The organism is Prevotella sp. ne3005 (assembly GCF_900110085.1).
In the GTDB taxonomy this organism is placed as follows: domain Bacteria; phylum Bacteroidota; class Bacteroidia; order Bacteroidales; family Bacteroidaceae; genus Prevotella.
The window spans coordinates 1-54163 of record NZ_FOCK01000014.1 but is presented as its reverse complement, the minus strand read 5'-3'; the positions used below and the strand labels follow the sequence as shown (position 1 = coordinate 54163).

General features: G+C 50.3%; 54 protein-coding genes. 36 read left to right on the top strand and 18 right to left on the bottom strand.

Annotated features, from left to right (window positions below; genetic code table 11):
* The 8 genes from BMY16_RS15640 to BMY16_RS14955 form a co-directional block, all read left to right on the top strand.
* Positions 1–407, top strand: a 407-nt coding sequence (locus BMY16_RS15640) for a hypothetical protein (protein WP_170836140.1), incomplete at its 5' end; no start/stop codon positions are given.
* 2 nt (positions 408–409) lie between these two features.
* Positions 410–919: a hypothetical protein gene (locus BMY16_RS14985; protein ID WP_091844118.1), complete on the top strand. Its 510-nt coding sequence runs from the start codon at positions 410–412 to the stop codon at positions 917–919.
* A gap of 292 nt (positions 920–1211) precedes the next feature.
* Positions 1212–1568: a phage antirepressor KilAC domain-containing protein gene (locus BMY16_RS14980; RefSeq protein ID WP_091844116.1), complete on the top strand. Its 357-nt coding sequence runs from the start codon at positions 1212–1214 to the stop codon at positions 1566–1568.
* A gap of 6 nt (positions 1569–1574) precedes the next feature.
* A complete protein-coding gene (locus tag BMY16_RS14975) occupies positions 1575–1901 on the top strand; it encodes a hypothetical protein (protein WP_091844114.1) in 327 nt (108 codons plus the stop codon).
* Between the two features lie 103 nt (positions 1902–2004).
* Positions 2005–2328 carry a hypothetical protein gene (locus tag BMY16_RS14970; protein WP_091844112.1) on the top strand — a complete coding sequence of 108 codons (324 nt, stop codon included), beginning with the start codon at positions 2005–2007 and terminating at the stop codon, positions 2326–2328.
* 21 nt (positions 2329–2349) lie between these two features.
* Positions 2350–2643 (top strand): hypothetical protein, encoded by a 294-nt coding sequence (locus BMY16_RS14965; RefSeq protein WP_139207257.1) that lies wholly within the window; start codon positions 2350–2352, stop codon positions 2641–2643.
* Positions 2644–2646: 3 nt separating this feature from the next.
* Positions 2647–5310, top strand: a complete 2664-nt coding sequence (locus BMY16_RS14960; RefSeq protein ID WP_244513079.1) for a BT4734/BF3469 family protein — start codon at positions 2647–2649, stop codon at positions 5308–5310.
* A 45-nt stretch (positions 5311–5355) separates the two neighbouring features.
* A complete protein-coding gene (locus BMY16_RS14955) occupies positions 5356–5904 on the top strand; it encodes a D-Ala-D-Ala carboxypeptidase family metallohydrolase (protein WP_091844108.1) in 549 nt (182 codons plus the stop codon).
* On the opposite strand, the gene BMY16_RS14950 is transcribed toward BMY16_RS14955, so the two are convergent.
* Positions 5894–7471 carry a GDSL-type esterase/lipase family protein gene (locus BMY16_RS14950; protein WP_244513081.1) on the bottom strand — a complete coding sequence of 526 codons (1578 nt, stop codon included), beginning with the start codon at positions 7469–7471 and terminating at the stop codon, positions 5894–5896. The genes BMY16_RS14955 and BMY16_RS14950 overlap by 11 nt on opposite strands.
* Positions 7472–7610: 139 nt before the next feature.
* Between BMY16_RS14950 and dnaG the strand changes: the two genes are divergently transcribed.
* Both dnaG and cls read left to right on the top strand, forming a co-directional pair.
* Complete coding sequence (gene dnaG / locus BMY16_RS14945; RefSeq protein ID WP_091844105.1) at positions 7611–9557, top strand: DNA primase; 1947 nt, start codon at positions 7611–7613, stop codon at positions 9555–9557.
* Entirely contained in the window at positions 9554–10966 is a 1413-nt protein-coding gene (cls, locus tag BMY16_RS14940) for a cardiolipin synthase (protein WP_091844103.1), read from the top strand. The genes dnaG and cls overlap by 4 nt, the downstream gene beginning before the upstream one ends.
* Here cls and BMY16_RS14935 read toward each other — a convergent pair.
* Together BMY16_RS14935 and BMY16_RS14930 are read right to left on the bottom strand one after the other, a co-directional pair.
* The gene (locus BMY16_RS14935) at positions 10938–11510 is read right to left on the bottom strand and encodes an RsmD family RNA methyltransferase (RefSeq protein WP_091844099.1); all 573 of its coding nucleotides are present in this window, start codon (positions 11508–11510) and stop codon (positions 10938–10940) included. The two genes, cls and BMY16_RS14935, sit on opposite strands and share 29 nt — an antisense overlap.
* Entirely contained in the window at positions 11507–12307 is an 801-nt protein-coding gene (locus BMY16_RS14930) for a DUF3822 family protein (RefSeq protein WP_244513078.1), read from the bottom strand. Before BMY16_RS14930 ends, BMY16_RS14935 begins: the two co-directional genes overlap by 4 nt.
* 156 nt (positions 12308–12463) lie before the next feature.
* On the opposite strand from BMY16_RS14930, the gene BMY16_RS14925 reads away from it, so the two are divergent.
* Positions 12464–13891, top strand: coding sequence for an ATP-dependent DNA helicase (locus BMY16_RS14925; RefSeq protein WP_091844097.1), 1428 nt, complete (start codon positions 12464–12466; stop codon positions 13889–13891).
* Positions 13892–13956: 65 nt separating this feature from the next.
* Here BMY16_RS14925 and BMY16_RS14920 read toward each other — a convergent pair whose 3' ends face one another.
* Positions 13957–14364 carry a DUF4332 domain-containing protein gene (locus BMY16_RS14920; RefSeq protein ID WP_091844095.1) on the bottom strand — a complete coding sequence of 136 codons (408 nt, stop codon included), beginning with the start codon at positions 14362–14364 and terminating at the stop codon, positions 13957–13959.
* 121 nt (positions 14365–14485) lie between these two features.
* Between BMY16_RS14920 and rmuC the strand changes: the two genes are divergently transcribed.
* Together rmuC and BMY16_RS14910 are read left to right on the top strand one after the other, a co-directional pair.
* Positions 14486–15808: a DNA recombination protein RmuC gene (gene rmuC, locus BMY16_RS14915; RefSeq protein ID WP_091844093.1), complete on the top strand. Its 1323-nt coding sequence runs from the start codon at positions 14486–14488 to the stop codon at positions 15806–15808.
* A gap of 94 nt (positions 15809–15902) precedes the next feature.
* On the top strand, positions 15903–16463 hold the full coding sequence (locus tag BMY16_RS14910; RefSeq protein WP_091844091.1) for a 4'-phosphopantetheinyl transferase family protein: 561 nt from the start codon (positions 15903–15905) through the stop codon (positions 16461–16463).
* On the opposite strand, the gene BMY16_RS14905 is transcribed toward BMY16_RS14910, so the two are convergent.
* Complete coding sequence (locus tag BMY16_RS14905) at positions 16464–18047, bottom strand: helicase HerA-like domain-containing protein (RefSeq protein WP_091844089.1); 1584 nt, start codon at positions 18045–18047, stop codon at positions 16464–16466. It abuts the gene before it with no gap.
* Positions 18048–18321: 274 nt separating this feature from the next.
* On the opposite strand from BMY16_RS14905, the gene BMY16_RS14900 reads away from it, so the two are divergent.
* The 6 genes from BMY16_RS14900 to BMY16_RS14875 are packed head-to-tail and all read left to right on the top strand — an operon-like array spanning position 18322 to position 24490.
* Positions 18322–19470, top strand: a complete 1149-nt coding sequence (locus BMY16_RS14900; protein WP_091844087.1) for an alpha-amylase family glycosyl hydrolase — start codon at positions 18322–18324, stop codon at positions 19468–19470.
* An 8-nt stretch (positions 19471–19478) separates the two neighbouring features.
* A complete protein-coding gene (locus tag BMY16_RS14895) occupies positions 19479–19790 on the top strand; it encodes an STAS domain-containing protein (RefSeq protein ID WP_091844085.1) in 312 nt (103 codons plus the stop codon).
* A gap of 28 nt (positions 19791–19818) precedes the next feature.
* A complete protein-coding gene (gene glgX, locus BMY16_RS14890; protein ID WP_091844083.1) occupies positions 19819–21978 on the top strand; it encodes a glycogen debranching protein GlgX in 2160 nt (719 codons plus the stop codon).
* A 24-nt stretch (positions 21979–22002) separates the two neighbouring features.
* Positions 22003–22407: an ATP-binding protein gene (locus BMY16_RS14885; RefSeq protein ID WP_091844081.1), complete on the top strand. Its 405-nt coding sequence runs from the start codon at positions 22003–22005 to the stop codon at positions 22405–22407.
* Positions 22400–24307 carry a SpoIIE family protein phosphatase gene (locus BMY16_RS14880; RefSeq protein ID WP_091844079.1) on the top strand — a complete coding sequence of 636 codons (1908 nt, stop codon included), beginning with the start codon at positions 22400–22402 and terminating at the stop codon, positions 24305–24307. Before BMY16_RS14885 ends, BMY16_RS14880 begins: the two co-directional genes overlap by 8 nt.
* A 3-nt stretch (positions 24308–24310) precedes the next feature.
* Complete coding sequence (locus BMY16_RS14875; RefSeq protein ID WP_091844077.1) at positions 24311–24490, top strand: hypothetical protein; 180 nt, start codon at positions 24311–24313, stop codon at positions 24488–24490.
* 9 nt (positions 24491–24499) lie between these two features.
* Here the strand turns inward: BMY16_RS14875 and BMY16_RS14870 are convergent, their stop codons facing one another.
* The 5 genes from BMY16_RS14870 to BMY16_RS14850 form a co-directional block, all read right to left on the bottom strand.
* The gene (locus tag BMY16_RS14870; RefSeq protein ID WP_091844076.1) at positions 24500–25498 is read right to left on the bottom strand and encodes an ORF6N domain-containing protein; all 999 of its coding nucleotides are present in this window, start codon (positions 25496–25498) and stop codon (positions 24500–24502) included.
* Between the two features lie 390 nt (positions 25499–25888).
* On the bottom strand, positions 25889–26851 hold the full coding sequence (locus BMY16_RS14865) for a peptidoglycan DD-metalloendopeptidase family protein (RefSeq protein WP_091844074.1): 963 nt from the start codon (positions 26849–26851) through the stop codon (positions 25889–25891).
* A gap of 118 nt (positions 26852–26969) precedes the next feature.
* The gene (gene recG, locus BMY16_RS14860) at positions 26970–29063 is read right to left on the bottom strand and encodes an ATP-dependent DNA helicase RecG (RefSeq protein WP_091844072.1); all 2094 of its coding nucleotides are present in this window, start codon (positions 29061–29063) and stop codon (positions 26970–26972) included.
* Between the two features lie 3 nt (positions 29064–29066).
* Positions 29067–29729, bottom strand: coding sequence for a 2-C-methyl-D-erythritol 4-phosphate cytidylyltransferase (locus BMY16_RS14855; protein ID WP_091844070.1), 663 nt, complete (start codon positions 29727–29729; stop codon positions 29067–29069).
* Between the two features lie 27 nt (positions 29730–29756).
* Positions 29757–30329, bottom strand: coding sequence for a DJ-1 family glyoxalase III (locus BMY16_RS14850; protein ID WP_091844068.1), 573 nt, complete (start codon positions 30327–30329; stop codon positions 29757–29759).
* A 118-nt stretch (positions 30330–30447) separates the two neighbouring features.
* On the opposite strand from BMY16_RS14850, the gene BMY16_RS14845 reads away from it, so the two are divergent.
* Positions 30448–31332 (top strand): NAD kinase, encoded by an 885-nt coding sequence (locus BMY16_RS14845; protein ID WP_091844066.1) that lies wholly within the window; start codon positions 30448–30450, stop codon positions 31330–31332.
* Here BMY16_RS14845 and BMY16_RS14840 read toward each other — a convergent pair whose 3' ends face one another.
* Positions 31333–33939 carry a glycoside hydrolase family 3 C-terminal domain-containing protein gene (locus BMY16_RS14840; protein WP_091844064.1) on the bottom strand — a complete coding sequence of 869 codons (2607 nt, stop codon included), beginning with the start codon at positions 33937–33939 and terminating at the stop codon, positions 31333–31335.
* Positions 33940–34199: 260 nt separating this feature from the next.
* On the opposite strand from BMY16_RS14840, the gene BMY16_RS14835 reads away from it, so the two are divergent.
* The 9 genes from BMY16_RS14835 to BMY16_RS14795 all read left to right on the top strand — a co-directional run bounded on the left by BMY16_RS14835 (position 34200) and on the right by BMY16_RS14795 (position 42889).
* A complete protein-coding gene (locus tag BMY16_RS14835) occupies positions 34200–35015 on the top strand; it encodes an ABC transporter ATP-binding protein (RefSeq protein ID WP_091844062.1) in 816 nt (271 codons plus the stop codon).
* Between the two features lie 20 nt (positions 35016–35035).
* Complete coding sequence (locus BMY16_RS14830; protein WP_139207256.1) at positions 35036–35821, top strand: hypothetical protein; 786 nt, start codon at positions 35036–35038, stop codon at positions 35819–35821.
* Between the two features lie 12 nt (positions 35822–35833).
* Positions 35834–36643: a hypothetical protein gene (locus tag BMY16_RS14825; RefSeq protein ID WP_139207255.1), complete on the top strand. Its 810-nt coding sequence runs from the start codon at positions 35834–35836 to the stop codon at positions 36641–36643.
* Entirely contained in the window at positions 36624–36977 is a 354-nt protein-coding gene (locus BMY16_RS14820) for a GntR family transcriptional regulator (RefSeq protein WP_091844056.1), read from the top strand. The genes BMY16_RS14825 and BMY16_RS14820 overlap by 20 nt, the downstream gene beginning before the upstream one ends.
* A gap of 121 nt (positions 36978–37098) precedes the next feature.
* Positions 37099–37818 (top strand): ABC transporter ATP-binding protein, encoded by a 720-nt coding sequence (locus BMY16_RS14815; protein WP_091844054.1) that lies wholly within the window; start codon positions 37099–37101, stop codon positions 37816–37818.
* A gap of 5 nt (positions 37819–37823) precedes the next feature.
* Complete coding sequence (locus BMY16_RS14810; RefSeq protein WP_091844052.1) at positions 37824–39098, top strand: ABC transporter permease; 1275 nt, start codon at positions 37824–37826, stop codon at positions 39096–39098.
* Between the two features lie 30 nt (positions 39099–39128).
* Complete coding sequence (locus tag BMY16_RS14805) at positions 39129–40382, top strand: ABC transporter permease (RefSeq protein ID WP_091844050.1); 1254 nt, start codon at positions 39129–39131, stop codon at positions 40380–40382.
* 62 nt (positions 40383–40444) lie between these two features.
* The gene (locus tag BMY16_RS14800) at positions 40445–41554 is read left to right on the top strand and encodes an efflux RND transporter periplasmic adaptor subunit (RefSeq protein ID WP_091844048.1); all 1110 of its coding nucleotides are present in this window, start codon (positions 40445–40447) and stop codon (positions 41552–41554) included.
* Between the two features lie 6 nt (positions 41555–41560).
* The gene (locus BMY16_RS14795) at positions 41561–42889 is read left to right on the top strand and encodes a TolC family protein (RefSeq protein ID WP_091844046.1); all 1329 of its coding nucleotides are present in this window, start codon (positions 41561–41563) and stop codon (positions 42887–42889) included.
* 175 nt (positions 42890–43064) lie between these two features.
* Here the strand turns inward: BMY16_RS14795 and BMY16_RS14790 are convergent, their stop codons facing one another.
* Complete coding sequence (locus BMY16_RS14790) at positions 43065–44348, bottom strand: glycosyl hydrolase 53 family protein (RefSeq protein ID WP_091844044.1); 1284 nt, start codon at positions 44346–44348, stop codon at positions 43065–43067.
* Positions 44349–44482: 134 nt separating this feature from the next.
* Between BMY16_RS14790 and BMY16_RS14785 the strand changes: the two genes are divergently transcribed.
* Positions 44483–45595 carry a hypothetical protein gene (locus BMY16_RS14785; protein ID WP_091844042.1) on the top strand — a complete coding sequence of 371 codons (1113 nt, stop codon included), beginning with the start codon at positions 44483–44485 and terminating at the stop codon, positions 45593–45595.
* Between the two features lie 37 nt (positions 45596–45632).
* Here the strand turns inward: BMY16_RS14785 and BMY16_RS14780 are convergent, their stop codons facing one another.
* Together BMY16_RS14780 and BMY16_RS14775 are read right to left on the bottom strand one after the other, a co-directional pair.
* Positions 45633–45821: a hypothetical protein gene (locus tag BMY16_RS14780; protein ID WP_091844040.1), complete on the bottom strand. Its 189-nt coding sequence runs from the start codon at positions 45819–45821 to the stop codon at positions 45633–45635.
* Positions 45822–45852: 31 nt separating this feature from the next.
* Complete coding sequence (locus BMY16_RS14775; protein WP_262987335.1) at positions 45853–47175, bottom strand: phosphoribosylaminoimidazolecarboxamide formyltransferase; 1323 nt, start codon at positions 47173–47175, stop codon at positions 45853–45855.
* Between BMY16_RS14775 and BMY16_RS15635 the strand changes: the two genes are divergently transcribed.
* The gene (locus tag BMY16_RS15635) at positions 47117–47293 is read left to right on the top strand and encodes a hypothetical protein (RefSeq protein ID WP_170836139.1); all 177 of its coding nucleotides are present in this window, start codon (positions 47117–47119) and stop codon (positions 47291–47293) included. The genes BMY16_RS14775 and BMY16_RS15635 overlap by 59 nt on opposite strands.
* Before the next feature lie 42 nt (positions 47294–47335).
* Here BMY16_RS15635 and rplS read toward each other — a convergent pair whose 3' ends face one another.
* Positions 47336–47695: a 50S ribosomal protein L19 gene (rplS, locus tag BMY16_RS14770; RefSeq protein WP_091844036.1), complete on the bottom strand. Its 360-nt coding sequence runs from the start codon at positions 47693–47695 to the stop codon at positions 47336–47338.
* 203 nt (positions 47696–47898) lie between these two features.
* Here rplS and BMY16_RS14765 point away from each other — a divergent pair, with 203 nt between their 5' ends.
* Both BMY16_RS14765 and BMY16_RS14760 read left to right on the top strand, forming a co-directional pair.
* Positions 47899–48681 carry a 5'-nucleotidase C-terminal domain-containing protein gene (locus BMY16_RS14765; RefSeq protein WP_091844034.1) on the top strand — a complete coding sequence of 261 codons (783 nt, stop codon included), beginning with the start codon at positions 47899–47901 and terminating at the stop codon, positions 48679–48681.
* 27 nt (positions 48682–48708) lie between these two features.
* Positions 48709–49551 carry a bifunctional metallophosphatase/5'-nucleotidase gene (locus tag BMY16_RS14760; protein ID WP_091844032.1) on the top strand — a complete coding sequence of 281 codons (843 nt, stop codon included), beginning with the start codon at positions 48709–48711 and terminating at the stop codon, positions 49549–49551.
* Here the strand turns inward: BMY16_RS14760 and BMY16_RS14755 are convergent, their stop codons facing one another.
* Positions 49552–50298: a type IX secretion/gliding motility protein PorT/SprT gene (locus BMY16_RS14755; protein ID WP_091844122.1), complete on the bottom strand. Its 747-nt coding sequence runs from the start codon at positions 50296–50298 to the stop codon at positions 49552–49554.
* A 161-nt stretch (positions 50299–50459) separates the two neighbouring features.
* On the opposite strand from BMY16_RS14755, the gene BMY16_RS14750 reads away from it, so the two are divergent.
* Entirely contained in the window at positions 50460–50630 is a 171-nt protein-coding gene (locus tag BMY16_RS14750) for a DUF362 domain-containing protein (protein ID WP_081910997.1), read from the top strand.
* A 123-nt stretch (positions 50631–50753) separates the two neighbouring features.
* Positions 50754–52088 (top strand): aldo/keto reductase, encoded by a 1335-nt coding sequence (locus BMY16_RS14745; protein ID WP_244513077.1) that lies wholly within the window; start codon positions 50754–50756, stop codon positions 52086–52088.
* Between the two features lie 297 nt (positions 52089–52385).
* On the opposite strand, the gene BMY16_RS15630 is transcribed toward BMY16_RS14745, so the two are convergent.
* Both BMY16_RS15630 and BMY16_RS14740 read right to left on the bottom strand, forming a co-directional pair.
* A complete protein-coding gene (locus tag BMY16_RS15630) occupies positions 52386–52487 on the bottom strand; it encodes a smalltalk protein (protein ID WP_170835976.1) in 102 nt (33 codons plus the stop codon).
* Positions 52488–52665: 178 nt separating this feature from the next.
* On the bottom strand, positions 52666–53151 hold the full coding sequence (locus tag BMY16_RS14740; protein ID WP_139207254.1) for an HU family DNA-binding protein: 486 nt from the start codon (positions 53149–53151) through the stop codon (positions 52666–52668).
* A gap of 436 nt (positions 53152–53587) precedes the next feature.
* Here BMY16_RS14740 and BMY16_RS14735 point away from each other — a divergent pair, with 436 nt between their 5' ends.
* Positions 53588–53767 (top strand): DUF4248 domain-containing protein, encoded by a 180-nt coding sequence (locus BMY16_RS14735; RefSeq protein ID WP_170836138.1) that lies wholly within the window; start codon positions 53588–53590, stop codon positions 53765–53767.
* Positions 53768–54163 lie beyond the last annotated feature (396 nt).

Here is a 54163-nt window from a genome sequence, read left to right as displayed (position 1 = left end):
AGGTGGATTTCGAGCGGGTGAAGGGAGAATTGCCACCTGGTTATGAGTTCCTGACTGACTTCAATGTGCATTGTGCCGTTTTCAGGAGGATGAGTCGATGGGAAGGTCTTTACCTGATCATCGACAAAGAGGACTATGGGAAGTATGTTTGTCTGCACATGTCGAAGATGAAGGTGGCTGAACTGTTGGAGTTCTACAAGGTGGAGAAGCTGGTGGCGATGATCAACGAGGCCATCAGGAACCTGCCGCCCGAGGAGCTGGAGAAGGCTCATAGAGAAGAGGCTAGGATGAGGAACGTATCAGTCTGGCCGATGATTAATCAGGCTTGTACGTTGCAACCCGTTTGGATAGAGAATAACTTTCATGGAGATATAGACAATTTTAATAATTATCAAAACCAACTGTAAAAATGGAAAATTTAGGAAAAGAACATGTTGCCCCTGTAAACAATTTCTTTGGCAACATCAACAATTACAATGTGTATAATGCCCCAGTGAACTACAATGGGTCAGTGTATAATCAAAATGGGATAGAAGAAGAGGACACTCCTTCCCAAGAAACGGATGAGAAACCAGTACCAACTTTCAGTCAGATGATGAAAGTTTTCGAGACGACATACCATGATGGATTTTGGAGTTCAAACCGTTCATGGGGTGTTGGTTTCCAAATATGGCAGAATTGGGGCTTCAATGGTACAATCAAAGATTTCGTAAAGTTGGTTCAAAATAGCGAAGAGGCAAAACGCTTCGAACATGATTGTAATCTTGATGCAGTTTACAAAATGTTCAGCAAGGGCCATTTGTCGCGCCGCTTGGATAATTGGCGAAAAGATGGAGTCTTAGAACCATATATTATCCTTGGTGAAAGAATGGATCGAGAGTTGCAAAAAATGTTCCCTACAACAGAGAATGAGGTCTAATGAGAAGTCCAAAAGTCTAACGTTAGTTCCAATAGTTCTAATAGCAAGTCCAAAGCACAGACGTTTCTTGTCTGTGCTTTTTTTTGTGCCTAACTTTGCACTGTCAAACGGAAACAATGACTTCCAAACTGACAGTGATCTTTGACTTATTGATACAGCAAGAATTCCAGAAGGCTGGAAGATATAAAAATGAAAAAATGAAAGGCTGGAAGATCAAAAGATGTAAAAATTAAAAAAAGATAAACAAACAATTTAAAGGTCGTTATAAGGAAACGACGTAAAACAAAACAGAATGATGAAAACATTTTATTTGGGATTTTCAGAAGAGGAAATCGTGAACAAGGCAGAAGAGATCATCGCCGAGGAACTGGAGGAGAAAAACCGAAAGAGCAGATTCTGCTACACCCCGACGGAGATTGCTAAACTTTACAACATGAGTGGAAATGACCTGAACTCGTTTCTGAAGGATCAGGGCATCATCCGCAAACAAGAAGGAGCATGGTGCCTGACCAGAAAGTACATCCACCGAGACCTGGCCCGACACCGCTACATCGCCAAGACCAACCAAAAAGGCCAACTGATGTTCAAGGCCAAGCTGGTTTGGACTGACAAAGGAAAGGATTTTATCAAACAATTAATTAAGTATTAAAAGATTATGAACAACAAGAACAAGAATCAATCAACGAGAGTGAACTGGAACTTATCTGAGGGCGAACGGATTTACCGCCAGATGGAAGAGGCGTTGCTCTCGGCAGACAAGTCGATCAGTGGCACAGTGGCCATGAACTACGCCCTGAGCAAGCTCATCGCCAACTACAAGCTGGCCATGCAGGATCTGGACATCGAAGTGACGGACTATCTCGGAAGCATGGTAGACTTTTGGGAGTATCAGCTGCAGCATGGAGAGTCGTACGACCGCTGCCTCTTTGACGCCTTTACGGAGGAAGTGAAAGACAATTACATTATAGAGTTATTCAGTTAATAACCGAGTCGGAGGAATGAGCGAGTGGGAAAGTATCCGGATAGAAATTGAGCTCAACTGAAAAACACATCGCTTTCCAAAAGCTCACAAATTCGACAACATTATGAAATACATAACAATCGCAATTGATGAAAAGAGTTATGCCCGCATGGTGGCAGGCTTAAGAGTAGAGGGATCAGTGGGTTTTGACCCAAACAAAGGTATGGGTGACCTGAATGCCTATAATAGAAAGAAGAGTGTCCGCCCAAAGGACCGTCTGGTGAAAAAGTTAGCATGGGGTTGGGTGAAAGAGTCGCTGAAACAACTCAAGGTGTTTGCCAGTTTCCCCAAGGATTTGAGCCTGGCCGAGCTGATTGAGCTACTGAACGAACACGCTCGCAGCGCCAAGGATGCCCTCATCGAACGAGAAATTATCGAAAGAGTTTAACCAATAAAAATCTATCTTATTATGGAATCATTAGTAACTATTATCGAGGTGGGCGCATACTCTGAGCGCCAGTATCAGAAGCAGGACGGCAGCTCTGAATACTTCAAGAGCCGTGGCGTAGTGATGAAGCGTGGTGGCGACACCATCTATGGTGAGATGACGGGCGAATTGGCCTCGAAGAATCGCGATACGCAGTTCCAACAGGGAATGCCTTATATCGTGAAGGGATTCTGGAAGCATCGTACATGGGAGGATCAGAACCATCAGACGCGTCATGAGAATGCTTTCTACATCACGGATATTCAAACCCTGTAGCCGATGTTTGTATATCAGAAGAATTTCTTTAATCCTACGTTGCCTGTAGACGAGGCCCAGTTTTGGGCCCTCGTCAGGGCGACGAAATGGAACGAGGCAATCGACCAATTTCGTGAGACTGGCGACCAGAAACTGAAACGCGGACTGCCTGCCTTCATCTTCCAAGCTACCTTCGATGAAACACCTTCGAAAGCTGGAAAAATGGGTGCTTGGAGAAAACAATCGGCCACACGACTGACTGGCCTTGTGGTGATGGATGTAGACCATGTGGAGGATCCTCGCGAAGTCTTTGAGAGTTGGGGGTTGGCCCCCATGTCATCTCGACTAAGCGAAGCGCCCCTCCCGTCATCTCGACTAAGCGAAGCGCATGGAGAGATCTCAGGAGATTCCTCGACTACGCTCGGAATGACAAAGGAGTCGCTCGGAATGACAGAGGGGGCGCTCGACATGACAAGTCGGATACTGCTCATCTATATCACCCCTTCAGGGCATGGCCTGAAGATAGTCTTCAAGGCTGATGTGAAGAAGGGTAATCTCATTGACAACCAGCACGCTATGGCCAAGGTGCTTGGCGTGGAGGTGGATGAGAGTTGCAAAGACGCAAGTCGCATGAGTTTTATTTGTAAAGAATCGGACATTTTATTCATTGATAAAGAACTGTTTACGTATGAAAACAAAGAGTTTAGTGAGAAATATGAGCCTGAGTATCGGGCTAATCATAGTGGTGCTACTAAGGCTGTTGCTGTGGCCGCTAAGAATGCTCAACAAAGGGCTGGGAATGAGCGGACGGTGGATGTTTCGTCATCTCGACTAAGCGAAGCGCATGGAGAGATCTCAGGAGACCTCTCGACTACGCTCGAGGTGACAGAGGGGGCGCTCGGAATGACATTAAAATGGAGAGGGTATGATTTACAAGGTATTATTGATGCTAGGTATGGGGATAAGCTGCCCTGCAAGGAAGACTCCAATCGACATGCGGAGTCGCTTAAGCTCGCCACAGACCTCATGCTTATGCTCGACGGAGATAAGGCCGCTGTACAGCGGGTCGTCGAAGCCCAGCCGTGGGTGCAGGAGATCATCGAAGAGCGCAATGAGAACGTGGAGCAGACGGTGGAATCAGCTGCGGGCTGCATCGCTGAGAAGGAGAAGAAGTATGCGGGATCGCTACCATCCAAGGCCATGCTGGAGGCGGTGAAGAGTTTTTGTGGTATAAGTTATCAAGAAATTGTAAAGGGAGTCAAGGATACAGGGAGTCAGGGAGACCATGATATTACCGAATCCGATATCGACCGCTATTTGTGGGATTGGGGCGAACAGATAAAAGCACTGATGGACGATTTCCCGCTTCTGAAGGATATCTGCAAAGGCTTGAAGAAGAACCAGTATCCTGCGGCGTTGTTTGTGGCTGGCGGGTTTATGATGACACTCATGACCCGCTGTACCTACCGCTTCTATCATCGTCCGGAAGAGTTGAGGCGACTCAACAATTCTACGTTAATCATCGGTGATCCTGCCTGTGGTAAGAGCTTCGCCACACGATTGTATAAGTTGCTGGCAGCACCCATTATGGCAGCAGACCAAAAAGGCAAGGATGCCATTAATGCCTATCGTGAGGAGATGCGCACCAAGGGCGCCAACAAGGAGAAGCCGAAGAAGCCCAAAGTGGTGATCAGGGTGCATCCTGCCCGAACTTCGAACGCACAGTTCATTCAGGACATGGTGAACGCAGTGGAGATCGTAGACGGTGAACCCATGCACTTGCACATGCTGACCTTCGACACGGAGCTCGACAATACGGTAACCGTTCAGAAGGGTGGTTCGTGGATTGATAAGCAATCGCTGGAACTCAAGGCTTTCCATAATGAGGAAGATGGTCAGGCGTATTCGAACAACGATTCGATATTCCAGGAGTTTAATGTCTACTGGAACTTTGTCTATACGGGTACACCTATCGCCCTGAAGAAGAAGGTGAACGAGCAGAACTTCGGATCTGGAATGGCCACACGACTGACCTGCGTACCACTACCTTCTACTGACTACGAGATGTTGGAGAGGGAGAGCAAAGTGGACTTCGAGAGTGACAAAAGAATCAAGTTGTGGGCAACTAAACTCGACAGGATGAAAGGCCTGCTGCCCATGGACAAGATTGTGGATAAACTCTACGATTGGACAGCACGAAGGATGATGGATGCCAAGGAGAATGACTCAAAGGCTGACGAGATGTTGCTGAAACGATGCGCCTACCATGGATTGAACTTTTCAGCTCCCTTCATCGTGATGCGTCACTGGGATCAGGTTCATCAGGATGGTGACTACTGGACGGGCTCCTTCGAAACAGACGAGGTGGATTGGCAATTGGTTGAGTTGATCGTCAACATGCATTACGCCTGTCAGCGCCATTTCTTTGGGGCCATGGCTGAAACATATTTCGACAACAGACATCGTGATGCCGTGATGAACCGCCAGCATCATCAGAAGACAATGGAGTGCTACAACCGACTGCCATCGGTGTTTACCATGGAGGATGTAAGAAGATGTTTTGGGTATGACAATGACAATTCGGTTTATAGCAAAATCAGTCGACTGAAAGAGGATAGACTGGCAGAGAAGATTAAAAATGGTAATGATAAGGGCAAGTTCAGGAAGATGAACCTGATGGTGAATTGATTTCTTGCATCTTGCATCTTGCAAATTGATAATTGAATATAGATTATGACAGAAGTAAGTATTAACAAGAACATGAACCTCTCCGAGCATTATACGCTCGGGGAGGTTACGAAAACGAGTGTGAAAACGGCTGACGGAAATATTCCCAGCCATGTGGCGATAGAGAATCTGAAGAATCTCTGTGAGAATTGGTTGGAGGATTTAAGGTATTCGTATAATACGTTGTATCCTTCCAGTCATCTCGAGCGGAGTCGAGAGATCTCTCCATGCGCTTCGCTTAGTCGAGATGACAATGGGGGTGCTCGAGATGACAATCCCATTATTATTTCATCGGGCTATCGCTCGCCGGAGGTGAATAAGGCCGTGGGCGGGGCGCCAACGAGTAATCATCTGACGGGATGTGCGGTGGATATCCGATGTGAAGGCTTTGAGCAGGCGCTTCGCTATGCGAACATCCTCATGGATATCGCAGACGGCACGAAGCGCGATTACGACGAACTCTTCATCGAGCGCAACAAGCAGGGGCGCTACTGGATTCACTTTGCCGTGCGTCCGAAGGATAATCGTCGACGAACGTCGTTCATTATTTCCTGAGGTACGCTGCGAGGGGGGAGGCTGAGGCTTTGAGGCCGCGGGCGACGCTTCGGGCGTTCATCAGGGCACCTTGGTAGGAGGTGTGCGTATGGTCGTGGTTGAAATATACCGCGGCCTTTTGTTTGCACTTCTCGGGATCCTTGCCTGCGAATTTCTTGTCGAGGAAGTCGGCAGAGATGTTGTGGACGTCGATGAAGCTGACGCCCGTCTGCTCCACTACCTCCCGATACCAGCGGCCATAGCTGTCGTTGCGACGCTCTATCTTGCCGTCAGGCCACTCGTTGCGCGGTGTGAGGGAGAGTAGGATAGGGGTGGCGCCTTTTTCACGTACGTCGTCGATGAATTTCTTCAGGTACCAGCCGAAGGAGTAGATGAGTTCATAGCGGCCGTCGCCCTCTATCTGATAGACGTGGCAGGTGTCTTCGGCACTGGCGATGACGGCACGGGCTTTCGCGTCGGTGAGGTTGCCGATGTCGTTATGACCAAACTGCAGCAGTACGAAGTCGCCTGGCTGCAGGGCGTTGTAGACGCGCTCCCAACGGCCTTCGTTGAGGTAAGAGCGGGTGCTGCGCCCTGCGATGGCCTGATTGCTGACGGTGATCTTCGAGGTGTCGAAGATGGTGGTGGCCAGCGAGCCCCAGCCCCACATGCCAGTGTGGTCGGCCTTGTCTTCATTCTTCACGGTGGAGTCGCCACAGATGAACACCACGGGACGACCGCTGGAGCGGTCTACATTGAGCTTTGAGCTTTCAACATTAAGCATTAATGCTTGCAGGGGCTTCAGCTGGGGATTATTAGAGTAGTAGATACCCTCGGCAGCAGAACGGGCGTTGAGCTGGGCACCGAAGGCCGAGGTGTGGATATGGTCGCCATAGAAGTGGTATTTCTGTTTCCAAAGGCTGTAGCCGTCGAGTTTGCTGCCTGAGATCTCGTTGAGGTCGACGAAGGGCACACCCTCGATGGCTGCCACATAGGCTGCCCACTGGGTCTGTGGCTTGCGGACGATGAGGCCCCGCTCGTCGCGGGCATCGCGAGGGGTGAGCGACATGAGGATGGGGTTGGCACCCGCCTGACGGATCTCACGGATATAGCAGCGCAGGTAGTGGCCGTAGCTGTAGACGGTGTCGGGAATCTGCTTGCGGAGGTTGAAGCCCACAATCATGGTATCTTCTGCCACGCCGTCGATGACACCACGGGCACGCTTGGCATCGAAGAAGTCGGCATGGTCGTTGTGGCCTATCGAGACGATGACCCAGTCGCCTGGCTTCAGGGCTTGGCGCACGGCAGGCCAGAGGTCGGTATAGAAGTTACGGGTGGACATGCCGCCGAGGGCCTGATTCTCTACGGAGATCTTACGTCCGTCGAAGTACTGGTTGGCGAAGTAGCCCCAGCCCCACTGGCCGTTGTTGCCATTGCCCATCGTACCGTTGCGCATGGTGGAGTTGCCGATGAGGAAGAGCACGGGGTTAGAGCCCTGACGGGTGGAGCCCGGGGCAGGGCGGTTCATGAGGGCCTTGGCGATGGAGTCGGGGGTGTTGTCGATCACCTGTTGGGCAGCCAACTGCATCGTGGTTGCCAGTAAAGTCACTAGAAGGAAGTATTTTCTTATCATGATCAGTATAAAGTAGTTTGCGAGTGCAAAATTACAAAGAATTTTTGAAATTCGATGGCATTATTGAAAAATATTTGTACCTTTGTAGGCGATTATGATTGACAGGGCGACGATAGACAAGATTATGGATGCCACGAACATTGTGGACGTGGTGGGAGAGTTCGTGACGCTGCGGAAGGCAGGCGTGAACTACAAGGGCCTGTGCCCCTTCCACGACGACACGACGCCTTCGTTCATGGTGTCGCCCTCGAAGCAGATCTGTAAGTGCTTTGCCTGTGGCGAGGGTGGTACAGCTATCAACTTCCTGATGAAGCACGAGCAGATCACCTATCCCGAGGCCCTGCGCTGGTTGGCGAAGAAATATAACATCGAGATTGAGGAAAAAGAGCTCACCGACGAGGAGAAACAGCAGCAGAGTGACCGTGAGTCGATGCTGGCTGTGAACGAGTGGGCGATGAAGTACTTCCAGGATATGCTGAAGAACGACCCCGACGGCATCGCCATCGGTAAGCAGTATTTCCGTAGCCGTGGTATCCGCGATGATATCATCGAGAAGTTTAACCTTGGCTATGCCCTGCCCAAGCGCGATGCCTTGGCCCTGGCAGCACAGAAGGCAGGATACAAGGCGGAGTTCCTCGTCAAGACAGGGCTATGTTTTGAGAAAGGAGACAAGGAGAAAGGTCTCCTTGACCGCTACGCTGGGCGCGTGATTTTCCCTTGGCTGAACGTGAGTGGTAGGGTGGTGGCCTTTGGCGGACGACTGCTCGATGCCCGTACCAAGGGCGTGCAGCAGAAGTATGTGAACTCACCCGACTCCGAACTCTACCACAAGGAGCGCGAGCTCTACGGACTCTTCCAGGCGAAGAAGGCCATTGCCAAGGAAGACCGCGTGTTTATGGTGGAGGGTTATACCGACGTGATTGCCATGCACCAGTGCGGACTGGAGAACGTGGTGGCCAACTCAGGTACGGCGCTCTCCATCCATCAGATCAAACTGTTGAGGCGCTTTACGCAGAATATCACCTTATTATATGATGGCGACGAGGCTGGTATCCATGCTGCCATGCGAGGTACTGACATGCTGCTGGAGGAGGGCATGAATCTGCAGGTGCTGCTGTTGCCTGATGGTGACGACCCCGACTCCTTCAGCCGCAAGCATTCGGCCCAGGAGTTCAGGGAGTATATCGAGAAGAACGCTACGGACTTCATCACCTTTAAGACGCGCCTGACGGTGGAGGGCATCACCGATCCCGTGAAGCGAAGTGAAGCCATTGGCGGCATCGTGAAGAGCATCTCGCTGATTCCAGACCAGATACTGCGCTCTACCTACCTCAGCGAACTGGCCCAGCGCCTGGGCATCAAGGAGCAGACGCTGCTGAACTCGATGAACGGGATGATTGCCAAGAACAAAGAGGAGAAGGAGAAACAGGCAGAAAGGGATGCAGAGCGGCAGGGCACTCAGCAGGAGCAGCCACAGTTTATCGGGCTGCACACCATCGACGAACAGACCCGCGAAGTGGAAAAGCTGTTGGTGAAGGCCATTATCCGCGATGGCGAGAAGGTGATCTTTGAGAATGTGGAAACGGATGACGGCGGTACGACTGATATGACGGTGGCGCAGTATGTGGCCTACGACTTAGGGGCTGACGCACTGAGCTTCCACGACGAGCGCTATAACCAGATACTCGACGAGGCCGTGGCCCATAGCGGTGAGCCGGACTTTAAGGCCGAGGCTTATTTCCTGCACCATCCTGACATGGAGATAGGGCAGTTGGCGGCGGAGTTGGCCATAGATCGTCATCAGTTGGGCAAGGGTTTCGAACTGAAGGAGCGTGAGGGCGGCTTGCGCCAGCATGTGCTCCATCTGGTGCTCGACCTGAGGATGGACATTGTGGAGAAACATCTGAAGGAGATTACGAAGCAGCTGAAGGAGGTGGGCAAGGACAATGAGCAGATGATGAAACTGCTGGAGGAGTTTAAGGATACCCAGCAGTTGCGTGACGCTCTGGCCAAGCAGCTCGGTAATGATATCATTGTATGAATTGGAACGTCATATTATTCAGTATCTATGAGGTGATCGTCATTCTGGCTATCATCCACGTGATTCTGGACAATCGCCAACCTGCCAAGACGATGGCCTGGGCACTGGTGATATGGTTTGTTCCGTTCGTGGGCATCGTGTTCTATCTCTTCTTCGGCATCAACACCCGTAAGGAGCGCTACGTGAGCGACAGGACCATGAACATGCTGACGAAACGCTCGATGCTGGAGTTTGCAGAGCAGCAGAATCTGAAGCTGCCCGAGAGGTATAAGCCCCTGATAGACCTTTTCGTGAACCAGAACCTGTCGCTGCCCTTCAAGGACAATGAGGTGGAGGTGTGTATGAACGGCACAGAGTTCTTTCCCTCGCTGTTGAGGGATATAGCCCAAGCCAAGAGCCATATCCATATCGATATGTATATCATTGCCGACGACGCCCTGGGCCTTCTGGTGGCCGATGCCCTGATAGACAAGGCGAGGGAGGGCGTAGAGGTGAGGCTGATCTACGACGATGTGGGTTGTTGGAACGTGAAGCACCGTTTCTTTGAAAGGATGCGCGAGGAGGGTATCGAGGCCGTGCCGTTTATGCCTGTACACTTCCCCCAGTTTACGAGTAAGGTGAACTACCGCAACCACCGTAAGATCATCGTCATCGACGGACAGGTGGGGTATATCGGAGGCATGAACATCGCCCTGCGCTATGCCAGGGAGTCGTGGCGCGATACGATGCTCAGGGTGACGGGCGGTGGTGTGTATGCCCTGCAGAGGGCGTTTCTCGTGGACTGGTATTTCGTTGACCGTTCACTGCTCTCCGACAGGAAATACTATCCGTCGATAGCTGACGCGACGCTCTCGAATGACACCATCTCACAGGTGGTCACCAGCGGTCCTGTGACACCTTATCCAGAGATTATGCAAGGGTATGTGCGCATCATCATGGGCGCACGCCGATACCTGTATATCGAGACCCCTTATTTCCTGCCCAACGAGTCGGTGCTTTTTGCCCTGAAGACGGCCGCCCTGGCAGGTGTCGATGTGAAGGTGCTCTGTCCTATGCACAGCGATGCCCGCTTTGTGGAGTGGGCCAGTCGCAGCTATCTGCGCGAGGTCGTGGAGGCAGGTGTACAGGTAAGTCTGTATAAGGAGGGATTCCTCCACTCGAAACTGCTGGTGTGTGACGATGCCATCGCCACCTGTGGGTCTACGAATCTCGACTTCCGCAGTTTTGAGAATAACTTCGAGGCCAACATCTTCTATTATGGCGAGGATGTGGCGCTGAAGTTGAAAGAGGTGTTCTTGAAGGATATGGAGCAGTCGGTATTGTTGACGAGTGTGCCCAGTCGCGTGAGCCGTAAGATAGTGGTAAGACTGTGGGAGAGTCTTACTCGGATGTTGTCTCCTTTGTTCTGAAAATCGAGAAGTTGACGCTGCCATAGCTGCGATGCTCCACAAAGTGGGGGTCGCTGGAGAAGTCGTGGTCTTTGCCATGTTCGAAGACGAAGATACCCTCGGGCTTGAGCAGGCCTTTTTCGAAGATGAGACCCGGAATCTGGGGCAGTTCTTTCAGGGCATAGGGAGGATCGGCAAAGATGAAGTCAAACTGCTGTTTGCACGACTTGATGAAGCGGAAGGCATCGCCCCGGATACATTGAACATTGAACATTGAACATTGAACATTGTTGCCCTGAAGTTTGCGGAAGCACTCTTGGATGAAGCGGTGGTGGTCGCGATCCATTTCGACGCTGATGACGTGGGCACAGCCGCGCGATACCAGTTCGAGGGAGATGCTGCCGGTGCCAGAGAAGAGGTCGAGGGCTGTGGCGCCTTCAAAGTCCATATAACCCGTCAGGACATTGAAGATGTTCTCCTTGGCAAAGTCGGTGGTGGGTCGTGCCTTGAAACTCCTTGGAATCTCAAAGTGCCGTCCCTTGTATATGCCTGTAATGATTCTCATCGTCCTTTGATTAAGAGTGCCATCAGGTCGTAGGGCATGCCTGCAATCTTAGTGGCAGGAGCCTTCTGGAAGTCAGCAGCGGGGTTGATGATGTAAGCCTTCTGGAGGAAGCGCTTCAGCTCCTGGAGGAGCCATTCGCGTTCGGGGATGTCGCCCACGATATGCATCTCGTCGTGAACAGCCTCCATGTGTAGTTGCTTCCAGACGTAGAGCAGGAAGTAGAGAGCGTCGTGGGCGTGGCTGGCCTCAAACGAGTTGCAGAATTTGAAGCGGTTCTGCTGGAAGCTGAAGATGTCGAGCTGCTTGTTGTGGAAATAGCCGTAGAGTTTGTTGCGGTGGCCTGTGAAACTGCGCTGGTGGAGGTGATGCCACACTGGGGTCATCGCCTGGATGAATTGTATCTCGTCGAAACGGTCGGCAATCACACCTGCCACATCCTTGCTGACGGCAAAGAGGCAGACGGCCTTCAACTCGGGTAATACGTTGTAGTGTATGACACGACGGCCTGACTTGTTGGGGAATGTATGGTTGAAGAGAGCTTCCATCTCATCTTCCTCAAACTGCTCGATGGGCACCAGCATGGAAGGTGTATCCACCAACACCTGCACCCTGCGCGTATCAGTGGCCATCAGATTCACAGTCTTGAAGGCCTCGTGCAGGTTGGCAGTCATGGAGATGCCACCCTTGACGATGAAGGGCTCGTAGATGACCGGCTGCTCCGTGTCGGTAGCGTTGGGCATCGTGAAGGAAAGCGAGTTCTTCCCTAAGCGTATGATCAACTTTCTCTTGTCCATCATTTTCCGTTAACCACACTGGCGATGCAGAGGACGAGCAGTCCTACGGCAATCATGGCCAGGATGATGTTAGTCAGTTTGTCATTGATTTGCATAATCGGGCACAAAGTTACGAATATTTTTGTAAACCACAAAATATTTAGTAACTTTGTAGCCGAAATGATTCAAGACGAACTGAAATACCGTATCTGTCAGGCATTGGGCTTGACGCCTACGCCAGAGCAGGAGCATGCCCTCGACGTCTTTTCCTGGTTTATGACCGATAGGGAGGAACATGCGGTGATGATCCTGCGCGGTTCGGCGGGTACGGGAAAGACCACGTTGGCTGGTGCCATCGTCAAGGCGATGGTGGCACTGAAACAGAAGCTGATACTGCTGGCACCTACGGGGCGAGCAGCCAAGGTGTTCTCGCTCCATTCCGGCCATGACGCCTATACCATCCATCGTCGTATCTATCGTCAGAAATCAGCTGGCGACCTCTCCGTCTTTAACCTGAACGTGAACCTGAACCGCGATACCTTATTTATTGTCGATGAGGCTTCGATGATCAATAATCAGGGTTATGGCGATTCGGCCTTTGGCAGTGGCTGTCTGCTCGACGACCTGATGCAGTTTGTGTATAATGGGCAGAATTGCCGTATGCTGTTGATTGGCGACAAGGCCCAGCTGCCACCTGTGGGCGAGGATGAGAGTCCTGCGCTGATGGCCGAGGTGCTGAGGGCCTATGGCATGAAGGTCTTTGAGTGTGACCTGAATCAGGTGCTCCGTCAGAGTGAGGACTCGGGCATTCTTTGGAATGCCACGAGAATCCGACAGATGGTGACGCATGACGAGATGACGCAGTTGCCTATGATCAGTCTCCATGGTTTTGCAGATATCCAGGTGGTGCCTGGCGACGAGCTGATAGAGTCGTTGGCCAGCAGTTACAGTCGTGTGGGATTGGATGAGACCATCGTCGTGACGCGCAGCAACAAACGGGCGAACATCTATAATCAGGGCATCCGCAACACTGTGCTCGACCGTGAGGAGGAACTCTGTCGTGGTGACCAGTTGATGATTGTGAAGAACAACTACTATTGGACGGAACAGTCGAAGGAGATAGCCTTCATCGCCAATGGTGACATTGCCATCATACAGCGCGTGAGGAACATCCACGAGCTCTACGGCTTCCGCTTTGCAGAGGTGACCATGACCTATCCCGACTATGATAACTATGAGCTGACGGCCATCGTGGTGCTCGACTCGCTCACCACAGAGGCGCCTGCCCTGACAAGAGAACAGCAGGAACAGCTTTATCAGGCGGTGCTGGAGGATTATGCTGATGTGCCCTTCAAGGCCGATCGCATCAAAAAACTGAAGAGCGACAAGTATTATAACGCTCTTCAGATAAAGTATGCCTATGCCGTTACCTGTCATAAGGCACAAGGTGGACAATGGGCGCATGTCTATCTCGACCAGGGGTATATGACTGACGATATGCTCAGTCCTGACTATATCCACTGGCTCTATACGGCCTTCACCCGTGCCACGGAAAAGCTCTATCTCGTCAACTGGCCCAAGACCCAACTCTCTTGTCATTTCGACTAAGCGAAGCGCATGGAGAAATCTCATGAGATTCCTCGACTACGCTCGGAATGACAAAAGCGAAGCTTTTAATACGTTACCTTCGGTTCCAGTTCTTTGGCCTGATCGATCATCTTCTGGATCTCACTGACAGCAGGCACACGGTTGCAGATGTTCTTGGCGTCGTTGGTCTCTACGAGCTTGGGCTGCAGATTCTCTGCCACACGATGACGGAACTCTTTCACGGTGTCGACGCCAGCGGCCTCGAGCAGTTCGGCAAACTGAGGACCTACGCCATTGATACGGAACAGGTCGGCATGGTTGGTCCAACGCAGGATCAGTTTCTCGCTGATGCCAGTGGCCTCAGCCAACTCCTTACGGCCCTTGGGGGCAGCACACTTCTCGAGCAGTTCGCTCACCTTGTTAATACCAGCGGCTGTCAGCTTCTCTGCATAAACGTCGCCTACACCTTCGATGTCGATAATCTTGTAATCCATAATCCTAAAGTTTTTAATGATTGATAAGAACGTTTTCTTGCTGCAAAAATAAATAAATTATCTGAGAAATGCAATTATTTAAGTGTTTTTTTGTAATTTTGCCACAAAATCATTAAACAGCATGGTAGTCTTATATATAATAATAGGTGTGGCAATAGGGGCTGTGGCACTCTATCTGCTGATGGACAGAAAGATGGACGTGCTCCGTATCGAAGGAGGCAAAAAGGATATCGAACTCTCGATGAAAGGAGAGCAGTTGGCGGATGCCACCAGTAGGGTGCGCCATCTGGAGGCGGAGAACAAGGAACTGCATGCCAAGGCTGAGACGCAGGGCAGGGAACTGGAGCTGATGCACCAGCAGATGGAAGAGGTGCGTGGCGAGAAGCAGGAAGAACAGCAGAAACGCGATGCCCAGTTTATGACTATGGCCCAGCAGGTGCTGGAACGTAGTGCCTCAAAGCTGAAGGAGTCGAATACGGAAACGATGACGGGTATCACCCAACCCTTGAAGGATGCTATCGCCAACATGCAGAAGGCCATCAGTGAGAATCAGAAAGAGAGTGCAGCCCATTCGGCCTCCTTCCGTGAACAGATGATCCAGATGATGCAGCAGACGCAGCAGCTGGGGGAGAAGACGGAGGGTCTGGCCAATGTGTTGCGCAGGGATAATAAGGTGAGTGGTAACATGGGAGAGATTATCCTGGGTGATTTGCTCGCCAGTCAGGGACTGACAGAGGGCATCCACTACGAGGTGCAGGCCCGATTGCGCGACGAGATGGGGCGTCCGCTAAAACATGATGAGACAGGGCGGGAGATGCAGCCCGATGTGATCCTGCACTATCCGCAGGGACAGGATGCCATCGTCGATTCGAAGGTGTCGCTGGTGGCGTATGAGAAGTATGTTAACGCTCAGACGCCAGAGGAGAAGGAACGTTTCCTGCAGGATCATATCAAGAGCGTGCGCCAGCATGTGAATGAGTTGGCACGTAAGGACTATTCCAAATATATCAAGAACGGTCGTGAAACGGTTGACTTCGTGATTATGTTCGTGCCCTTCGAATCGTCGTTGCAGTTGGCCCTGGCCAATGACCCTACACTCTGGCGCGAGGCATTTGAGAAGAAGGTCTTTGTGACGGGCGAGCAGAACCTCTTGGGTATCCTCCACATGATCCATATCGCCTGGGTACAGAACCAGCAGGCAGAGAATCAGGAGAAGGTGTTCGGACTGGCAGAGCAGTTGCTTGACCGCTTAGGTGACTTCGTACAGCGTTACAATGAACTGGGCGAGAAGATCCATAAGGTGCAGGAGGCCTATGATAGTGCGAACAATAAACTGATTACGGGTCGCCAGAGTGTGGCACAGAAGGGACGTGAACTCGTAGACCTGGGTGCCAAGGAGAATGTGAACCGTAAGATTCCCATGCCAGAAATAGGACTGGAGTGAAGGTCGCGATTAAGTGAGAGCAGAGTCAAGCTTGCTTGAGCTATGCCGAACGTGAGCGAGCTCGATGTGAAACATCAAAGGTAAAAATGAAAAAATGCGGGTATTGGTAAGCGAGGATATCTGGGAGTTTGATCTCGAGGCGGCTTTGAAGGAAATTTCTGAGCAGCGTCGGGAACAGGCCTTGAAGTTCCGACATGAACAGGGACAGCGACTCTGTGTGCTGGCCTATCGGCTTCTGAAACAAGCCCTTCGTGAGGAGTATGGTATCACCGAGAATCCAGTCTTTACATACAACGAACATGGCAAACCCTCCATCGTGGACCATCCTGAGATATTCTTCAACCTCAGTCATTGTAAGGAGGCAGCAGTCTGTGTCGTCAGCAATCAGCCCATAGGTGTCGACGTGGAGAGCTTTCGTGAGTATAAGGATAACCTGGTCAATTACACCATGAATGAGGAAGAGTGTGCGCAGATTCATTCCTCGGAGCATCCTGAAGTGGCTTTCATCCGTTTCTGGACCATGAAAGAGGCCACCATGAAACTCATAGGTACGGGTATCAGCAACGACATGAAGACGGTGATAGATACCCGGAAATATAAATATACCACTGTCGAGCGACAGCGGTATATCTATACAGTTTGCGAGAATCTTTAATTATTTCACTAAGTTGCCAAGTATGTCGCGTGTCAGTTCCTTGGTGATGGAACGCGTGGCGGCACTTGTGGCATTCTTCACCACACGACCTGTGGCAGAGGTCCTCGACTTGGTCTTCTTACCTGTCACCTTGTCGCTTACGTAGGTGCCAAGAATGGTGGCAAGGGTAGAGGTGATGGCTGTGAGCACAGCCTTCCAGACCTTACTCATCATGCCCGCCTTTTTCTTCTCGGCCTTGACCTCTCCTGGCTTCGGAATGTCGATCTCCGTCTCCTGCTGCTGTTGCTCTGCTAGCTGTCGCTCTGCATCGGCCATCAGCACCTCGAAGGCACTCTCGCGGTCGATGGGCGTATCATACTTACCATAGATGCGACTCTGCTTGATGATGTCGAGACGCTGCCCCTCGGTAACAGCCCCAATCTGACTGAGAGGGAACAGAATCTTTGCACGCTCCACCATGGTGGGCGCACCCTTCTCGTCGAGGAAGCTTACCAGGGCCTCGCCCGTTTCGAGGTTCATGATGGCTTCATCAGTCTTAAACGACGGATTGGCACGGAAAGTGTCAGCTGCAGTCTTGACGGCCTTCTGATCCTTCGGGGTATAGGCACGGAGTGCGTGCTGCACACGGTTACCGAGCTGTCCGAGAATGTTCTCAGGGATATCCGTAGGACTCTGGGTAATAAAGTAGATACCCACACCCTTGGAGCGGATGAGACGGATCACCTGTTCAATCTTGTCGAGCAGGGCCTTCGAGGTGTCGTTGAACAGCATGTGGGCTTCGTCGAAGAAGAACACAAGCTTGGGCTGAGGCAGGTCGCCTACCTCAGGTAGGGTGGAGTAGAGTTCCGACAGCAACCACAGCAGGAAGGTGGAGTAGAGCTTGGGCTGCAGCATCAGCTTGTCAGCAGCCAGCACGTTCATCACACCCTTGCCTCCCTCTGTCTGCATCAGGTCATAGATGTCGAACGAAGGCTCTCCGAAGAACTTATCGGCACCCTGGTTCTCCAGCTGCAACAGGGCGCGCTGGATGGCACCTACGGTAGCAGTGGAGATGTTGCCGTATTTCGTGGTGTACTCCTTGGCATTCTTCGATACCCAGTCGAGCATCGAACGCAGGTCTTTCATGTCGAGCAACAGGAGCCCGCGTTCGTCAGCGATACGGAACACGATATTCAGTACACCGTCCTGCGTCTCATTCAGTCCTAACAGGCGACTGAGCAACATGGGACCCATCTGAGAGATAGTGGCACGCATGGGGTGACCCTGTTCGCCGAATACGTCGAAGAATCGTACGGGACAGCTCTGGAACTCTGGGTTCTCGATGCCGAACTCAGGCATGCGCTTCTCGATGAATCCACTGAGTTTTCCCACCTGAGAGATACCGCTGAGGTCGCCCTTCATATCTGCCATGAAGCAGGGCACGCCTGCCTGGCAGAATGTCTCGGCCATCACCTGCAGGGTAACGGTCTTACCTGTACCTGTGGCACCCGCAATGAGTCCATGACGGTTTGCCATCTTACCAGTAATGCTGAGCGCGCCATTGGCGCAATGGGCAATATACAGCCCTCTTTCTTTGTCGTACATAAGATTTATAGTTTATGTTATTTTCTTTATTTGATACATTTCCGCAGCAAAGATACAAATATTTATCAAAATAGAATAAGAATCGATCAACTTTTTTATGAACTATTTCTATTCGATATCAGCGGGATAATGTTAATTATGCGTAAATTTTGGGAGAAAAAGAGTAAATGGATATGTTTTTGGAAACCTAAAGCTTGATAATTAGGAAATAATTGGTTATTTTTGCACATTGAAATAGTTAAAGTAAGAATCAAGAACTATAAAAATAACAGCTATGAGTAACTGGTTTGACAACATCCGAATCTATCATCTGTTGATTGACAGATTCAACGGAGGGTGGCAGGTGCCGCCAAAGAGTGAGAATGTCTTTTGCGGAGGAAACCTGCAAGGCGTGATTGAAAAGCTTGACTACATCAAGGAACTGGGCTTCAACGCCATCATGCTCTCGCCTATCTTCAAGTCGGCAAATTATCATGGGTATCATACCTTGAACTTCGAAGATGTCGATCCGCACTTCGGTACGTGGGAGGACTATCAGCAGTTGCTCGATCTGGCCCACGATAAGGGTATAAAGATTATCTGCGACTTTGTACCTAACCATTGCTGGTATCAGGCACCTATCTTTGAGCAGTCGCTGCTGAAAAATGGTGGTAAGCATCGCGACTGGTTCTTCTATCCGAAGGAGGACAGCGATGAGTTTGTCTCGTTCTTGGGCTTCGGCGACCTGCCAAAGTTTAATCTGACGAACCCCGAAGTAGCCAGTTTCATGATTGACAAGGCAGAAAAACTCGCTCGCATGGGCGTGGATGCTTTCCGCATAGACCATGCGCTGGGGCAGCCGCATCGTTTTCTGAAGGATCTTCGCGATAGTCTGCAGGCCATCCGCAGCGACATCATCGTGTTTGGTGAGGTGTGGCCATTTGGCATTGGTCCGCAGTTGGCTGGACAGCTGTATTTCAAGACAGACGCCAGATTACAGGAGTTCCTGGCACAAGACACAAAGCCCTTTAGTCAAGACGATCTGCAGGCCGACTACGTGGATACACTGGATGGTGTTCTTGACTTTGCTTATCGCGACATCCTCTTAGAGGAAATCCGTGCAGGTCGGGGCATTAAGGGCAATCAGACCCTGCGCAGTAAGATTGCCGACCATTTCGCCAAGTATCCTGCCGACTTTAAGTTGGTATTGTTCTTGGATAATCACGACACCGACAGGTTCATGTTCGATTGTCATGACGATGTGAACCTGTTGCAGGAAGCTATCGACCTGACGATGGAATTGGCTCGCCCGTTCTCTTTCCTCTATGGCACAGAACAGCTGATGACCATCACGAAGACCATCTTCAACGCTGAGCCCTATGCCGATCTGCGTGTGCGCAACTGCATGGATTGGGCGAAGGCTCCACAACTACGAATCAAATAACCGATTGTATGGATTTTGAAGTATATCAAATAGGCGAACAGCTGGACTCTTTCAATTCCCAGGAAGTGCAGGATGGTATCAAGGCCATTATGGACAAAGGTTCTAATGTGGTGATTGACATGACTGCCTGTGACTACATCTCAAGTACAGGCTTGCGCGTGTTGCTCTATTCCAAGAAGGTGACAGCCGCTAAAGGACTGAATCTCTATCTGGTTGGAGTCCGCGACAAGGTCAAAGACGTCATGGAAGTCACTGGCTTTAATACCTTCTTCGAATCTTTCAGTACGATGGAAGAATGCATGGAGAAGGTAAAAGAGTAAAAAGGTAAATCAGTAAAAGGGAAAAACGATGAATAGAGTCGATCTGTTTCCTACACACGAGTATAAGGGACTGAAACTGCGGCCAGGCAGACCTTATCCGTTTGGTGCTATGGTCTTTGGCAATATGGTGAATTTCTCGGTATATTCCCGTTATGCCACTGACTGCACGTTGGTACTCTTCCACAACCGCGAGGAGAAGCCGTTTGTCGAGATCCCCTTCTTCAAGGAGTTCCGGCTGGGTAATGTGTTCTCGATGATCATCTTCGACCTGGATTATGAGAACATAGAGTATGGCTTCCGGATGGATGGTCCCTTCCTTCCAGAAGAAGGCCATCGCTTCGATAAGTCGAAGATACTGCTCGACCCTTACGCAAAGCTGATTGTAGGTCGTGATGTTTGGGGGGAACAGCCCAATTGGGATGGCCTCTACCAGTATCGTGCCCGTGTGGTCTTCTCCGATTTCGATTGGGAAGACGACCTGCCATTGGAAACGCCCGTCAACGACCTCATCGTCTATGAGATGCACGTGCGCAACTTCACGTGTGGTGCTGCCTCTGGTGTGAAACACCAGGGAACGTTTGCTGGCATCATCGAAAAGATTCCCTATCTGAAGGAACTGGGTGTCAACTGTGTGGAGCTGATGCCCATCCATGAGTTCGATGAGTTTGAGAACCATCGTGTCTCGCCAGTTGACGGACGCCCGCTTTATAACCTCTGGGGCTATAGCAACGTGGGATTCTTCGCCCCCAAGGCTGCCTATGCCTCTACGGGTAGGTTCGCCATGCAGGTGGATGAGCTGAAGAACATGGTGAAGCAATTGCACAAGAACGGCATCGAGGTGATGCTCGACGTGGTGTTCAACCACACCGCCGAGGGCAATGAGCAAGGACCCTATATCTCCTATCGTGGCATAGACAATAAGACCTATTACATGCTGACGCCCGATGGACATTATTATAACTTCAGTGGCTGTGGCAACACCCTGAACTGCAACAACCCCAATGTGCGCGACATGATTGTCGAGAGCCTCCGCTACTGGGTCACCGACTACCACATCGATGGTTTCCGCTTCGACTTGGCAGCCATCCTCGGACGCGACCAAAACGGTAATCCCATGTCGAACCCGCCATTGCTCGAATCACTGGCTCACGACCCCATTCTTGGCAAGACCAAACTCATCGCTGAGGCTTGGGATGCTGGTGGACTCTATCAGGTGGGCTCGTTCCCGTCATGGGGGCGCTGGGCCGAGTGGAATGGTAAGTTCCGCGATAGCATGCGCCGTTTCCTGAAGAGCGACGAAGGGGTGCTTGGTGATGTGAAAGAGCGCATCATTGGCTCGCCCGACCTCTATGCCTTGCAGGGACGAGGCATTAAGGCCAGCGTGAACTTCATCACGGCACACGATGGTTTTACGATGATGGACCTCGTGTCGTATAACGAAAAGCATAATGAAGCCAACGGTGAGGACAATCGCGATGGCGAAAACCATAATAACAGTTGGAACTGTGGCTGCGAGGGAGAAAGCGATGATCCCGACATCAACCGCCTGCGTCACCAGCAGGTGAAAAATGCCATCTCCATGCTCATGGTGAGCCAGGGTATACCCATGGTGTTGTCGGGCGATGAGATGGGCAACTCTCAACAAGGCAATAACAACGCCTATTGTCAGGACAATGAGATTGCGTGGCTCGACTGGAACAACCTGGAGAAGAATGCTGATATCTTCCGCTACTTCAAGCATATCATCAAGTTCCGTCGTCAGCACAAAGTGCTTCGCTACGAAGATCACCTCTTTCACCAGGACTATCTGGGCCTTGGCTACCCTGACTTCTCTTGGCATGGTGTGAAGGCATGGCAGCCCGAAAGCGGCTATAACAATCTCACAGTGGCGTTCATGCTCGACGGACAATATGCTGCCACCGATGGTGTGCCCGATGATTTCATCTATGTGGCCATGAACATGCACTGGGAGATGCATGGCTTCGAACTGCCTCAGCTTCCTGAAGGCATGGCTTGGCATGTATTTGCCAATACAGGCATGCCGTCGCCCGAAGATATCTTCGAACCAGGCAAGGAGCCTCTCGTTGAGAGCCAGCACGAGGTGCTTGTCGGCCCGCGTTCCATCATCATCCTTGTGGGAAAGGCTGAAAGGAAAAAAGGTAAAAGGGGGAAAAAGGTAAAAAAGTAAAAGGGTAAAAAGGTAAAAAAAGGTATGAGCAGACTTCATTTCCAACCTATCAAAGAGCAGGGCAGCCAGATACTTGAAGAAATCCTGAAGTCACCAGAGATCTCTTCTTGCAATAAGGATGTAGCCATGACGTTGAAGTTAGCTTGCGAAGAAATTGTCGTTAATGTGACGTCGTATGCCTATCCAGATGGTTCCGATGGCTTTTTGGATGTGGATATCCAGAAAAATGATAGTATCGTGATTCGTTTCGAGGATGGTGGCGTGCCTTTCAACCCCTTGGAGCATGAAGATCCTGATACCACTCTGTCATGGGATGAACGCCCTATTGGTGGACTTGGTATCTTTCTCGTCTGCAGTACGATGGATGATGTCCGCTATGCCTATGAAGATCATAAGAATGTGTTGACTATAGAAAAGAAATATGAGTAAGAGCAAACTGTCGCGTCGTATCACTTGGCGCGTTATCGGGATTATGTCGTTCTTCTATGTGCTGATCATAGGAACCATACTTTTTTCTGTCTTTAATACTTCGCTCATGAACAGCAGCATGCGAGGGCAGTATGTTGTTAACGGGGTAGTGGGCAGGATCGAGTCGATGCTTCGGGCCGTGCAAATAGCGGCGGCCAATAACCGTGCCGAGATTGAGAGAAACTTAGGGAGCCCGGAACAGGTCTTTGATGCCTTGGAACGCGAGATATATGTGAATGATAAATTCATTGGCTGCTTTGCCGCCTTTGAGCCTGACTATTTCAAAAGTCAGGGCCGCTGGTTTGAGGCCTATCTTTACCATGTCGACAGTACTCGTCTTGAGCGCAGGCAGATTGGTTCACCAAGCCACGACTACTTCAATGGCCCTTGGTATAAGAAAGGAATAAGTCTGGACAGACAGCATGAAGGGTATCTGACACACCCCTATTTTGATAACTCCATCGACAGTGCTACGTACTGCAGCTACGTGCTGCCCATCGTTGATCCTCAGGGTCGCAAGGTGGGTGTGTATGGCGTTGACGTGAAGTATTTGTGGATTAACACCGTCATGGACGAGGTGGAGGAAACGGTTAAAAGAGAATTCTTCGACAGCGATGAAAGCATACAGGATCGTGAAGGTAATAACATCTTCTCTATCCAAATCATCGACAACAAGGGGAACAGGATCTTGGGATCAGACTCCCTTGACGTCAATATCCTCAAAGCAGAGCAAGAGAACGTGTTCTCCGAACTAGAAATGAAAGACCTGAAGGGCACACCTTATTATGTTAATTTCAAACCAATACCCTTTACAGATTGGCGAGTGGCTGTCGTACAGCATCGCACCCTTGTGTTTATGTGGGGTTTCATACTTGCCTTATTCATCCTGTTCAGCATGGTGATTGGTTGTCTGGTCATCTTCTTCTTCATAAGTTGGAGCATCCGCCGCATTACTAAGCCATTGGGATTCCTCTCTGAGTCGGCCAATGAGGTGGCAAAAGGAAACTTCGACGCGCCATTGCCCACGTTCAAGCACGACGACGAAGTGGCTCAGCTGCGCGATTCGTTTGGCACCATGCAAGAGTCGCTGAAGCAATATATAGAAGAACTGAAGGAGTCAACGACTGCGAAGGCATCCTTGGAAAGTGAGCTCCACATTGCGCACAATATCCAGATGTCCATGATACCCAAGACGTTCCCCGCCTTCCCCCAACGAAATGACATAGAGCTCTATGCTTCGCTGACACCTGCCAAAGCTGTTGGTGGTGACCTCTACGACTTCTTCATTCGCGACGAGAAGCTGTTCTTCTGCATTGGCGACGTATCTGGAAAAGGCGTGCCTGCCTCGTTGGTAATGGCTGTCAGCCGTACGCTCTTCCGTAACATCTCTTCCCATACCGAACAACCAAGCCATATCGTGGATATGATGAACGTGAATGTCTGCGAGGGCAACGAAAGCTGTATGTTCGTCACGCTATTCGTTGGCGTGCTCGACTTGAAGACGGGCCATCTGCGTTACAGTAACGCAGGACACGATGCGCCCTACCTCCAAGCTTCCATGCTTCCCTGTGATCCCAATCTCCCCATTGGTCTCATGCCAGAACATGAATACTCGGAACAAGAAATCACGCTTGCTCCAGGTTCGACACTCTTCCTCTATACCGATGGCCTGACTGAGGCAGAGAATGCTCGCCAAGAGATGTTTGGAAGAAAGCGTGTCGAGGATGTGATCTCGTCTTTCTCAGGCACCCCTCAGCAGCTTATTGAGGTTATGACAGATGCTGTCCACCAGTATGTCGGAGAAACAGAGCAGAGTGACGACCTTACTATGCTCGCCTTCAGTTATGAAGGCTCTCAATGAGAGTTGTCTGAAAGCAGTGTCCTGTTTCTGAGCTCTGCGGATACCTGCTTGGAGAATGAGACGGTGTGGTTAACGCAGGCTCAGATGGCAGAGTTGTTTGAGACTGACCGTACATCCATAGTTCGCCACATTAATAATAACTGCAAGCGCAAGGACTTCTGTCCAGACCCCATTTTAGCATAATAGAATAGTCTAATCCAACAGGCCTAATACTGTCTCAGGAGTAGTTTGCATTTTGGTGATGGCACATAAGCCAATGCCCATGTCCTTCACGCTGGCACCAAGTAGATAGACCTCATCATCGATGATCAGGAACCTGTCATGATTCCTATGGGGCAACTGTGTGAACTTGATTTCACGTTGCTGGGCATTATGCTTCTGGAGATCGGTAAGGAATGACTCACTGTATCTGGAATGGATCATCGCCTCTACCCCATCACTCCGTTTGTCTAATAGCGACAGTACACGATCATCCACAAAGTTATCGATCAGCACTATGCGCCATTTGGCACTCCTCACCAGATCAGAAACGTATGACCAGGCATCCCAAACACACCCTGTAGCGAATATCTGTTCAGTTAGAAGCTTGGGGGAGTTGGTATCCATCTTATCAAGAATGAGGTCAATTTTTTCGTCAGTTTGCTCCTTCCATTTCTTATTCTCAAGTTGTTGCATTTCCAAATGATCAAGGAGCTGAAATATGTGAGCATTTGAAGAGAGGTAGCGACGCATACCAACAAAAGCATCCATAATTCTGATACTTGTATCAACAGCCTTTTGGCTGGACAGAACAGCAGAAAGCATTGATAATCCCTGTTCTGTGAAAGCATATGATGGAGAATTTGAATGTTTTAGGTTTTTGAACCGGTCACAATTTGTGACCAGTTCCCGCATTTCATCTTTAGTCAACTGGAATCTATACCTTTCGGGGAAACGAGCAATATTTCTTTTGACTTTTTGATTCAGAACTTTTGTTTCTACCTGGTAAAGCATAGCTAAATCCCTGTCAATCAGCACTTGTTGGTCTCTGACGACAACTATTAACTTTGCGATATCAATCTCCTCAATTGGCATGATTTCTACTTCATTATTTAACTGGTCGCAAATTGCGACCGGTTCTTTCAACTTATTACATTCCGTAACCTGTTCACTTGCTTTTTTACCAGCATTATTCCTTGGGGTCTTTTCCATATTACCAAATTTTTAATTAACTGGCTACAAAGGTAACCAATTCCTGTGACATCACAAAAATTTGTGGCAAGAAAATAAGAAAACTATCGTTTTCTCCTAGCTCTGTCCCAATACGGCTGTAATTGGACAACCTCTTGAGTTGAAAAGATAGTCTTTTGCGGGTCAAAAGATAGTTTTTCGTGTTCAAATAGAATGTCTCTTGAGCATAAAAAGACGCACTTTTGCTCTAAAAACCCCATTTTTATGTAGGCTTTATGTAGGCTGCAATTATGCTAGTTTGCTGTATATCAGTCAGTTGCCGCTATTCTATGTAGGCATGTAGGCTGAAAAGCTCACTTAACAAAAAAGCCTCAGCAAATCAGCTGAGGCTTTCTGTGTGGGCGTTGTATCTTAGTTGTACTTTAGAATCTGTCCAGGCATCAGGCGGATGTTCCTGCCGATGCGGTTCAGCTTACAGAGGGCATCGACGGTGGTGTGACACTTGCGGGCAATGGCCTGGAGCGTCTCACCTTTCTTAACCTTGTGCAGGTGTACCTCGGGTGCGAAGGATGCTGACGGAGCTGCGATGGCGAGCTCGGAGTCATCGTCGGCATCAGAGCTGAAACGGCTGTTGCTGTTACCTCCGGCATTGGCGCCACGCAGACGGGTAGCCTGGGCTGACTCTGCTGCATAACGGCTACGGCGGAAGGTGTAGAAGTCGCCAGTGACATCCTGATTGCGGAAGTCGAACATCAGGGCGGGGTTCAGAGCCACACCACAGAGACGGGTCTCGAAGTGGAGGTGAGAACCTGTGCTACGACCTGTGTTACCACCAAGGCCGATGGGCTCACCAGCTTTGACTTCCTGATTCTCATGGACGAGCTGGGCGGACATGTGACCATAGTAGGTCTCCAGACCGTTGTAATGGCGGATGACGACATATTTGCCGTAGCCACGAGGCTCGTATTTCACGACACGTACCTTGCCACTGAAAGCAGCGCGGATGGTGTCACCAATGTATACCTTGATGTCGAGACCCTTGTGCTGGCGTCCCCAACGGGCACCGAAGTTAGAGGTGACGACACGACTGTCGGTAGGCATGCAGAAACCGCGCAGGTCGATGGTGGCCTCATCGGGGAGGGCTGCACCAGAATAATGGGTGAGCTGATTGTCCCACTCATCATAGAGGTCGCCTGCAGGGTTTTCGAACATTTCCTGTTCAATCAGTTTGTTGAGTACTATGGAATCGACAGCTTTCATTTTCCTGTCAACAGGAGCCTGACGTGCCAAGAGGTCCTGTCCCTGAGAAGGGATGGAAGTGAATGACATGAGTGCTAATATTGCAGCTGTTTTAAAGACTTTACTTGTTATCATCTGGGTTCTGGTTTGCTTGTTAGAGTGAAAAACACGATGCAAAGGTAGTAAATATATTCCGAAAACATGCAAAAAGCTGTTTCCGTTAACAAAGTTTTGTGTTGTTTTAACACTTTCTCTAGGAAATCGCAGCCCAATTAATATTTGTTTTGCGTAATTGGCGCAAACGATTCCAGAGCAAATCGTACTTATTGGATTTACATTCCGGGTCTTCGTCGATAATTTTCTGGGCTTCGTCACGAGCCATCTGAACGAGTTGCCCGTCACGCGCAATGTCTGCAATCTTCAAATCGAAGGCCATACCGCTCTGTTGGGTGCCTTCAAGATCGCCAGGACCGCGCAGCTTCAGATCGGCCTCGGCAATACGGAAGCCGTCGTTGGTGTCGCACATGATGTCGATGCGCTTGCGGGTGTCCTCACTGAGTTTGTAGGGGGTGACGAGTATGCAGTAGCTCTGGTCGGCACCACGACCAACACGCCCTCTGAGCTGGTGTAGCTGGGCAAGGCCGAAGCGCTGTGCCTCAAGGATGACCATGACGGAGGCATTGGGCACGTTGACACCCACTTCAATGACGGTGGTGGCGACAAGAATCTGCGTCTCACCACTGACAAAGCGTTGCATCTCTTCTTCCTTGTCCTTAGGTTTCATGCGACCATGCACTTTGCTGAGACGGAATTCTGGGAAGGCTTCTTTCAACACCTCAAAGCCATCCTCCAGATTCTTTAGGTCGCTCTTCTCACTCTCCTCGATAAGGGGGAAGACGATATACACCTGACGCCCCTCGTGGATCTGTTGTCGGATGCCATCGTAAAGGGAGGTCATGCGGGTGTCGAAGACATGGGTGGTGCGTACGGGCTTGCGACCAGGTGGCAACTCATCGATGACGCTGACGTCAAGGTCGCCATAGAGGGTCATGGCCAACGTGCGGGGGATAGGGGTGGCCGTCATTACCAATACATGTGGGGGATTCTGGCTCTTGTTCCATAGTTTGGCGCGCTGGGCGACACCAAAGCGGTGCTGCTCGTCGACAACGACAAAGCCGAGACGGGCAAACTGCACAGTATCTTCTATGACGGCATGGGTGCCAACGAGAATCTGTACCGTACCGTCGAGCAGGCCTTCGAGCACCTCCTCACGTCGCTTGCCCTTGACGATGCCAGTGAGCATGGCTACACGGATGTCCATCCCCTTGAGGAACTGCATGATGGTCTGGAGATGCTGCTCGGCAAGTATCTCCGTAGGGGCCATGATACAGGCCTGGTAGCCATTGTCGATGGCCATGAGCATGGACATGAGCGCCACGAGGGTCTTGCCGCTGCCTACATCGCCTTGTAGCAGACGGTTCATCTGGCGCCCGGAACCTACGTCGACCCTAATCTCACGGAGTACCCGCTTCTGGGCTTCCGTCAATGGGAAGGGGAGGTTGTTGTGATAGAAAGAGTTGAAGACGTCGCCCACCTTGGAGAAGACATATCCCCTGTATTTACGCCGCTGGTCGCTGGCATAGCGGAGGATGTTGAGTTGGATGAAAAACAACTCTTCGAACTTCAGTCGCACCCTGGCACGCTCAAGACTCCTGGCTTCCTGTGGGTAATGGATGGTTCGGAAGGCCTCGTCGCGACTCATCAGGTGGCGACTGCCTATGATAAAGTCTGTCAGGGTTTCCGGCAGGGTGGGGAGACGTTCGACGAGGGTCTTTGTCAGGCGTTCGATGGCGCGCGAGTTCAGTCCCGATTTCTTCATCTTCTCCGTCGTGTTGTAATAGGGCTGGAGCCCCATGGAGGAGATGTCTACTTTCGAGGCGTCGTCGAGGTCGGGGTGGGTGAAGTTGATGCGGTTGTTGAAGACGGTGGGTTTGCCAAAGACCAGGTATTCCGTACCTATCTTATAGTTCTGTTTGGCATACTTCCCGCCATTAAACCAGGTGAGATCGCAGATGCCTGTGCCATCCGTGAAATGGGCTACGACACGCTCTTTGCGAGGTCCCATGGCGAAAGACTCAAAACTGAGGATACGCCCTGTTACCTGCACATAGGGCATTTCGCCCGTCAGTTCGTGGATGGTGTAGACCTTCGAACGATCTACATATTTATAAGGATAATACTCGAGCAGGTCACCATAGGTCTCGATGCCGAGCTCATTGCTCAGCATCTTCTTGCGGTTGGGGCCTACGCCCGGCAGGAACTTGATGTCTTGCTCCAGTATGTCCATCCCTTATATCAGCACCTCGGCTATTTTCAGGTCGTAGGGTGTGGTGATCTTGATGTTCTCACGATTTCCTTCGACGAGGGTGATGGCATGACCATACGATTCCACCACAGAGGCATCGTCAGTAAAACCATCATTGTAAGGCTGACGATTGGCAGCCTTAAGCAACTGAATGTCGAAGGTCTGTGGGGTCTGCACGAGACGATAGTCGCCACGGGGTACGGTGACGGATGAGTCACCCTCCAGATGGCGCACTGTCTCTACCACAGGGATGACGGGGATGACGGCTTTGGCTGTACGGGCCGTCTCGTAGCAGTTCTTGATGACCTCGATGCTGGGGAAGGGGCGCACACCATCGTGAACGCCTACTACACCTTCTGCGTCGTCAGGGACTAAGGCCAGACCGTTTTGCACAGAATGGAAGCGTGTCTGCCCACCATTGGCCAACTGATACTTTACTTTGAAGTCGTATTTCCCACATAGCTCCTGCCAATAGGCCTGTTGAGCCTCTGGAAGCACCAGGATGATCTGCAGGTCGGCTGAATATTCACGAAACCGCTCGAGGGTGCGCATCAAGACCGGTTTCCCGCCAATGGGCAGGAACTGTTTGGGGATGTCGCTTCCCATGCGCAGGCCTTTCCCTCCTGCCACAATAATAATATAGTCCACTTTTTACCTTTTTACTTTTTTACCTTTTTACTTTTCCATCAGGTGCTTGAAGCGCATGCCCTCTGCAATCTGGTCGGAGGTCTGTTTGTCGACAAGCTGAGTAAGAAGTTCATAGGCATAGGGGAAGGCTGCAGCGGGACCCTCGGCTGTCGTCACGTTGCCATCGACAGTCACCAAGTCGCCAGTGTAGGTGGCACCTGCAGCGTCGAGTGCCTTCTCGAAGCCAGGATAGCAGGTGGCCTTCTTGTCATTGAGAACACCGAGCTGAGCGAGTACCACAGCAGGAGCAGCACAGATGGCAGCCACCTTCTTGCCAGCCTCGAACTGTGCCTTCACAGCCTGACAGACACCCTCATGCTCAAACAGGTTGCTGGCACCAGGCATGCCACCAGGCAACATCAGCAGGTCGGCATCGGCATAGTCTGCCTGATCGAACTGGATATCGGCCTCGATGCTCACACCATGAGCCGATTCTACGAGTGGAAACTCTGTGGTGCTGACTGTTACAACCTCTACACCGCCACGACGCAGTACGTCGATGGGAATCAGGGCCTCGACATCCTCGAAACCGTCTGCTAAGAATACATAAACTTTTGCCATAATCTTCACTATTTTGGGTTTTCTGACCGCAAAGATACGAAATAAAAATGAAAAAATCATTCTTTCATTCTTTCATTCTTTCATTTTTTGTTATTTTTGCACCCAAAACGTATACATTATGGAACATCGCAGACTCAGGTTCGCCCTTTTGGGCAACATTTATCAGGCACGCAAATCAGCCAGTATCCAGAAGGTGCTCTCGTGTATCACCAATTTTGGTGCAGAGCTTTATGTCGACATGGAGTATTATTACTTCCTGAAGGATAACCAGCGACTCGATGTGAAGGCAACGAAGGTGTTCTCCGATGATGACTTTGATGCCGACTTCGTGATCTCAATGGGTGGTGACGGCACGTTCCTGAAGGCAGCCAGCCGCGTAGGGAAGAAGAATATTCCTATCTTAGGTGTCAATATGGGCAGACTGGGCTTCCTGGCGGACATTAGTCCTGACGATATTGAGCATTGTCTGGAGGCACTCCATAATGATGATTTCGCGGTGGAGTCGAGGGCGATGATCCAGGTAGAGGCTGATGGCGCTCCGTTGGGGGATTTCAGTTATGCACTCAATGACGTGGCTATCCTGAAGCGCGACACTGCCTCGATGATTTCCATTCGTGCGAATGTCAACAGTCAGTATCTTAATACCTATCAGGCTGACGGACTGGTGATTAGCACGCCTACAGGTTCTACTGCCTATAGTCTCTCGAATGGCGGTCCCATCATCGTACCAGGAACCAAGGTGTTCTCCATGACGGCTGTAGCACCTCATTCCCTTAATGTGCGCCCCATCGTATTGGCTGACTCTTCCGTCATCGAACTCGACGTGGAGAGCCGCTCCCACAATTTCCTCGTGGCTATCGACGGACGATCGGAGAAATGCAAAGAGGGCACTCGGATTACGCTCCGTCGTGCCCCCTTCGATATCAAGGTCGTCAAGCGATCAGATCACCGCTATTTCAATACCTTGCGAGAGAAAATGATGTGGGGTGCTGATACCCGCTGATCATTTCACTGTAAAATCAATGGCTTTCAGGTCCTTGTCCAATGACGAGGTGCCGTAGAGTATCTGATAGCGACCTGCCTTGGTGGACAGTTCGTCGATGCTCTCGTCGTAGTATTCGAAGGCCTCACCATCCAGTTCGATGGTGGCTTTCTGGGTCTCACCAGCCTTCAGTGACAGCTTCTGGAATCCCTTCAGGGCCTTGATGGGAGCACCCGCATCGTCGAGGGCCTTCACATAAACCTGAACAGTCTCTGTACCTTCACGCTTGCCAGTATTCGTGACGGGAACGGTAATCGTTACCTTGCCATTCTTCTTCATCGACTTGGCAGAGATCTTGGCATCGCCCACGTTGAAGGTGGTGTAGCTGAGGCCATAGCCAAAGGCATACTGAGGCTCACCCGTGAAGTAACGGTAGGTACGGTTCTTCATCGAATAGTCGAGGAAGTCGGGCAGGTCGTTGTTAGAGCGATAGAAGGTTACGGGCAGCTTGCCACCAGGGTTGTAGTCGCCAAAGATGACCTCTGCCAATGCCTTGGCACCACCCTGACCTGCATACCAGGCCTGAATCAGTGCGTCGTACTGACCCTCGACACTACCAAAGGCGATAGCTGAACCAGAGCAGTTTACGAAGATGACAGGCTTTCCGGTCTCATGCATAGCCTTCACCAGCATCTGCTGAACCTTTGGCAGCTCGATGTCCTGTTTGTCGCCACCTTCGCCTTCCATCTGGGCAGAGATACCGCCAATGATGATAATGGCATCGGCCTCACCGGCTTCTTTGGCCAAGTCATTGAAGTCTACAAGGATACGCTCGCAGATGTCACCACGCAGCATGGCGAACTGTCCGTTGCCGTGCTTGTATTCAATCACGATGTCGTAGGTCTTGCCTTCCTCGACGGGGAACGACTTGTACTCAGGTTTGCGTCCGAAGCCAAAGAAACGACGTCCACCAGCCTGTGCCTCTTCCACCACTTCGCCATTTACCTTCAGCACATAGCCGTTATCTGTGGTAAGTGTGTATTTCATCTCACCAGTAAAGGTGGCTACATACTTACCGCTGACGCGTACAGACAGTGAGTCGCGACTTACGCCCTGAGCAAATCCCCAGGCTCCGAAAGTGGAGAAGTTCAGTTCGTTGTAATAGTCGGTCTTGGCAGGCTCGCCCGCTAATTCCTTATTATTGAAGAATTCCACCTTTGCTCCCTTACCGTCGTTGAAGTCCTGCAGATGGTGGATGGTACGGTATTCGTCGTTCAGTTCACAAGCCTTCTGATAGATCACCTTCGCACCAGGCACAGCGGCCTTGATGCCCTCTAAGAGTGAGTGCTTGTGGTTGTCGGTTGGTGTGCCACCATAGTTGCCGTTCAAGAGTTCTACATCATCAGCATTAGGTCCTAAAACGGCGATGGTCTTGATGCTCTTCGACAAAGGCAGTACCCCACCTTTATTCTCCAACAGCACCATCGACTCGCGTGCAGCCTGAGTGGCCATCTCATTGTTTTTCTCGCTGCTGATGACCTCAGGACCGAGTTTCGCCCAAGGCAGCATCTCAGCAGGATCGAACATGCCCAGTTCGAAACGTCCCATAAGGGTCTTGCGCAGATGGGCATCGAGGTCGCTCTCCTTGATGAGGCCTTTCTTCAAGCCCTCAACGAGTGACATGAACACCTTACCACACTCCAGGTCGGTGCCGTTCAGTACGGCATCGACAGAGGCGGAGAGTCCGTCCTTGTGGGTCTCATGTTGACCTTTGTTGAAGAAATTGTTGATGGCATCGCAGTCGGTGAGCACGATGGCGTCGTAACCCCATTTGTTGCGCAGGATATCGATGAGCAGACGATCGCTTGTACAACAGGGCTTACCCTCAAATCGCTGGTAGGCACACATCACCTCACGTACATTACCTTTCTTTACGAGTGCCTTGAAGGCTGGCAGATAGGTCTCCCAGAGGTCACGGTTTGTGGGCTCTACGTTCATCGAGTGGCGCAGAGGCTCCGGACCGCTGTGTACGGCATAGTGCTTGGCACAGGCGTGGGTCTTGAAGTATTTGTCATCGTTACCCTGCATGCCCAATACGGTCTGCACGCCTAAGACGGCATTCAGATAGGGATCCTCACCACAGGTCTCCTGACCACGGCCCCAACGTGGATCACGGAAGATGTTGACATTCGGGCACCAGAAGGTGAGTTCCGGGTTGCCAGGATAGTAGATGACGCCCATGGGCACGTTGAACAGCTTAGGATCGTTGTGGTCAGTACGGTTCCAGTTGGCACGGGCCTCGTCGCTCACCTGTGAGAATACATCGTAAAACAGTTGGGCATTAAAGGCTGCAGCCATGCCGATGGGCTGGGGATAGACGGTATAGCCCCCCTGGCGCACACCATGACAGGCCTCGCTCCACCAGTTGTAAGACGGGATGCCAAGTCTGTCTACAGATATCGACTTGTTCATCATCAGTCCTACTTTCTCCTCTGGCGTCAGCAGACTCAATAAGTTCTCTACACGTTCTTTGTTCGACAGTTTCGTATCCAGAAACGGATACTTCGCCTGCGCCATCGCAGCCGTTCCCAGCATAGCCGAAATTACAAAAATAAATAGTCTCTTCATCGTTGAATGAATTAAGTTGGTTAGAAATGATGCAGCAAAGTTAGCGATTATTATTGAATGTACCAAATACACCCTTAAAGATTAATGATTTTTAATCATAAATACAATAATGTTCACGCGAGGCTAATGGTTAAATGGTGTTAAGGAATGAAAGATTTCTTCCAAATTGTTTGGAGGGAATTGATATTTATCCTACTTTTGCAGTGTACTATTGAAGTGGTACACTATAACAGAAGATAAATCAATAAATAAATACAGCTATGATTGAGGTTAAAAACATCAGTTTTAAGTATGCAGGTCAGAAGGACTTGGTATTTGATGATTTCAGTCTGGAACTGAAGCAGGATAACATTTACGGATTGTTGGGAAAGAACGGTACGGGTAAGTCAACGCTGCTCTATCTGATCAGTGGTCTGCTCCGTCCCAAGAAGGGTACAGTAAGCTTCGACGGTATTGAGACAAAACTCCGTAAGCCTGAGACCCTGAGCGAGATATTCATTGTGCCAGAGGAGTTTGACCTGCCAGCCATGTCGCTCGATGAGTATGTAAAGATCAACCGCCCCTTCTATCCGTTGTTCAGCACCAACGTGCTCGAGGATTGTTTGAAGGACTTTGAACTCTCGTCAGACCTGAAGCTGAATGCCCTCTCAATGGGTCAGAAGAAAAAGGTGTTCATGGCCTTTGCCCTGGCTACGGGTACGAAGGTCATGCTGATGGACGAGCCTACCAATGGTCTCGACATTCCTTCAAAGAGCCAGTTCCGTAAGGTGGTGGCACGTTATATGAGTGGCGACCGCACGCTGATTATCTCCACCCATCAGGTGCACGATGTAGAGTCACTGCTGGATCACATCCTGATTCTCTCTCAGCAGAAGCTGCTGCTCGATGCCAATGTGGCTGAGATCACTGAGAAATATGTCTTCGAATATCGCACGCCAGCCGAGACGGACGACGTCCTCTATGCTGAACCTTCGCTGCAGGGCAATGCCGTCATCGCTCCTCGCAAGACCGACAGCGCAGAGACTCAGATTAATCTCGAACTGCTCTTCAATGCTGTGACACAAGGCAAGATCTAACAAAGAGAGGAGGACTGACTATGATACAATTTAATGTAAATAGGTTCTGGAAGTTAGTGCGCTGGTCGCTGACGATGGACCGCCGTTGGTTCGTAAAGAACACACTGAGTTGGCTGGTGGTGTTTACGCTGATGTTTCTGTTCTTTACCTGTGTGGCGAGGTTTAATGATCAGCCAGCTTCATTACCGTCTTATGGAGCTTGTACGTCTATGGTGCTTTTTACCACTGTCGCCATCCTCGTGCTGGGACCCACGATGATGTTCAACAGCATGAGAGGCAAGCACGACGACCAGCGGCTGATGACGCTGCCTGCCTCGAACTTGGAGAAATACCTGATGCGCTATAGCTATTGGCTGCTGTTGCTGCCCAGTTTCGTAGGCTCGTTTGTAGTAGCCGACCTGGTGCAGTATCTGGTGAATTGGCTGTTGGGGCATGAGGGCAGGATGCTGGTGATGCAGTATATGGGGAGTCCTCAACTTCATATCGGTGCCGCGCCCAAGCCCCTGATCCTCTGCATCCTACTCACTTTCGTATGGCTTCACTCGTGCTATGCCGTTGGTGCCACGTTCTTCCGTTCGCACAAATACAGTTGGATCTTGACGAGTGCGACGCTGATTGCGTTAGGTGTCATTTTGGGTGCCTTGTGGCCGCATGATGATATCGCCAGAAGCATCAGCAGTGATACCGCCATCAATCTGGTACGTCTGTGGGATGTAATCTATATCTTCCTGATTGCGCTTAACTTCTGGCTGTCTTACAGGTTCTTCTGTCGTCAGCAGGTAATAGGTAGGTTTGTGAACTTATAAATGATGAATTATATGATGGAAAGTTTTAATATCGATCGATTTGGAAAGACGCTGTGCTGGGTGGTAAAGGCCAACTTCCGTAACCTGATGTTCTGGACCTTAGGTTTTTTTGCCGGGGTGTTCCTGGCTGAGATGCTGGTTTTTACCTTTGCCGATTCTATAGAGAGTGCCCAAGGCAGTGCTTTGTCTTTAGGAATACCCTTCTGCCTGATAGGTGTGCTGGCTTGTATCAGCTCCATCATGTCGGATGTGAATAAGAAAACCAAGCGTACGGCATTCCTGATGCTGCCTGCCTCGAATCTAGAGAAATACCTTTCATTGGTGTTCTATGTAACCGTCGTGTGGGTGGCATGTGTGGTATTGTCATTGATTGCTGGCGATACGTTAAGAATGGCAGTGAGGACCCTATGTTTCGGCGACAAATGGATATCGACAATTCCCCTGCTGCTGGATGTGCTCATACCTATTAGCCAGGGGCCACTCTGGGTGCCTGAGATCGTGTTCATAGTGTTGATGCTGGTATTCATCCACTCGCTGTATATCCTGGGTGGCACCTGGCTGCGCAAGTATGCCTTTGTCGTGTCGAGCCTTGTTCTGATAGCCCTCCCTGTCGTGGTGCAATATCTTTGTGTAGAACCCGGAGGGCACCTCAACCTGTTTGTCATCTATGATGGTGTGCGCCATGTGAATCCATTGTCGTATGTGCTCGATGTGATGTTTGTCATCCTCGCAGCTTTCAACTACTGGGCATCGTTCCGTATCTTCAAGAATTTTGAACTAATTACTAATAAGTGGACTAATTATGACATTCTCAAACGATAAACCCATCTACATCCAGATGGCTGATCGCCTGATGGACGAGATCCTCTCTGGTAAGTATAAGGACGACGACCGTATCCCGTCAGTCCGTGAATACAGTGTGCTGTTGGAGGTGAATACCAACACAGCCGTCAAGGCCTACGAGCAACTGGCGCGTGAGGAGATTATCTACAACAAGCGTGGTCTTGGCTACTTCGTGACGAAAGGTGCGAAGAAGCAGATCCTCAAAGCCCGTAAGCAGGAGTTTATGAAGGAGCGTCTGCCAGAACTCTTCCGACAGATGCGCTTATTGGATATTTCCATCTCGGATATCACTGCGGAATGGGAGAAACAATAACCTTTCGTCACAAATTATTGTAATTTATCCCATTATTTTTGTATGTTATGCAACTTTTAGTATCTTTGCAGCGTCAAACAGACAGAACTAAGTTAAACTAAGGTAAATAGATTGTATTAGAATGATACATTTACAAGACATCAACAAGACCTATCAAGGCGCACAGCCGCTCCATGTGCTGAAGGGCATCTCGCTCGACATCGCTAAAGGTGAGTTCGTATCCATTATGGGTGCCTCGGGTTCTGGTAAGAGTACCTTATTAAATATATTAGGTATTCTCGACAACTACGACTCGGGCACCTACGAGCTGGCAGGCGTTCCCATCTGGAACCTCTCAGAGACGAAGGCTGCCGAGTATCGCAACAAGATGATAGGTTTTATTTTCCAGTCGTTTAATCTCATCTCTTTCAAGACCGCCGTGGAAAACGTTGAGTTGCCATTATTCTATCAAGGGGTGTCCAGGAAGAAGCGCCATCAGATGGCTCTGGAGTATCTGGAGCGTCTGGGCCTTCTCGACTGGGCAGAACACTACCCCAATGAACTGTCGGGAGGACAGAAACAGCGTGTGGCGATAGCCAGAGCTCTCATCACCCGTCCACAGATTATCCTGGCTGATGAGCCAACAGGCGCATTGGACTCGAAGACATCTGTGGAGGTGATGCAGCTGCTCAAGCATCTCAACGAAGAGGAGGGCATGACCATCGTCGTGGTGACTCACGAGAGCGGTGTGGCTAATGAGACGAATAAGATAGTGCATATCAAGGACGGTATCATCGGCAAGATCGAGGAGAACCTCGAACACAACTCCAGTCCATTTGGTATTAACGGTATGATGAAGTAACGACTATGCGAGATATCATCACTGAAATATGGAGTACGGCGCGGAGGAATAAACTCCGCACAACGCTCACTGGCTTCGCTGTGGCATGGGGCATCTTCATGCTCGTCGTGCTGCTGGGAGCCGGCAACGGACTCATCAATGCCCAGCTGAAACAGTCTGACCGTTTCCTGTCATCGTCGATGGTGGTTTACGGCGGTGAGACTTCAAAACCTTATCAAGGTATGAAGGAGGGACGCTCGATCAGACTTCAGACGCGCGACATCGGCACTACCGATTCAGAGTTCAAGGAGAACATCAATGAAGTGGGTGCCCAGTATCGCACTGGAGCCACCATCAGCCTTGGACAACAGTATATCACCCCTTCGCTCTGCGGTGTCTATCCCAACCACATCAAAATAGACAAAGTGGACATGCTCTTGGGACGTTTCATCAACGATAACGACATCAAGGAAAGCCGTAAAGTCATTATCGTGAGTAACAAGCAGGCCAAAGAGCTCCTCAATGCAAGCAGCGACAAACAGAAGGATATCTCACGGCTCGTTGGGCAATACGTGAACGTAGGTAGTCTGGCCTTCAAGGTGGTGGGCATCTATAAGGAGAACGAGAATGGTAGAGCTGACGCCTTCTCCTCTTATACGGCCATCAAGCGCATCTATGGTGCTAACACCGATGATGCCGGACGCATCGAGTTTACCTTCCACGGACTACCCACAGAGGAAGCCAATGAGGCTTTCGAAAAGGAATATCGCCAGCGACTGAATGCCAGCCATCAGGCACATCCTGAAGATGAGAGTGCCATTTGGCTCTGGAACCGTTTCACGCAGAATCTGCAGATGCAGACGGGTATCGGCATCATCCGAACAGCGCTCTGGGTTGTTGGCCTTTTCACGTTGCTCTCTGGTATTGTCGGTGTGTCGAACATCATGCTCATTACCGTCAAGGAGCGCACCCACGAGTTCGGTATCCGCAAGGCTATTGGTGCCAAGCCCTGGAGTATCTTGAAACTGATTATTATTGAAAGTGTGATTATCACGACATTCTTTGGCTATATCGGCATGCTGTTGGGTATCTTTGCCAACGAATATATGGATGCCACACTGGGCCACGACACCATCGACACAGGTGCCTTCAAAGCTACGATGTTTGTTGATCCTACCGTAGGACTCGATGTGTGTATGGAGGCTACGATGGTGATGATTATTGCCGGCACCTTTGCGGGACTGATCCCTGCTTTCAAGGCCAGCCGCATTCGGCCTATTGAGGCGCTTCGCGCGGATTGATGATATAAACTGAAAGCAACGAAGAAGAATATGAGATTTGATGTTGATACATACAGAGAGATTCTCGATACGTTGACGCGTAACAAGTCGCGCTCGTTCCTGACGGGCTTCGGCGTCTTCTGGGGCGTATTCATGCTGGTGTCACTCATCGGAGGCGGACAGGGCATGAAAGAGATGCTCAATAAGAATTTTGAAGGTTTTGCCACTAACTCTGCATTTGTGTGGACTCAACGAACCAGTAAGGCCTACAAGGGATTCCGAAAAGGTCGCTGGTGGTCGATGGACCTGAAGGATGTTGAACGTCTGCGCCAGCGTGTTCCAGAACTTGATGTGATAGCCCCTGTGGTGTTCATGCCGTGGAATGCATCATCCACAGCCTACCACGAAGACCGTAAGGTGACGATTAACGTCCAGGGAGTGACGCCTGAATATGCAGATGTGGTCGGGCCTAAGTTGTATTATGGCCGGTACATCAACGATATGGACCTCAAGCATCACAGGAAAGTCTGTGTGCTGGGGAAGAAAATCTACAAAGATCTGTTTAAGGAAGGAGGTAATCCCTGCGGACAGTCTATCCGTATCGACTCCACTTACTATCAAGTGGTAGGCGTGGACTACAATACCAGCAGCATCTCCATCAACGGCACAAGCGAGGAGATGGTGACGTTGCCCTTCACGATGGTGCAGCAGGCCTATAATCGTGGACAGCAGATTGACGTCATCGCCGTGACGGCCAGAAAGGGTGTGGTTGTGTCGGATATTACCGATCGCCTTCGAGAGACGGTGGCCAGGGCTCACTACGTAGATCCTACTGACGAACAAGGAGCGATGGTGTTTAATACCGAGGTGCTCTTCCAACTGCTCGATAATTTGTTTAAGGGCGTGAATTTCCTCATTTGGCTGGTTGGTCTGGGAACCTTGCTGGCTGGTGCCATCGGCGTGTCGAACATCATGATGGTCACCGTTCGCGAGCGCACCACCGAGATCGGTATCCGTCGCGCCATCGGCGCTACGCCCAAGATGATCCTGTCGCAGATTATCTCCGAGAGTATCCTGCTGACGTTGGTGGCGGGTATGAGCGGCATCCTCTTCGGTGTGACGATCCTGCAGATGCTGGAGATGTATAACACAGAAGACGGCATCGTCGAGACGCATTTCCAGGTCAGTTTCTGGACAGCCATCTTCTGTGCTTTCGTGGTCAGCTCGTTAGGTGTGCTGGCAGGTTTGGCGCCTGCTGCCCGTGCCATGAGCATCAAACCGGTTGATGCGATGCGCGATGAGTAATATTGAAAATTGAAAATTGAAGATTGAAGATTGAAAATTGAAGATTGAAAATAGATATAATTATGAAAAGGTACAGTAAACTGATTATCGCTGCGATTGTCGCGCTGATTTTCATCGGAACGTTCGTGTTCTTGTGGCAGAAGAGCCAACCCAAGGAGATTGTCTACAACGAGTTTACTCCTAAGAAGGAGGACATCCAGAAGACAACCATTATCACAGGTAAGATTGAGCCTCGCAACGAGGTGAACGTCAAGCCGCAGATCTCTGGTATCATCTCAGAACTTTACAAAGAGCCGGGCGACCGTGTGAACGCAGGCGATGTGATTGCCAAGGTGAAGGTGATTCCCGATATGAATCAACTCAGTTCGGCTGAGATGCGTGTGCGCCTGGCAGAGATCAACCTGAAGCAGGCTCAGGTCGACTTCCAGCGCGAGGAGAACCTCTATAACCAGAAACTCGTCTCAGCCGATGAGTACGACAAGAGCAAGCAGGCTCTCAATCAGGCCAAGCACGAGAAATTGGCCGCAGAAGATGCTCTCCAGGTGGTGCGCGACGGTGTGTCGAAGTCGAATGCCTCAGCTTCTTCTACCCTTATCCGCTCTACCATCAGCGGTATCATCCTCGATATCCCTGTGAAGGTGGGTAACTCTGTGATTCTCTCTAATACCTTCAATGATGGTACGACGATTGCCACCGTTGCCAATATGAACGACCTCATCTTCCGTGGTAACATTGATGAGACCGAAGTGGGACAGCTGGTGGATGGCATGAACATGAAGATCACGATTGGTGCCCTGCAGGATCTGCATTTCGATGCAGCCCTTGAGTATATCTCTCCGAAGGCCGTAGAGTCGAATGGTGCCAACCAGTTCGAGATCAAGGCTGCTGTGAAACTCTCTGAGGATAGCAAGATTCGTGCCGGCTACAGTGCCAATGCAGAGATCGTGCTGGCCAAGGCCGATAAGGTGCTTAGCGTTCCTGAGAGTGCTATCGAGTTTAGTGGCGACTCTGCCTTTGTATATATTATAAAAGGTGAAGGCAAAGAGAAGACTTATGAGCGTACTCTGGTGACCACAGGTCTCTCCGATGGTGTGAATATCGAGATTAAGAAGGGACTTACTGCCAAGGATAAGGTTCGTGGTCCTGAGATAATAGCAGACGACAAAGATTGATAGGTTATGAAGAAGATTGTTTTATCATTTATCATTTGTCATTTATCACTTGTTTCCGCAGGGGCGCAGAAGCAATGGAGCCTGCGTGAATGCTGCAACTATGCCGTAGAGCATAACATCAGCATCAAGGAGCAGGAAAACAAGTGCCGTCAGCAAGAGCTCAGTCTCTCGACGGCCAGGAACTCCCGCCTGCCGGATCTTACAGGTAGTGTCAGTCAGTCGTTCTCGTTCGGACGTGGTCTGACGTCAGATAATACCTATACCAATACGAATACGAGTAACACCTCGTTTGGCCTCAATACGAGCATTCCGCTCTTTACGGGTTTTCAGATTCCTAACGAGATCAAGCTCAACCAACTGAATCTCGAAGCTGCTACTGCCGACCTCGAGAAGGCGAAGGACGATATCCGTATGCAGGTGGCCAAGGCTTACGTTCAGATACTCTACGACATGGAGATTGCTGATGTGGCAAATCGTCAGATAGAGATCGACTCTGCACAGGTAGCCCGTCTGGAGGCTTTTGTCAAGAACGGCAAGGCTGCCGAGGCCGAGCTCTCACAGCAGAAGGCCACACTGGCCAAGAGTCGCCTGACGGCTACACAGGCTGTGAACGACTATCGTCTGGCCATCCTCACGCTCACCCAACTCCTGGAGTTGCCTACTCCTGACGGGTTTGCCATAGAACGTCCTTCCCAAGAAGAACTGGATGCCCTGGCTAATGTGGGACTGTTGGGTCCTGACCAGATCTATGCCGAAGCCCTGGGTGTGAAGCCACAGATCCTGTCGCAGCAGTTGAAGCTGAAAGGTGCGGAGCACAGTATTAAGATTGCTAAGGCTGGCAACTATCCGACCCTTTCGTTGGGTGGCGGAATTGGTACGAACTATTATACCACCTCTGGCTTTGAGTCCGAAAAGTTTGGCAAACAGCTGGAAAACAACTTCAGTCAGTCGCTTGGGCTTAATCTGAGCATCCCCATCTTCAACCGTTTCAAGACGCGCAATAACATCCGTAATGCTAAGATCGACCATGAGACGCAGCAGCTGAGACTAGAGGATGTAAAGAAAACCCTCTACAAGGAGATTCAGCAGGTGTACTATAACGCCCAGAATGCCCAGTCGAAGGAGAAGAGCGCTTATGAGGCCCTGTTGAGTTCGAAAGACGCCTTCCAGCTGATGCAGGCCAAGTATGAGAATGGCAAGGCAACCATCACGGAGTTCAATGAGTCGAAGAACAACTACCTCAAGTCTGAGTCCGACCTCGTGCAGGCTCGTTACGAGAACCTCTACCAGCATGCACTCATCGACTTCTACCGTGGTAGGGAGCTGGATTTCTAAGCTTCCATATCTGCAGCATTACTTCCAGTAATCGCTGCAAGAACAAAACAACTTGTTTTGTCTTTGAAAAGACTATCTCTTACAATTGAAGGGATTATCTTAACGAAGGTAAAACAAGTTGTTTTACTTTGATGCAAGATATCTGTGTCAGGATGAACAAATATCGGAAAGGTCTTTATCTGACGATAATCTTCTGTCCGTTATTAATATAGAGGCCCTTGGTAGTGGGCTTGCTGGGATTGTTCTTCCCATCAAGCGAATACCAGGTGTCGTTTGCTCCTTTGTCTGCAGTAATATGACTGATGCCAGAACTGCCGCTGCTGAAGTTCTTTAGCTCATAGAGGGCAGGGAGCGCGCGGCCAGTCTCGTTATCGAAGAGCGAGGCGTTGTACCAGCCTTCCTTCAGGCTGCCAGTGCAGCCTTTGGCGTTGGCCTCGGCGTACCACCAGGATAGGCCGTTAACCTTGGCGTGCTTGTTGAGCATGGTGATGAGGTCGGCTGTGTACTTACGCTGACCTTCGTGGGAGTAGGGGTAGGTACTTGTGTAGTTATAGCTTGTGCCAGGGACCTCCCACTTCGATGGATAGCCCGTCTCTACCAGCTGTATCATTTTGTCGGGGAAGTGGGCCTCCAGCTCTGTCAGCCCGTTGTCGAGATTGGCGAGTGGCCCCTTGAAATAAGGGTAGTACGAGATACCGATGATATCGTAGTCAATACCGTACTGCTTGATGCGGTTAAAGAATGCCACGTCGAGCGTGGGATTGTTGGCACACTGCTCCGTGTGGATGATAATCTTGGCGTTGGGGCATTCCTCGCGACAAGCCCTCCCTGCGGCCTTCAGCATATTAGTAAAATTATCCCAGTGCTTGTTGGTATAGTCCTTCCAGTCGGCAGTGGCCTCTAGATGGCCGCCGTATTCGTCCCAGTCTTCATATTTCCCATTGAGGTTAAAGCCCCAGAGCATACCGAAGCTGATCTCATTGCCCGTCTGGATGAAGTCGGGTGTGGCCCCTGCTGAGACTAAAGACCCAAGCCACTCTTTGGTATACTTATAGACCGACTCGTCTGGATACCAGCTCCAGATGCTCCATGAGTAGGGGAACACCTGATGCTCGGGGTCGGCCCATGTGTCGGAGTAGTGGATGTCGAGCAGGAAGTAGAGTCCTGCGTCCTTGATACGCTTGCCGAGACGTTTTACATACTCGATGTCCTGGCACACGTTCTTATCAGTATCCTTTGAAGGATCGTCGAAAAGTCGTACCCTGATGGTGTTCCATCCTTGTTCCTTTACAAAGGTCAGCACATCGGCGATCGCCTTACCATCCTTGTCAAGGTAGGTAGCGCTCTGCTCCTCATATTTTAATAATACAGAGAGGTCGCCCCCCACGTATTTCTGGGCTTGCATCGTGGTGAGGCAAAAGAGTAGGGCAGAGGCAAGGATAAGCTTGGATAGTCTCATTGGATATAGTAGTTTTGATTGTTTTTGCCTGCAAAGATAGCCTTTTTTTGCCAAAGAAGGCCATATTTTGGATGTTTTTTAACGAATTGTTTGCAGGATTGGAAGAAAGATTGTATTTTTGCACTGAAATTAATATGAACCATAAATTGTATAAACCGTTTACTATCGTTTGTTTGTCAGCTGCAGTATGGCTGATAAATCCCTGTTCCGCCTCGGCATATTCGACGGAGGAAGAGAAAGTGCTGGAGATGTTCCACCAGTTCCGTGAACTTTATGAGAAGGGCTCTGAAGAGGAGTTCTACGAGTTGGCTAATGATTATGAGGAGTACCTCCTTGACAACGACCGTCTTGTGGATTACTACAAGATCAAGTGCAACGAGGGCTTCTATGATGTGCGCCATCGCCATATCTACAAAGCCATGAAGACAGCCAAGGAGCTGGACGAAGTGGTAAGGAGGAATGGCGATACCGACTATTACTATCTGGCCACTGGCCTCTTTGGCGATGTCTATCGTGTGAGCTATGACAGCCCGAAGGCTAAGAAATATTATCTGCAGGCCCTGAAGGAGGTGGGCGATCGTGATCCGAAGTTTACGATGACTACCTATCTGAATATGGCCGATCTGCTGAATATTCAGGACCCTAATAAGGCGCTGGAGTATGCAGAGAAGTCGATTTCTCTGGCCAAGAAGATGAATAATATGGAGTTCCTCTCGCTTTCGATAGCCTATAAGGCCTTTGTGCTTTTCCTCTCGAAGGACGACGGGAAGGACTTCAATCTGCTTTATGAGCGCTACGACTATCTGAAGAATCGCAACCATCCGGGTTTCAACCACCGTTACGATGGAATCATGGATGCCGCCAAGGCTGCCTATGACCAGGACTATGACAAGGCTTTGGCCATTATCCGGAACAGGGGGGGCATTCCTGACAGTGCATTGAGCGTGGTTCGTGTCTATGCCTTGGCAGGCGACATGAAGAATTGCTTTGGGGCCATGCGGAGGATGTATGTCGATCTCGACTCGGTGTTCAGTATCACCCAGAGTGCCAATTTTGATGAGTTGTCGGTAGAGCGCCAGCTGGTGCTGAGTCAGGAGGAGGTTGCGCTGAATCGTAAACTTGTCCAGCGGATGAGCATCTGGCTGGTGGTGGGCTTCGTCCTCTTCATTCTCATTTATGTCATGGGGCGCTACAGGCTGATGCAGAAGATACACAAGTTGGAAGGAAAACTTCTGATAAGGAGATAAGAAATCCCTCGCCGATTGGCGGGGGATTTGCTTTGGTTTATTTCTTATGGCGGTTGGCACGCTGTTCGCGATACTTCGCCTTCTGACGGGCTGAGCCACTACCGTGGGCTCCCGTGATATACTTTTTCTTCTTGGCCTTGGTCTTCACCTTGCCATCATCCTTGGGCTTATCACCTCCACGTCCGAAGTTGATGCCGTTTTCAAGTATATGCTGAAAATCGTCCATTTACCTTTTTACTTTTTTACCTTTTTACCTTTTAATGGTGGAACAGCCTTACGCCAGTGAAGGCCATCGTGATGCCATATTTGTCGCAAGTCATAATGACATGATCGTCGCGCACAGAACCGCCTGCCTGTGCGATGAACTCTACACCGCTCTTGTGGGCACGCTCGATATTGTCGCCAAAGGGGAAGAAGGCATCCGACCCGAGAGCCACCTTCGTGTTCTGGGCAATCCAGGCTTTCTTCTCTTCCATCGTCAGCACTTCGGGCTGAGTCTTGAAGAACTGCTGCCAGGCGCCATCACGCAGCACATCGTCATGCTCATCCTCAGAGATATACACGTCGATGGTGTTATCGCGGTCAGCACGACGGATACCGTCCACGAAAGGCAGGTTCATCACCTTCGGGTGCTGGCGCAACCACCAGATGTCGGCCTTGTTACCTGCCAGACGGGTACAGTGGATACGGCTCTGCTGTCCGGCACCGATGCCAATGGCCTGACCGTCCTTCACGTAGCAGACAGAGTTCGACTGCGTGTACTTCAAGGTGATAAGGGCGATGATCAGGTCGCGCTTGGCCTCTGGTGTGAAGGTCTTGTTCTGGGTGGGGATATTCTCGAAGAGGGCATCGTCGTCGAGCTTGATCTCATTACGGCCCTGCTCGAAGGTGACGCCGAATACCTGCTTGCGCTCGATGGGCTCAGGCTGGTAATTGGGGTCGATCTTAATCACATTATAAGTACCCTTGCGCTTGTCCTTCAGAATCTCGATAGCCTCAGGGGTGTAGTCAGGAGCAATCACACCGTCGCTCACCTCACGCTTCAGAATCTTGGCAGTCGTAGCGTCGCAGGTGTCAGAGAGGGCCACGAAGTCACCGTAGCTCGACATACGGTCGGCACCACGGGCTCTGGCATAGGCACAGGCGATAGGACTGTCGTCGAGGCCTGCGATGTCATCAACGAAGTAGATCTTCTTCAGCGTGTCGCTCAGGGGCAGACCTACTGCAGCACCAGCAGGACTGACGTGCTTGAACGAGGCGGCGGCGGGCAGGCCTGTGGCTGCCTTCAGCTCCTTCACCAACTGCCAGGCGTTGAATGCATCGAGGAAGTTGATGTAGCCAGGACGCCCGTTGATCACTTCGATGGGTAACTCGCCCTCGGTCATGAAGATGCGTGAGGGCTTCTGATTCGGATTACATCCGTACTTGAGTGCTAATTCTTTCATCTTTTTGCGATTTTTTTCTTTTTGCGTGCAAAGGTACAAAATATTTTTGTAATTTTGCACCAAACTTAACAATAATATGGAGAAGAAACGTTTAGCTCTGAAAAAACTGCTCGAAGCAGTAGAGAAGGAAATCATCCGCAAGCCAGACAGGAAAGCCTTAGACCGCCTGTCGCTCTTTGTGGGATTCCAGGACTGGGAATCCTTTCAGGAGGCCCTTCATGGTGAGACCAGTGCCGATGAGAACTACAAATGAAAAGAGAGGCTCCTGTTGTGGAACCTCTCTTTGTTGCTTTTCTTATTCACCAACGTTGTGGCGCTTCTCCTTAATACGGGCAGCCTTACCAGTGAGCTTGCGCAGATAGTAAAGCTTAGCGCGGCGAACCTTACCTACCTTGTTGATCTCGATGCTCTGAATGTTGGGAGACTCGATTGGGAAGATACGCTCCACACCAATGGTGCCTGACATCTTACGTACAGTGAAGCGCTTCTTGTCACCGTGACCTGCGATCTTGATGACCACACCACGATAGAGCTGGATACGCTCCTTTGAACCCTCGATAATTTTGTAAGCGACAGTGATTGTGTCACCAGCCTTGAACTCTGGGAACTTCTTGCCGGTTGCAAATGCTTCTTCAGCAACTTTAATTAAATCCATCTTTTTACTTTTTTACTTTTTTACCTTTATTGCTGTATCGTTCCAACGCAACATAGACGGGCAACTCGTTACTTCCCTCCATCGGTTACGCCGAAAAGCGGGTGCAAAGGTACGAATAAGTGAGCAAAATACCAAAAAAAAGAGTATTAAATTTGCTTAGATACATCTTTTTTTGTATTTTTGCACCATAAAAACCCTAAAATATGAATAGAAAACAGTTATTTCTTTGTGTTGTGGCACCGATGCTGATGGCTTCGTGTGCGCCCAAGCACTACCAGTTGGTGAGTGTGGAGCGTACCCGGATCATCGTCGACAGCCGGTATGACCAGCACCCTGATGAGGCTGCTGTGAAGTTCCTTGAGCCATACAAACGTGTGAACGACTCCATCATGGGGCCCATCGTTGGACAGGTGGCCCATAATATGGCTGCCAAGCGCCCTGAGAGCGATCTCTCCAACCTCCTCTCCGACATCCTCATCTGGTCGTCTAAGGATTACAATGAGCAGCCCGTATTGGCAGTCTACAATATGGGAGGCATCCGCTCCACCCTCACGAAAGGCGATGTCACCTATGGCGATGTGCTCGATGTGGCTCCTTTCGAGAATAAGATCTGCTTCACTACCCTGAAGGGAGACAAGGTGATGGAGCTCTTCCGTCAGATTGCCTATAGGGGAGGCGAGGGCGTCAGCAAGGGCGTGGAACTCGTTATCAAGCCGGATGCCTCGGGAGAGCACGACGAACTCGTCTCAGCCAGACTTCATGGCAAGGACATCGATCCCGAGGGCGAATATCGTGTGGCCACGCTAAACTACCTGCTTGAGGGCAACGACGGTATGCCCGCCCTCCGCGAAGGGACCAATGTCGTGAAGCCTGAAGAGGCCAGCAACAATACCCGTTTCCTCATCATGAACTATTTCCGTGATATGAAGGCGCAAGGCGTAGTGGTCGATGCACAAGTAGAAGGAAGAATAAAGGTGGAAAGGTAAAAAGGTAAAAAAGTAAAAAAGTAAGTTATGAAGCGATTACACCTTATTATATTTATAGCACTGCTGTCGGGAGTGACGGCAGTTGCCAAGAAGCAGAAGCAGCTCGTTGTTCTGCACACCAACGATACCCACTCTACGATCATGCCCCTCAACCCGAACCTCGAAAACCAGGATATCGCAGGGCGTGCTGGCTTCCTCCGTCGTATCAACATGATCAAGGAGGAGCGCAAGCAGAATCCTGATCTCTTGCTCTTCGACTCTGGCGACTTCTCGCAGGGATCTGGCTATTATACGCTCTTCAAGGGCGAGGTGGAAATAGGCTTGATGAACGAGATGGGCTACGACGCTGTCACCATCGGTAACCATGAGTTCGATTTTGGAATGGATAATATGGCGAAGCTCTTCCGTATGGCCAAGTTCCCCATCGTCTGCTCCAACTATGACTGTAAAGGTACGGTGCTCGAAGACCTTGTGAAGCCCTATATCACCCTCCGTCGTGGCGATGTGAAGATAGGTGTCTTTGCGCTGGCTCCGAAGTTGAAGGGACTTGTGTTCGACGGAAACTGTGAAGGCATCACCTTCCTCGACCCTGCTGAGACGGCTCAGAAGTATATCGACATCCTCCGCAAACAAGAGAAGTGCGACCTCGTCATCTGCGTGTCTCACCTCGGATGGAGTACGGATAAATATTCCGACCAGCAGGTCTTCAGCCAGGTTGAGGGCTGCGACCTCGTCTTGGGCGGACATACCCATACCTATATGCCCGTTTTGGAATATACGCCAGATAAGAAAGGTAAGCAGATTCCCGTCGATCAGAATGGCAAGCACGCTGCATTCGTCGGCAAGCTGGTTCTGAATCTGGAGAAGTAACTATTCGAAATAAAACGTCAGAACGATCATTTTGCTGTGGCCACTGGTCACAGCATTTGCGTATATACGCTTATTGGTATCCTTCAGTTCGCTGGCATGATTGTGGTCGAGGGCATCGCTGAGGCTGTAGCAGAACTTCAGTTCGGGAATCAGTTTGAAGAAGGGCAGATAGAAATCACAACCCAAACCAATCTCGAAGAAGATGTCGCCACGCTTCAGAGCCACGAAGTCCTGGTTTTTGCTCGTCAGGTTGATCATCGGGTTCACACCAGCCATCAGGTAGGGACGATAGTTGTTCCAGCGCTCGGCACTGAACTTCAGATCCAAGGGAAACGACACATAGGTGTTTTTCATGTCCTGACGCTCCTCCCTGGGATTGCCCTGCTGGTCAAGATCTGTCAGATTATGGAATGTCAGATGCTTGGCTCCGAAATGCATCGTAGGCGAGAAGCGCAGGTTCAGGTGGCTCGACAGCCTCAGGTCGGCCAATACGCCTACGGAGAATCCCGCATTCCAGCGGTCGGCATCGCAGACGATGGTCTTCTCTTCTGTGGTGCCGTCCTCTAAGGTCACAATCTGAGGCCCGACATTATTGAATTCGATGTCCTGCAGGTTCATGCCCACCAGGATTCCGAAGTGCATCGGACGCAGGTCGATGTAGGGCTTATACTGGATGCTACGCTTCTGCGCAGGGCAGCATAATGCCGTCCATACCAGCAACGCGATGGTCCATAATCTGCCCTTCATCATACGCTTAAAATAACGCTAAAAACACCCTTTTATTATTTCGACACTGTATAAATTAGAAAAAAATATACCTAAAATTTGGTATTATTCAAAAAAAGTTGTACCTTTGCATCATCAATAGTAAGTAACAACAGTATTAACAACATTAATTTCAAAGAATTATGGCATACGTAATTGGTGAAGATTGCATTTCTTGTGGAACATGTGCTGGTGAGTGCCCCGTTGAGGCTATCTCTGAGGGTGCAGAGCGCTACGTGATTGATGCTGATGCTTGCACAGAGTGCGGCACATGCGCAAGTGTTTGTCCTTCTGAGGCTATCAGCCTGCCCTAATCTACTAAGGACATACAGAAACAAATTTAAGTGCTCCCACCTCGGGGGCACTTTGTGTTTTTAATAAAGAATATATGACCTAAAACTAAATAGACAATGGAAGCAGACGACCACAAAAGAAATATGAGTCGTAGGGATTTCCTGCGCCGCGTAGGCATGGGAGCAGGTAGTGCGATGGCCATGAGTGTACTGGGTCCCCTGCGCGCCCTGGCTAACGACGAGAAGCAGTCCACAGCCCCGAACCGTATGACCTATCGCGTGCAGCATGGCTCTGGCGAACAGATATCCCTCCTGGGCTTCGGCATGATGCGACTGCCTGACAATCAGGAAGAAGTCAATCAGTTGGTGGACTATGCCATCGAACATGGCGTGAACTACTTCGACACCGCCCCGATGTATATGGGAGGCCGTTCCGAGGTGCTCACCGGCAACGCCCTGAGCCGCCATCCGCGAGAGAAATACTACGTGGCAACGAAGATGTCGAACCAGCGCAACCACCTGTGGGACTTCAAGGAAGCCCAGAAGATGTACTATCAGTCGTTCCAGCGCCTGAAGGTGGATCATATCGACTACTACCTGCTCCACAGCATCGGAGGCGGTGGCATGGAGACGCTGAACGGCCGTTTCTTCGATAACCATCTGCTCGAATTCCTCTTGAAAGAGCGCGAGGCAGGCCGTATCCGCCATCTGGGATTCTCCTATCATGGTGATGTGCGCCCCTTCGACTATCTCCTCGACCATCAGGAGGAATACCATTGGGACTTCGTGCAGATCCAGATGAACTTCCTCGACTGGCGCCACGCCTCGCTCAACACGAATGGCTGGCGAAAAGATGCCGATGCCGAATACCTATATAATAAATGTGAGAAGACGGGTGTCCAGTGTGTCATCATGGAGCCCCTTCGTGGTGGCGCCTTCGGAAAGATGGCCAAGGAACTCACCAATCAGCTCAAGGCAGTACGCCCCAACGACAGTACGGCGCGCTGGGCCTTCCGCTGGGTTGGCTCCCATCCCAACATCCTCACCACTCTCAGTGGCATGAACAAGATGGAGCACGTGAAGGAAAACGTGGAGACCTTCTCGCCATTGGAGATCTGTACGGAGGCCGAGAACACGCTGTTGGCAGAGATTGCCGACCAAATGGCGGGCTTCCCCACCATCCCCTGCACCACTTGCGCCTATTGCATGCCCTGTCCCTATGGTGTGGATATCCCAGGCAACTTTGCCTACTACAACGAGGCGGTGAACAGTCATATCCTGCCCTTGCCCGACAAGGGTGCAGCCGACTATGCCGACAAGAAAAAGCAGTTTGCCGATGGCTTGCGGCTAGCATTGCCTAATGTCGAGACATGGGCCCGTAGCTGTGCCGACTGTGAGGAATGTCTGCCCAAATGTCCTCAGCAGATTCGCATCCCCAACCAGATGTCCCGCATCGTAGAACTCCTCCGCAAGCGGTAAGTGCTATCGGTAGGTTCTTGGGGTGTATGCTGCCTTCCTTCTGTCATTGTGGGTAAAGAGGCATAAAATGGCGAAACTATAGATGATCAATATGAATCCAATGGATTCTATTACAAAATTGAAGACTGCCATCAGGATCTTATTTATTACTTCCATATCAGAATCTGGTTTATTATTAATATTTCTGCTGCAAAGGTAAAACAAGAATCCTCTAAGGCCAAAAATCTTCAACGAACAGGCGGATTTCATAAATGAACACATAATCCCCAGCCGGGATGGCTGGGGATTATTCTTTGTCTACATGCCCATGCACGAGGTTGCTCCCAGTGCCGTGAGTACGGCCGTGATCACCGACGCTATGATCTGCAGCGTCCACTTCAGAGTTTCCTTCTTCGTCATTCTTTATCCTCCTTTCTGCCTTTTAGGTTCCACATCATTGTCATCTCGAGCCCCTTCTTGTCATCTCGACTAAGCGTTAGCGCATGGAGAGATCTCTCCACTCACTCCGTTCTTGCGTCCCTCTGGTGGCAAGCGAGCAAAGCTCGAGCGCGGTCGAGATGACAGAGGGGGCTCTCGCCTAATTCCCAGTGGCAGGGGTCTCGGGCTCGGCATTCATCGTGTTGTCATGCGTCTCCTCGAAGACCACGTCCTTCAGGAGCGTGATGGCATTCACGTACTTCTGCTTCACCTTGCCGTCCTTCCTCGTCTGACCCGTTACCACGCGGGTGGTCTCCGGCTGGAACAGCACTCGGCGGGTGGAGATGGTGCTGGCACCGCAGTCCTCGATCTTGTCGACGCCGATGCTCGAGAAACCCACCTTGAAGATGCCGATGCCGTCGAGCTTGATCTTCTGGCCCATCTCGAAGAAGTGCTTCATCGCCTCGCCCAGCTCCTGGAGCACGGCCTTGATATCACTCTTCTTCACACTGGCCTGGCGCTGGATGAACTCCGCCAACTCGTCGGTTCCCACGAAATGACTGTCGTACACTGCCGTGGCGAAATACTTGCCGTAGGATGCATTGTACTGGTTGTTGTTCTTTGACTTAATAAACTTCTGACTCATACTTTTTTACCTTTTTACTTTTTTACCTTTTTACCTTTTTTGGCAGCCGAGAAGGGAGGGGGTCAACCGTCGGTCATTCAGATAGTCTCTACGCGCTATCCGGATAGTCTTTTACTCGTGTTCAGATAATCCCTAGGCCCTATAAGGAATAGTCTGAATGAGTGGCTCGAAACATCTGGACGAACCATGGGTGACAACCCTGCTTGCTTACCGAGTACAAAGGTAATGAAAAAAGCTGAATTATCAAAGCTTTTTAATCACTCAAACAACGTTATTCAACTATATACAACGTTGTTCAATGTTATGCCAAAATAACTGCGCTTTTATTTGGCTATTTCGGAGATTTTTTGTACCTTTGCAGGGCATTTGAGTTAAACCAAAATCATTTATGTCTATCAAAAACCAATCAACAACCGACGCCCAAACGTCACCGGCCATGGGCCGCACGGAGCTTGCTCAGCACTACTTCCCTTACATCCAACCGCAGAACGCCTGGCAGAAACTAAGGGCACTTCTGAGAGATGAACCAGCCTTAGCTTACCTCACCACGCTTCGTCGACGAACGTTCCTGCCGAATGAGGTCAACATGATCTTCCAGCACTTAGGGCGCCCTTAAAGGCGCCCTTTTTCTCTTCGGCCACCACGCGGTTACGCGGTTACGCGGTTTCATTTCCAATTTTCCGATTTCCACCCCAGCTCCGAGAAGAGGTGAGAAGAGGGAGAGGGGGAGATTCAAAACATCTATATTATTTATAATATTATATATATTAATTTATTATATATTATAATATATAATAAATCTATAAGACCCTTTCCACGCCCAAATACCAAACTACGAAATCCAAAATGAAACCGTGTAACCGCGTAACCGCGTGGAGAAATTGATAAAGATAGTTAAAGTTTCGGGGGGTGTGTCGTTTTTTGGTACACCTCTTGCTTATATTTGCAGCGTGAAAAGAATGATAATGACATGAAACTGATAAAAGGAGAATTCAAAGAGAGGCTGGATCTG

Coding starts and splice junctions, on each gene's coding strand:
- BMY16_RS14950 (WP_244513081.1), bottom strand. CDS start 7,471: ATGCAGTTGGCTGCCCAACAGGTGATCGACAACACCCCCGACTCCATC.
- BMY16_RS14840 (WP_091844064.1), bottom strand. CDS start 33,939: ATGAAGAGACTATTTATTTTTGTAATTTCGGCTATGCTGGGAACGGCT.
- BMY16_RS14805 (WP_091844050.1), top strand. CDS start 39,129: ATGAGATTTGATGTTGATACATACAGAGAGATTCTCGATACGTTGACG.
- BMY16_RS14905 (WP_091844089.1), bottom strand. CDS start 18,047: ATGTACGACAAAGAAAGAGGGCTGTATATTGCCCATTGCGCCAATGGC.
- rmuC (WP_091844093.1), top strand. CDS start 14,486: ATGGTAGTCTTATATATAATAATAGGTGTGGCAATAGGGGCTGTGGCA.
- BMY16_RS14750 (WP_081910997.1), top strand. CDS start 50,460: ATGGCATACGTAATTGGTGAAGATTGCATTTCTTGTGGAACATGTGCT.
- BMY16_RS14970 (WP_091844112.1), top strand. CDS start 2,005: ATGAAATACATAACAATCGCAATTGATGAAAAGAGTTATGCCCGCATG.
- BMY16_RS14735 (WP_170836138.1), top strand. CDS start 53,588: ATGGGCCGCACGGAGCTTGCTCAGCACTACTTCCCTTACATCCAACCG.
- BMY16_RS14780 (WP_091844040.1), bottom strand. CDS start 45,821: ATGGACGATTTTCAGCATATACTTGAAAACGGCATCAACTTCGGACGT.
- BMY16_RS14760 (WP_091844032.1), top strand. CDS start 48,709: ATGAAGCGATTACACCTTATTATATTTATAGCACTGCTGTCGGGAGTG.
- BMY16_RS14740 (WP_139207254.1), bottom strand. CDS start 53,151: ATGAGTCAGAAGTTTATTAAGTCAAAGAACAACAACCAGTACAATGCA.
- BMY16_RS14825 (WP_139207255.1), top strand. CDS start 35,834: ATGATGGAAAGTTTTAATATCGATCGATTTGGAAAGACGCTGTGCTGG.
- BMY16_RS14790 (WP_091844044.1), bottom strand. CDS start 44,348: ATGAGACTATCCAAGCTTATCCTTGCCTCTGCCCTACTCTTTTGCCTC.
- BMY16_RS14810 (WP_091844052.1), top strand. CDS start 37,824: ATGCGAGATATCATCACTGAAATATGGAGTACGGCGCGGAGGAATAAA.
- BMY16_RS14910 (WP_091844091.1), top strand. CDS start 15,903: ATGCGGGTATTGGTAAGCGAGGATATCTGGGAGTTTGATCTCGAGGCG.
- BMY16_RS14820 (WP_091844056.1), top strand. CDS start 36,624: ATGACATTCTCAAACGATAAACCCATCTACATCCAGATGGCTGATCGC.
- BMY16_RS15630 (WP_170835976.1), bottom strand. CDS start 52,487: ATGACGAAGAAGGAAACTCTGAAGTGGACGCTGCAGATCATAGCGTCG.
- BMY16_RS14845 (WP_091844066.1), top strand. CDS start 30,448: ATGGAACATCGCAGACTCAGGTTCGCCCTTTTGGGCAACATTTATCAG.
- BMY16_RS14985 (WP_091844118.1), top strand. CDS start 410: ATGGAAAATTTAGGAAAAGAACATGTTGCCCCTGTAAACAATTTCTTT.
- BMY16_RS14880 (WP_091844079.1), top strand. CDS start 22,400: ATGAGTAAGAGCAAACTGTCGCGTCGTATCACTTGGCGCGTTATCGGG.
- rplS (WP_091844036.1), bottom strand. CDS start 47,695: ATGGATTTAATTAAAGTTGCTGAAGAAGCATTTGCAACCGGCAAGAAG.
- recG (WP_091844072.1), bottom strand. CDS start 29,063: ATGGACATACTGGAGCAAGACATCAAGTTCCTGCCGGGCGTAGGCCCC.
- BMY16_RS14765 (WP_091844034.1), top strand. CDS start 47,899: ATGAATAGAAAACAGTTATTTCTTTGTGTTGTGGCACCGATGCTGATG.
- BMY16_RS14975 (WP_091844114.1), top strand. CDS start 1,575: ATGAACAACAAGAACAAGAATCAATCAACGAGAGTGAACTGGAACTTA.
- BMY16_RS14935 (WP_091844099.1), bottom strand. CDS start 11,510: ATGAGAATCATTACAGGCATATACAAGGGACGGCACTTTGAGATTCCA.
- BMY16_RS14795 (WP_091844046.1), top strand. CDS start 41,561: ATGAAGAAGATTGTTTTATCATTTATCATTTGTCATTTATCACTTGTT.
- BMY16_RS14980 (WP_091844116.1), top strand. CDS start 1,212: ATGATGAAAACATTTTATTTGGGATTTTCAGAAGAGGAAATCGTGAAC.
- BMY16_RS14965 (WP_139207257.1), top strand. CDS start 2,350: ATGGAATCATTAGTAACTATTATCGAGGTGGGCGCATACTCTGAGCGC.
- BMY16_RS14925 (WP_091844097.1), top strand. CDS start 12,464: ATGATTCAAGACGAACTGAAATACCGTATCTGTCAGGCATTGGGCTTG.
- cls (WP_091844103.1), top strand. CDS start 9,554: ATGAATTGGAACGTCATATTATTCAGTATCTATGAGGTGATCGTCATT.
- BMY16_RS14775 (WP_262987335.1), bottom strand. CDS start 47,175: ATGATTTCCTTCTCTACTGCTTCGAGCAGTTTTTTCAGAGCTAAACGT.
- BMY16_RS15635 (WP_170836139.1), top strand. CDS start 47,117: ATGGAGAAGAAACGTTTAGCTCTGAAAAAACTGCTCGAAGCAGTAGAG.
- BMY16_RS14850 (WP_091844068.1), bottom strand. CDS start 30,329: ATGGCAAAAGTTTATGTATTCTTAGCAGACGGTTTCGAGGATGTCGAG.
- BMY16_RS14930 (WP_244513078.1), bottom strand. CDS start 12,307: ATGATGGACAAGAGAAAGTTGATCATACGCTTAGGGAAGAACTCGCTT.
- BMY16_RS14815 (WP_091844054.1), top strand. CDS start 37,099: ATGATACATTTACAAGACATCAACAAGACCTATCAAGGCGCACAGCCG.
- BMY16_RS14870 (WP_091844076.1), bottom strand. CDS start 25,498: ATGGAAAAGACCCCAAGGAATAATGCTGGTAAAAAAGCAAGTGAACAG.
- BMY16_RS14900 (WP_091844087.1), top strand. CDS start 18,322: ATGAGTAACTGGTTTGACAACATCCGAATCTATCATCTGTTGATTGAC.
- BMY16_RS14745 (WP_244513077.1), top strand. CDS start 50,754: ATGAGTCGTAGGGATTTCCTGCGCCGCGTAGGCATGGGAGCAGGTAGT.
- BMY16_RS14755 (WP_091844122.1), bottom strand. CDS start 50,298: ATGAAGGGCAGATTATGGACCATCGCGTTGCTGGTATGGACGGCATTA.
- BMY16_RS14800 (WP_091844048.1), top strand. CDS start 40,445: ATGAAAAGGTACAGTAAACTGATTATCGCTGCGATTGTCGCGCTGATT.
- BMY16_RS14960 (WP_244513079.1), top strand. CDS start 2,647: ATGTTTGTATATCAGAAGAATTTCTTTAATCCTACGTTGCCTGTAGAC.
- dnaG (WP_091844105.1), top strand. CDS start 7,611: ATGATTGACAGGGCGACGATAGACAAGATTATGGATGCCACGAACATT.
- BMY16_RS14785 (WP_091844042.1), top strand. CDS start 44,483: ATGAACCATAAATTGTATAAACCGTTTACTATCGTTTGTTTGTCAGCT.
- BMY16_RS14830 (WP_139207256.1), top strand. CDS start 35,036: ATGATACAATTTAATGTAAATAGGTTCTGGAAGTTAGTGCGCTGGTCG.
- BMY16_RS14920 (WP_091844095.1), bottom strand. CDS start 14,364: ATGGATTACAAGATTATCGACATCGAAGGTGTAGGCGACGTTTATGCA.
- BMY16_RS14955 (WP_091844108.1), top strand. CDS start 5,356: ATGACAGAAGTAAGTATTAACAAGAACATGAACCTCTCCGAGCATTAT.
- BMY16_RS14895 (WP_091844085.1), top strand. CDS start 19,479: ATGGATTTTGAAGTATATCAAATAGGCGAACAGCTGGACTCTTTCAAT.
- glgX (WP_091844083.1), top strand. CDS start 19,819: ATGAATAGAGTCGATCTGTTTCCTACACACGAGTATAAGGGACTGAAA.
- BMY16_RS14885 (WP_091844081.1), top strand. CDS start 22,003: ATGAGCAGACTTCATTTCCAACCTATCAAAGAGCAGGGCAGCCAGATA.
- BMY16_RS14865 (WP_091844074.1), bottom strand. CDS start 26,851: ATGATAACAAGTAAAGTCTTTAAAACAGCTGCAATATTAGCACTCATG.
- BMY16_RS14835 (WP_091844062.1), top strand. CDS start 34,200: ATGATTGAGGTTAAAAACATCAGTTTTAAGTATGCAGGTCAGAAGGAC.